At 61.5% G+C, this 57,671-nt stretch carries 51 protein-coding genes and 3 tRNA genes (2 of these 54 cut by a window edge); 21 read left to right on the top strand and 33 right to left on the bottom strand.

Features of this window, described 5'->3' with window-relative positions:
• The 6 genes from BMX27_RS14365 to BMX27_RS14340 all read right to left on the bottom strand — a co-directional run.
• Positions 1-216, bottom strand: partial view of a holin family protein gene (locus tag BMX27_RS14365; protein WP_090160669.1) — the beginning only. 321 nt of this gene lie to the left of the window's left edge; the window shows 216 of its 537 coding nt (coding positions 1-216); it begins with the start codon at positions 214-216; its stop codon lies off the left edge, out of view.
• Positions 207-818: a holin-associated N-acetylmuramidase gene (locus BMX27_RS14360; protein WP_090160666.1), complete on the bottom strand. Its 612-nt coding sequence runs from the start codon at positions 816-818 to the stop codon at positions 207-209. The genes BMX27_RS14365 and BMX27_RS14360 overlap by 10 nt, the downstream gene beginning before the upstream one ends.
• Before the next feature lie 45 nt (positions 819-863).
• Positions 864-1,322 carry a cytochrome c maturation protein CcmE gene (gene ccmE / locus BMX27_RS14355; protein WP_090160664.1) on the bottom strand — a complete coding sequence of 153 codons (459 nt, stop codon included), beginning with the start codon at positions 1,320-1,322 and terminating at the stop codon, positions 864-866.
• Positions 1,319-2,347: an N-acetyl-gamma-glutamyl-phosphate reductase gene (gene argC / locus BMX27_RS14350; protein WP_090160661.1), complete on the bottom strand. Its 1,029-nt coding sequence runs from the start codon at positions 2,345-2,347 to the stop codon at positions 1,319-1,321. The genes ccmE and argC overlap by 4 nt, the downstream gene beginning before the upstream one ends.
• Positions 2,348-2,399: 52 nt before the next feature.
• Entirely contained in the window at positions 2,400-3,212 is an 813-nt protein-coding gene (gene murI / locus BMX27_RS14345; RefSeq protein WP_056035066.1) for a glutamate racemase, read from the bottom strand.
• A 129-nt stretch (positions 3,213-3,341) separates the two neighbouring features.
• The gene (locus BMX27_RS14340; protein WP_090160659.1) at positions 3,342-6,746 is read right to left on the bottom strand and encodes an indolepyruvate ferredoxin oxidoreductase family protein; all 3,405 of its coding nucleotides are present in this window, start codon (positions 6,744-6,746) and stop codon (positions 3,342-3,344) included.
• Between the two features lie 146 nt (positions 6,747-6,892).
• Between BMX27_RS14340 and BMX27_RS14335 the strand changes: the two genes are divergently transcribed.
• The 4 genes from BMX27_RS14335 to grxD all read left to right on the top strand — a co-directional run bounded on the left by BMX27_RS14335 (position 6,893) and on the right by grxD (position 10,980).
• Entirely contained in the window at positions 6,893-7,801 is a 909-nt protein-coding gene (locus BMX27_RS14335) for a LysR family transcriptional regulator (RefSeq protein WP_090160657.1), read from the top strand.
• Between the two features lie 263 nt (positions 7,802-8,064).
• Entirely contained in the window at positions 8,065-10,224 is a 2,160-nt protein-coding gene (gene purL, locus BMX27_RS14330) for a phosphoribosylformylglycinamidine synthase subunit PurL (RefSeq protein WP_090160655.1), read from the top strand.
• A gap of 106 nt (positions 10,225-10,330) precedes the next feature.
• On the top strand, positions 10,331-10,567 hold the full coding sequence (locus BMX27_RS14325; RefSeq protein ID WP_090160653.1) for a BolA family protein: 237 nt from the start codon (positions 10,331-10,333) through the stop codon (positions 10,565-10,567).
• A gap of 53 nt (positions 10,568-10,620) precedes the next feature.
• Positions 10,621-10,980 carry a Grx4 family monothiol glutaredoxin gene (grxD, locus tag BMX27_RS14320; protein ID WP_056035069.1) on the top strand — a complete coding sequence of 120 codons (360 nt, stop codon included), beginning with the start codon at positions 10,621-10,623 and terminating at the stop codon, positions 10,978-10,980.
• Positions 10,981-11,035: 55 nt separating this feature from the next.
• Here grxD and BMX27_RS14315 read toward each other — a convergent pair whose 3' ends face one another.
• Positions 11,036-11,431 carry a cell division protein ZapA gene (locus BMX27_RS14315; RefSeq protein ID WP_090160651.1) on the bottom strand — a complete coding sequence of 132 codons (396 nt, stop codon included), beginning with the start codon at positions 11,429-11,431 and terminating at the stop codon, positions 11,036-11,038.
• A gap of 2 nt (positions 11,432-11,433) precedes the next feature.
• Positions 11,434-11,883, bottom strand: a complete 450-nt coding sequence (locus tag BMX27_RS14310; RefSeq protein ID WP_090160649.1) for a hypothetical protein — start codon at positions 11,881-11,883, stop codon at positions 11,434-11,436.
• Positions 11,884-12,033: 150 nt separating this feature from the next.
• On the opposite strand from BMX27_RS14310, the gene tkt reads away from it, so the two are divergent.
• Positions 12,034-14,049 (top strand): transketolase, encoded by a 2,016-nt coding sequence (gene tkt, locus BMX27_RS14305; protein WP_090160647.1) that lies wholly within the window; start codon positions 12,034-12,036, stop codon positions 14,047-14,049.
• 105 nt (positions 14,050-14,154) lie between these two features.
• Here tkt and BMX27_RS14300 read toward each other — a convergent pair whose 3' ends face one another.
• Genes BMX27_RS14300 through BMX27_RS14290 form a run of 3 tightly spaced genes read right to left on the bottom strand, consistent with a single transcriptional unit; the run spans position 14,155 to position 16,242 of the window.
• Positions 14,155-14,916, bottom strand: a complete 762-nt coding sequence (locus tag BMX27_RS14300; RefSeq protein WP_090160645.1) for a potassium channel family protein — start codon at positions 14,914-14,916, stop codon at positions 14,155-14,157.
• The gene (locus BMX27_RS14295) at positions 14,909-15,298 is read right to left on the bottom strand and encodes a DoxX family protein (RefSeq protein WP_090160642.1); all 390 of its coding nucleotides are present in this window, start codon (positions 15,296-15,298) and stop codon (positions 14,909-14,911) included. The genes BMX27_RS14300 and BMX27_RS14295 overlap by 8 nt, the downstream gene beginning before the upstream one ends.
• Positions 15,295-16,242 carry a DUF808 domain-containing protein gene (locus BMX27_RS14290; RefSeq protein ID WP_090160640.1) on the bottom strand — a complete coding sequence of 316 codons (948 nt, stop codon included), beginning with the start codon at positions 16,240-16,242 and terminating at the stop codon, positions 15,295-15,297. The genes BMX27_RS14295 and BMX27_RS14290 overlap by 4 nt, the downstream gene beginning before the upstream one ends.
• A gap of 203 nt (positions 16,243-16,445) precedes the next feature.
• On the opposite strand from BMX27_RS14290, the gene gap (BMX27_RS14285) reads away from it, so the two are divergent.
• The 4 genes from gap (BMX27_RS14285) to BMX27_RS16895 all read left to right on the top strand — a co-directional run bounded on the left by gap (BMX27_RS14285) (position 16,446) and on the right by BMX27_RS16895 (position 19,309).
• The gene (gap, locus tag BMX27_RS14285; protein WP_090160638.1) at positions 16,446-17,447 is read left to right on the top strand and encodes a type I glyceraldehyde-3-phosphate dehydrogenase; all 1,002 of its coding nucleotides are present in this window, start codon (positions 16,446-16,448) and stop codon (positions 17,445-17,447) included.
• A gap of 41 nt (positions 17,448-17,488) precedes the next feature.
• On the top strand, positions 17,489-17,632 hold the full coding sequence (locus tag BMX27_RS16900; RefSeq protein ID WP_177172736.1) for a hypothetical protein: 144 nt from the start codon (positions 17,489-17,491) through the stop codon (positions 17,630-17,632).
• A gap of 105 nt (positions 17,633-17,737) precedes the next feature.
• Positions 17,738-18,739 carry a type I glyceraldehyde-3-phosphate dehydrogenase gene (gap, locus tag BMX27_RS14280; RefSeq protein ID WP_056034899.1) on the top strand — a complete coding sequence of 334 codons (1,002 nt, stop codon included), beginning with the start codon at positions 17,738-17,740 and terminating at the stop codon, positions 18,737-18,739.
• 411 nt (positions 18,740-19,150) lie between these two features.
• Positions 19,151-19,309, top strand: coding sequence for a hypothetical protein (locus tag BMX27_RS16895; protein WP_177172735.1), 159 nt, complete (start codon positions 19,151-19,153; stop codon positions 19,307-19,309).
• Positions 19,310-19,369: 60 nt separating this feature from the next.
• Here the strand turns inward: BMX27_RS16895 and coaD are convergent, their stop codons facing one another.
• Positions 19,370-19,870, bottom strand: a complete 501-nt coding sequence (coaD, locus tag BMX27_RS14275; protein WP_090160636.1) for a pantetheine-phosphate adenylyltransferase — start codon at positions 19,868-19,870, stop codon at positions 19,370-19,372.
• 26 nt (positions 19,871-19,896) lie between these two features.
• Positions 19,897-20,331: a CBS domain-containing protein gene (locus BMX27_RS14270; RefSeq protein WP_090160634.1), complete on the bottom strand. Its 435-nt coding sequence runs from the start codon at positions 20,329-20,331 to the stop codon at positions 19,897-19,899.
• 117 nt (positions 20,332-20,448) lie between these two features.
• Here BMX27_RS14270 and BMX27_RS14265 point away from each other — a divergent pair, with 117 nt between their 5' ends.
• Entirely contained in the window at positions 20,449-20,754 is a 306-nt protein-coding gene (locus tag BMX27_RS14265) for a hypothetical protein (protein WP_090160632.1), read from the top strand.
• On the opposite strand, the gene BMX27_RS14260 is transcribed toward BMX27_RS14265, so the two are convergent.
• Complete coding sequence (locus tag BMX27_RS14260) at positions 20,729-21,622, bottom strand: LysR family transcriptional regulator (protein WP_090160735.1); 894 nt, start codon at positions 21,620-21,622, stop codon at positions 20,729-20,731. The two genes, BMX27_RS14265 and BMX27_RS14260, sit on opposite strands and share 26 nt — an antisense overlap.
• 96 nt (positions 21,623-21,718) lie before the next feature.
• Here BMX27_RS14260 and BMX27_RS14255 point away from each other — a divergent pair, with 96 nt between their 5' ends.
• Both BMX27_RS14255 and BMX27_RS14250 read left to right on the top strand, forming a co-directional pair.
• Positions 21,719-23,218, top strand: a complete 1,500-nt coding sequence (locus tag BMX27_RS14255) for a CoA-acylating methylmalonate-semialdehyde dehydrogenase (RefSeq protein WP_090160630.1) — start codon at positions 21,719-21,721, stop codon at positions 23,216-23,218.
• Between the two features lie 175 nt (positions 23,219-23,393).
• On the top strand, positions 23,394-23,747 hold the full coding sequence (locus tag BMX27_RS14250) for a cupredoxin domain-containing protein (RefSeq protein WP_090160628.1): 354 nt from the start codon (positions 23,394-23,396) through the stop codon (positions 23,745-23,747).
• A 63-nt stretch (positions 23,748-23,810) separates the two neighbouring features.
• Here BMX27_RS14250 and uvrA read toward each other — a convergent pair whose 3' ends face one another.
• The 4 genes from uvrA to BMX27_RS14230 form a co-directional block, all read right to left on the bottom strand.
• Positions 23,811-26,669 (bottom strand): excinuclease ABC subunit UvrA, encoded by a 2,859-nt coding sequence (gene uvrA, locus BMX27_RS14245; protein ID WP_090160626.1) that lies wholly within the window; start codon positions 26,667-26,669, stop codon positions 23,811-23,813.
• A 156-nt stretch (positions 26,670-26,825) separates the two neighbouring features.
• Complete coding sequence (gene lpdA, locus BMX27_RS14240) at positions 26,826-28,220, bottom strand: dihydrolipoyl dehydrogenase (RefSeq protein WP_090160624.1); 1,395 nt, start codon at positions 28,218-28,220, stop codon at positions 26,826-26,828.
• Between the two features lie 91 nt (positions 28,221-28,311).
• A complete protein-coding gene (locus tag BMX27_RS14235; protein ID WP_090160622.1) occupies positions 28,312-28,887 on the bottom strand; it encodes a DUF924 family protein in 576 nt (191 codons plus the stop codon).
• Between the two features lie 78 nt (positions 28,888-28,965).
• On the bottom strand, positions 28,966-30,273 hold the full coding sequence (locus BMX27_RS14230; RefSeq protein ID WP_090160620.1) for an MFS transporter: 1,308 nt from the start codon (positions 30,271-30,273) through the stop codon (positions 28,966-28,968).
• A 272-nt stretch (positions 30,274-30,545) separates the two neighbouring features.
• Here BMX27_RS14230 and BMX27_RS14225 point away from each other — a divergent pair, with 272 nt between their 5' ends.
• Entirely contained in the window at positions 30,546-31,118 is a 573-nt protein-coding gene (locus BMX27_RS14225; protein WP_090160618.1) for a peptidoglycan-binding domain-containing protein, read from the top strand.
• Here BMX27_RS14225 and queA read toward each other — a convergent pair.
• Together queA and BMX27_RS14215 are read right to left on the bottom strand one after the other, a co-directional pair.
• Positions 31,108-32,169 (bottom strand): tRNA preQ1(34) S-adenosylmethionine ribosyltransferase-isomerase QueA, encoded by a 1,062-nt coding sequence (queA, locus tag BMX27_RS14220; protein ID WP_090160616.1) that lies wholly within the window; start codon positions 32,167-32,169, stop codon positions 31,108-31,110. The genes BMX27_RS14225 and queA overlap by 11 nt on opposite strands.
• Complete coding sequence (locus tag BMX27_RS14215; RefSeq protein ID WP_090160614.1) at positions 32,166-35,429, bottom strand: YhdP family protein; 3,264 nt, start codon at positions 35,427-35,429, stop codon at positions 32,166-32,168. Before BMX27_RS14215 ends, queA begins: the two co-directional genes overlap by 4 nt.
• A 91-nt stretch (positions 35,430-35,520) precedes the next feature.
• On the opposite strand from BMX27_RS14215, the gene bcp reads away from it, so the two are divergent.
• The 5 genes from bcp to BMX27_RS14190 all read left to right on the top strand — a co-directional run bounded on the left by bcp (position 35,521) and on the right by BMX27_RS14190 (position 40,255).
• Entirely contained in the window at positions 35,521-35,988 is a 468-nt protein-coding gene (gene bcp / locus BMX27_RS14210) for a thioredoxin-dependent thiol peroxidase (protein WP_090160612.1), read from the top strand.
• A 17-nt stretch (positions 35,989-36,005) separates the two neighbouring features.
• Positions 36,006-36,797, top strand: coding sequence for a ferritin-like domain-containing protein (locus BMX27_RS14205; RefSeq protein WP_090160610.1), 792 nt, complete (start codon positions 36,006-36,008; stop codon positions 36,795-36,797).
• A 160-nt stretch (positions 36,798-36,957) separates the two neighbouring features.
• Positions 36,958-38,268: a M23 family metallopeptidase gene (locus BMX27_RS14200; protein ID WP_177172734.1), complete on the top strand. Its 1,311-nt coding sequence runs from the start codon at positions 36,958-36,960 to the stop codon at positions 38,266-38,268.
• The gene (locus BMX27_RS14195) at positions 38,258-38,773 is read left to right on the top strand and encodes a bactofilin family protein (RefSeq protein WP_090160606.1); all 516 of its coding nucleotides are present in this window, start codon (positions 38,258-38,260) and stop codon (positions 38,771-38,773) included. The genes BMX27_RS14200 and BMX27_RS14195 overlap by 11 nt, the downstream gene beginning before the upstream one ends.
• Positions 38,774-38,833: 60 nt before the next feature.
• On the top strand, positions 38,834-40,255 hold the full coding sequence (locus tag BMX27_RS14190) for an MFS transporter (protein ID WP_256212574.1): 1,422 nt from the start codon (positions 38,834-38,836) through the stop codon (positions 40,253-40,255).
• On the opposite strand, the gene BMX27_RS14185 is transcribed toward BMX27_RS14190, so the two are convergent.
• From BMX27_RS14185 to BMX27_RS14165, 5 genes are all read right to left on the bottom strand, one after another.
• Positions 40,245-41,627 (bottom strand): amidase, encoded by a 1,383-nt coding sequence (locus BMX27_RS14185; RefSeq protein WP_090160604.1) that lies wholly within the window; start codon positions 41,625-41,627, stop codon positions 40,245-40,247. The genes BMX27_RS14190 and BMX27_RS14185 overlap by 11 nt on opposite strands.
• Positions 41,628-41,665: 38 nt before the next feature.
• Positions 41,666-42,793, bottom strand: a complete 1,128-nt coding sequence (gene prfB, locus BMX27_RS14180) for a peptide chain release factor 2 (protein ID WP_090160602.1) — start codon at positions 42,791-42,793, stop codon at positions 41,666-41,668.
• A gap of 70 nt (positions 42,794-42,863) precedes the next feature.
• Positions 42,864-45,362 carry a penicillin-binding protein 1A gene (locus tag BMX27_RS14175; RefSeq protein WP_090160600.1) on the bottom strand — a complete coding sequence of 833 codons (2,499 nt, stop codon included), beginning with the start codon at positions 45,360-45,362 and terminating at the stop codon, positions 42,864-42,866.
• Positions 45,363-45,490: 128 nt separating this feature from the next.
• A complete protein-coding gene (locus BMX27_RS14170; RefSeq protein WP_090160598.1) occupies positions 45,491-46,687 on the bottom strand; it encodes an N-acetylmuramoyl-L-alanine amidase in 1,197 nt (398 codons plus the stop codon).
• Positions 46,684-47,817, bottom strand: coding sequence for a pyridoxal phosphate-dependent aminotransferase (locus tag BMX27_RS14165; RefSeq protein ID WP_090160595.1), 1,134 nt, complete (start codon positions 47,815-47,817; stop codon positions 46,684-46,686). Before BMX27_RS14165 ends, BMX27_RS14170 begins: the two co-directional genes overlap by 4 nt.
• Before the next feature lie 125 nt (positions 47,818-47,942).
• Here BMX27_RS14165 and BMX27_RS14160 point away from each other — a divergent pair, with 125 nt between their 5' ends.
• Together BMX27_RS14160 and BMX27_RS14155 are read left to right on the top strand one after the other, a co-directional pair.
• A complete protein-coding gene (locus BMX27_RS14160; RefSeq protein ID WP_090160594.1) occupies positions 47,943-48,677 on the top strand; it encodes a DsbA family protein in 735 nt (244 codons plus the stop codon).
• A 77-nt stretch (positions 48,678-48,754) separates the two neighbouring features.
• A complete protein-coding gene (locus tag BMX27_RS14155) occupies positions 48,755-49,543 on the top strand; it encodes an MBL fold metallo-hydrolase (protein ID WP_090160592.1) in 789 nt (262 codons plus the stop codon).
• 519 nt (positions 49,544-50,062) lie between these two features.
• Here BMX27_RS14155 and ispG read toward each other — a convergent pair.
• The 3 genes from ispG to hemA all read right to left on the bottom strand — a co-directional run bounded on the left by ispG (position 50,063) and on the right by hemA (position 53,817).
• On the bottom strand, positions 50,063-51,190 hold the full coding sequence (ispG, locus tag BMX27_RS14150) for a flavodoxin-dependent (E)-4-hydroxy-3-methylbut-2-enyl-diphosphate synthase (protein WP_090160590.1): 1,128 nt from the start codon (positions 51,188-51,190) through the stop codon (positions 50,063-50,065).
• 74 nt (positions 51,191-51,264) lie between these two features.
• Positions 51,265-52,464 (bottom strand): helix-turn-helix domain-containing protein, encoded by a 1,200-nt coding sequence (locus BMX27_RS14145; protein ID WP_090160588.1) that lies wholly within the window; start codon positions 52,462-52,464, stop codon positions 51,265-51,267.
• Positions 52,465-52,593: 129 nt separating this feature from the next.
• Positions 52,594-53,817: a 5-aminolevulinate synthase gene (hemA, locus tag BMX27_RS14140; RefSeq protein ID WP_090160586.1), complete on the bottom strand. Its 1,224-nt coding sequence runs from the start codon at positions 53,815-53,817 to the stop codon at positions 52,594-52,596.
• 143 nt (positions 53,818-53,960) lie between these two features.
• Here hemA and BMX27_RS14135 point away from each other — a divergent pair, with 143 nt between their 5' ends.
• Positions 53,961-55,334 carry a M20/M25/M40 family metallo-hydrolase gene (locus BMX27_RS14135; RefSeq protein ID WP_090160584.1) on the top strand — a complete coding sequence of 458 codons (1,374 nt, stop codon included), beginning with the start codon at positions 53,961-53,963 and terminating at the stop codon, positions 55,332-55,334.
• Between the two features lie 118 nt (positions 55,335-55,452).
• On the opposite strand, the gene BMX27_RS14130 is transcribed toward BMX27_RS14135, so the two are convergent.
• The 5 genes from BMX27_RS14130 to BMX27_RS14110 form a co-directional block, all read right to left on the bottom strand.
• Positions 55,453-55,529, bottom strand: a tRNA-Asp gene (locus BMX27_RS14130).
• A 36-nt stretch (positions 55,530-55,565) separates the two neighbouring features.
• A tRNA-Asp gene (locus tag BMX27_RS14125) sits at positions 55,566-55,642 on the bottom strand.
• Positions 55,643-55,835: 193 nt separating this feature from the next.
• Positions 55,836-57,428: an AMP-binding protein gene (locus tag BMX27_RS14120; protein ID WP_090160731.1), complete on the bottom strand. Its 1,593-nt coding sequence runs from the start codon at positions 57,426-57,428 to the stop codon at positions 55,836-55,838.
• Between the two features lie 61 nt (positions 57,429-57,489).
• A tRNA-Val gene (locus BMX27_RS14115) sits at positions 57,490-57,565 on the bottom strand.
• Positions 57,556-57,671, bottom strand: the final stretch of a protein-coding gene (locus tag BMX27_RS14110) for a histidine phosphatase family protein (protein ID WP_090160582.1). The gene runs 490 nt beyond the window's last position; the window shows 116 of its 606 coding nt (coding positions 491-606); its start codon lies off the right edge, out of view; it ends in the stop codon at positions 57,556-57,558. The genes BMX27_RS14115 and BMX27_RS14110 overlap by 10 nt, the downstream gene beginning before the upstream one ends.

The raw sequence follows: 57,671 nt of genomic DNA, 5'->3' as shown, positions 1-57,671 counted from the left end.
ACGCGGCAACCGGTTCAGCCCGTCGACCATCCTGTCAAATAATCCCTTGCGCGGCTGCGCAAATTCGGCGGCGAATTGGGCCAATGCGGCCGCCTTTTCATCGGTCAGCCGCTGCGCGCGGCCTTCGCTGTTCTCGCGGAATACCTCGACCGTTTCGGCCACGACGTTGCGCCCGTCACCAAAAACCCAAGCCATCACCCTGTCGATCATTCCCATGCCCGTGTCCTCTCGCGGTGCTGCGCGTCGCTCAGATGATAGCGGGGGGCGATGAACATTTCCGCCCGCGTGATCCAGCCGCCAGTGCCGCCATCGCGACGGCGCGCGTATTTTCGACTGGCGGGGCGCTGGTCCGCCAGCGCGTAATAATAATTGCGCCGCGCGATTCCGTAGGCATCGACCAGATGATCCGGCGCGGCCTCCATCGCCCGCACAGCAGCGGTCGCAGTCTGTGCACCGATGACACCATCGACCTGAACATCCAGCCGCATCCGATTGAAAAGACGTTGCAAAATCTTGACCGCATTGTTGCCCGCATTGACATACATATCGAATACGCTGGCGTGCAACGCATCCGGCAAGGTGCCGATGCGGGGGGCCTCAAAATAATGCTGGATATAGATTTGCACGGCACGGTCGCGGCTGATCCGTCGCACGTCGGCTGCATCGACATCGCCGTCACCGTCCAGATCAAGTCCGAGCCGCCGCAGCGTGTGGATCGTCACACCATGCTGCGTAGCCCCGCCGGGATCGTCGGGATCGTCGACGAAACCACCCTCGCGGGCGACGATTTCAGCCGCAATCTGTTCAACGCTCTGCATTCGCGATCCTCCTGCTGGGGTGCAGGCAGGATCAGCGGTCAAAGGTTAATTGGTTGCGACCTCAGCGCCCGGTTCCACGTAGGTGCCCTGTTCCTTGAGCGCGTCAATCACCTCTTGCGGCATGTATTCTTCGTCATGTCGCGCAAGGATTTCAATGGCTTCGAAGGTGCCGTTGATGTAACGCCCCTGCCCGACCATGCCCTGACCTTCTTCAAAGAGATCCGGCAGGATACCGGTGTAGACGACCGGAATCGATGCACCACCATCGGTCACATTGAACGCAACCTGCGTGCCGGTGCCGCGCACCAGCGTTCCGACCTCGACCAGACCGCCGATGCGAAACAACTCTGTTTCGCGCGGCGGGTCGGCGGCGACTTCTGACGGCGCGCGAAAGAACTGGAACGATTCCTCTGGCAACACCGCAAGCAAGCCAAGAACCGCCGCAACGCAGACACCGGACAGCGCCATCACCTGGATGCGCCGTTTTTTCTTGAGCCCCTTCATGGGAACACCGGGGCCATCATCAGACCCTCCGTTTCCGGCAGTCCCAGCATCAGGTTGGCGTTCTGCAACGCCTGCCCAGAAGACCCCTTGGTCAGGTTGTCCAGCGATGCGATCACCTGCGCGCGCCCGGCGATGCGGTCAGCCACGACGCCGATATGGCAGAAATTGCTGGCACGAATGTGTTTGATGGACGGGTGCTGTCCCATGGGCAAAACCTCGATGAATGGCTCTTTGGCGTAGGCGTCAGAGAAGGTTTGGTGGATCGCTGCGGCATCGCCCTTGACCGATACGGTGGCCAGGATACCGCGGTTTGCGGGGATCAGATGCGGTGTAAACTGCACGCGCACCTCGCGCCCTGCGATGGCGGAAAATTCCTGATCGAATTCGCCCAGATGCCGGTGCGTGCCGCCGACGGCATAGGCATGCGCCCCTTCGGACAGTTCCGCGTGCAGCAAATTTTCCTTGAGCGCGCGCCCCGCACCCGACACGGCCGCCAACAGGTTGATGTTGATCTCATCCAGATCGATCACACCCGCCGCGATCAGCGGACGCAGCGCGTATTGGCCTGTCGCCGCATTGCATCCGGTGCCCGCCACCAGACGGGCTGTGCGGATCTGGTCACGGTAGAATTCGGTCAGGCCGTAGACAGCCTCTTTTTGCAGATCGGGCGCGGCATGGGGCTTGCCGTACCATTTTTCATAGGCCGCCGGGTCACGCAGACGGAAATCGGCAGACAGGTCGACGATTTTCAGATGCGACGGCAGCGCCTTGATGACCGCCTGAGAGGTCGCATGGGGCAGCGCGCAAAACACCAGATCCACGCCGGACAGATCAATGTCCTCGATCGTGGTCAGGCGCGGCAGATCAAGATGGCGCAGATGCGGAAACACATCCGCCATTGCCATCCCGGCCTTGGAATTGCCGGACAGGCCCGTGATGGCCAGCGACGGATGCGTGGCGATCAGGCGCACAAGCTCTGCACCAGTGTATCCGGATGCGCCCAGAATGGCGACGTTATGGGTCATGTCATGGTCTCCCTTGTGGGATCAGATAGGGGCGCTGTGCGCCTGCTTCAATTCATGCTTTGGCAAAGGTGATCGGATGTCGCAGGAACTGCATCGCACGGTCCGATACCTTTTTCGGATCACCGGATGTCAGAAATTTCGAGGTCATGCCCTTGCCCACCATTTCAGGGCGTCGGTCGAGGTAATGCGCAAGGCTCTCTGCCACCAGATTTGCCTGGCTGAACACCTTGACCCCGGCACCCAGCGCATCCTGAAACACCTCGGCCATCAGGGGGTAGTGGGTGCAGCCCAGCATCGCAGCATCAGGATCAGGCATCTTGCGTTTCAGCGCGTCCACATGGCTGCGCACTAGCGCCTCGGCCAGAATGAAATCGCCGTCCTCGATGGCGTCGACGACACCGCCACAGGCCTGTGCCTCGACATCGACACCGATGGCGCGGAATGCCAACTCGCGCTGAAACGCACGACTGCGCACCGTGGCGGGCGTGGCAAAGAGTGCCACATGTTTCACCTCGACCTCGCGCGGGGGGGAATTGTCGCCCCATTCGCGTTCGGTCAGCGCCTCGATCAGCGGCACGAACACACCCAGCACGCGCTTGTCCTTGGGCACCCAGCCTTCTTGCATCCGGCGCAGTGCCGCAGCACTGGCCGTGTTGCAAGCGAGGATCACCAGATCGCACCCTTCGTCAAACAGCCGCTGGGTGGCACGGGTGGTCAGATCATAGATATCGTCCGCGTCGCGCACGCCGTATGGCGCATTGGCACTGTCGCCCAGATAGACAAGCGGCAGATCGGGCAACCGCTTGGAAATTGCGTCAAGAACGGTCAACCCGCCCAGTCCGCTGTCGAAAATACCCACTGCCATTGCCGTACCCTCTGTGCCGGGCCCGCGCCAATCATGGCGCGGACGTGTTTGCATCAGCCATACGTCGGTTGACGTCAGAAATCCATGCAGGGTTTTGCACGGTGACAGGAAAACGCGGCGAGCGACGGCCTATTCCGCGGCCACCTGCTGATCGGGGCGCGTGATGGCCGCCAGCAGCATCTCGCGCGTCTTTTCCGCCTTGGCCGCATTGGCGTGTTTGACGGGACCGAAACCGCGAATGTCCAGCGGCAGACGTGCCAGCGCGATGATGGCGTCGCTGACCGGCAGGTCAGCGATGCGGTCCATGTCCGCCTCGTATTGCGCAATCAGCGCTCGTTCCATCCGGCGTTCCGCGGTGCGCCCGAATGGATCGAACGGCGTGCCGCGCAGCACCTTGAGCCGTGCAAGCAGCGGAAAGGCACGCGCCATCGTGGCGCCGAACTCTCTTTTCACTGGTCGCCCGTCAGCACCGGTTTTCGTCAGCATCGGCGGAGCAAGGTGATAGGTCAGCGACACATCCCCGTCAAAGGCCGCGCGCGCCTTGGCCTCGGTATCGCGCAACAAGCGGGCGACTTCGTATTCGTCCTTGTAGGCCAGCAGTTTGTGATAACCCAGCGCCACTGCCTCGCGCATCGCGGCGTCACTGAAACGATCCACCATCCGCAGATAGCGTTTCGCCAACCGCTTGTTCTGGTAGGCGGTCAGGTGATCGACGCGGAATGCGATCCGGTCGTCCAGCGATTTGGGCAATGCGACGACCTGCGGTTCCGACACCCGCGCGGCCCGTTCAGGGTGCAGCACCGCCCAGCGCCCTAGGTCGAACGCCTGTTTGTTACGATCCACGGCCGCACCGTTCAGTTCAATGGCACGCAGAATGGCGTCCAGCGACACGGGAATCGCGCCCATCTGCCAGGCCGCGCCAAAGATCATCATGTTCGAATAGATGCTGTCGCCCATCGTCGCCTTGGCCAGTTCGGTCGCGTCGAACAGCGCCACCTTGTCCTGCAACCGCCGCGTCAGGCTAAGCTTCAATTCGTCCACGGGCAGTTGAAATTCCGTGTTGCGGGTGAAATCGCCGGTGATGATCTCATGCGCGTTCACGACACCGCGCGTGCGCCCGGTTTTCATCAGGCCCAGCGTCTTGGCCCCTGCACTGACCACCAGATCGCCACCGATCAAGGCATCGCATTCGCCCGTGGCCACGCGGATCGCGCTGATATCCTCGGGCCGTTCCGCCAGGCGGCAATGGATGTGCACGGCCCCACCCTTTTGTGCGAGGCCGGCCATTTCCATCATGCCAGCACCCTTGCCGTCCAGATGCGCCGCCATCGCCAGCACGGCACCAATCGTGACGACACCTGTGCCGCCCACACCGGTGATCACGACGTTATGGGTGCCACTGATCGCAGGCAGGTCCGCCAACGGCAGGTCGCCCACATCCACGGTTGTCGTCGCGGCCTTTTTCAACTGCGCGCCTGCAACGGTCACAAAGGACGGGCAGAAGCCCTTGACGCAGGAAAAATCCTTGTTGCAGGACGATTGGTCGATGGCGCGTTTGCGCCCCAGTTCGGTTTCAACGGGGACGATCGACACGCAGTTCGATTGCACACCGCAGTCGCCGCAGCCTTCGCAGACGTCCGTGTTGATGAACACGCGTTTGTCGGGTTCGGGAAACTGGCCACGCTTGCGGCGTCTGCGTTTTTCGGCGGCACAGGTCTGGATGTAGACCAAGGCGCTGACGCCCGACACCTTTGCCAGTTCCGCCTGCACGCGCGGCAGTTCTGACCGTTCCGCCAGCGGCACACCGCTGGGAAAGTGGGATGCATCCACGTCCTCTTTTTCGTCATAGACGACGCGCACGTCGCGCACGCCCATCGCCAGCAGTTCGCGCACGATCTGCTCGGCCGTCAGACCGCCGTCGTTACCCTGCCCGCCCGTCATGGCGACAGCGTCATTATACAGGATTTTATAGGTGATGGTCGTCCCCGCCATCAGGGCAAAGCGGATCGCCTGCACGCCGGAATGGTTATAGGTCCCGTCACCGAGGTTCTGGAACACATGGCCCGTCTTGCTGAACGGGGCCTCACCGACCCAGTTCGCGCCCTCGCCGCCCATCTGGGTGAAACCAACGGTGTCGCGGTCCATCCATTGCACCATGTAGTGACACCCGATCCCCGCATAGGCGCGCGATCCCTCCGGCACCTTGGTGCTGGAATTATGCGGACAGCCCGAACAGAAATACGGCAAACGTGCCGCGATTTCCGGCACATTGTCGGCGCGGCGCGCCTCTGCCAGCGCATCCAACCCCTGCATCACACCGTCCGAGGCGCAGCCTTCTTCGACCAGGATGCCGCCCAGTTTTTCCGCGATCCAGATCGGGTCCAGCGCATAGCGCGTCGGAAAAATCTCTTCGCGGCGACCGGCGGAATGTTCATCGCCCTTGTGCCAGCCGTACACCCGGGTGTTGGTGTCGTCGAACAGCGCCTCCTTGACCTGCACCTCGATCAGCTTGCGTTTTTCCTCGACCACGACCACCAGATCGAGACCTGCCGCGAAATCGTGAAATCCCGCCATGTCCAACGGCCAGACCTGACCGACCTTGTAGGTGGTGATACCCAGACGCTCGGCCTCTTGCGCGTCGATGCCCAGCAGTGACAGGGCGTGCTGCAAATCCAGCCAGTTCTTGCCCGCGGCGACAAAACCGATCCTGGCACCGTGCTTGCCCCACTTGCGCTGATCCATCTTGTTGGCCCGGCTGAACGCCTCTGCCGCAAACCGTTTATGGTCGATCATCCGTGCCTCTTGGGCGACGGGCGTATCGACAAGGCGAATGTTTAGCCCCTCAGGCGGGAGGGCCAGGTCGGGTGTCACGAATGACAGCCGGTGCGGGTCGCCGTCCACGACAGAGGTGACCTCGATCGTGTCCTTCATCGTCTTGAGACCGACCCAGACGCCTGCATAGCGCGACAGCGCCCAGGCATAGAGGCCATAATCCAGCACCTCCTGGACACCGGCAGGGCTGACGATCGGCATGTAGGCGTCGATCATCGCGAAATCGGACTGATGCAGCGTGGTGCTGGATTCACCCGTGTGGTCGTCACCCATCGCCATGATGACACCACCGTCCGGCGATGTGCCCGCCATGTTGGCATGCCGCATCACATCGCCGGACCGGTCCACACCCGGCCCCTTGCCGTACCACAGGCCGAACACGCCGTCGTATTTCCCCTCGCCGCGCAGCTCGGCTTGCTGACTACCCCAGAGTGCGGTTGCCGCCAGATCCTCGTTCAGGCCAGGCTGAAACGTTACCTGGGCGTCAGTCAGCGATTTGGCCGCACGCGCCATCTGCATGTCCACAGCGCCCAGCGGCGAGCCACGATATCCAGTCACATAACCGGCGGTATTCAGCCCGGCGCGTGCATCACGTGCCCGCTGCATGAGCATCAACCGCACCAGTGCCTGTGTTCCGTTCAGCAACACATGCCGCTTGGACAGATCAAACCGATCGTTTAGCGAAATATCTTGACGTGTCATGCAAACCTCCCTGCAATACAGGCATCTTAGGTCACATTTGCTGACCTACAAAGAATAATTCCGAGGGCGGCTTTGATTGTATATTTAACAGAGTCAGCGTAACCAAGTTTCAAACTACAAATAATTTAAGGCACTACGGGCGGGTCATGGACTGGGATAAGCTTCGAATATTTCACGCGGTTGCGGATGCGGGGTCACTGACCCATGCAGGCGATGTCCTGCACCTGTCGCAATCGGCGGTCAGCCGCCAGATCCGCGCCCTCGAAGAGACGCTGAACACCACGCTTTTCCACCGTCATGCGCGTGGACTGATTCTCACCGAACAGGGTGAACTGCTGTTCGATGCCACGAAATCCATGAACCGCCGCCTTGACGCGGCCGCAGCCCGCATTCGTGACAGCGAAGAAGAGGTGTTCGGGGAATTGCGCGTCACCACGACCACCGGTTTCGGCACTCTCTGGCTCGCCCCGCGCCTGCCCAAACTCTACGAGATGTATCCCGACATCAAGATCGACCTGATGCTCGAGGAACGTGTGCTGGATCTGCCCATGCGCGAGGCAGATGTCGCCATCCGCATGAAGGAACCGTCACAGGCAGACTTGATCCGCAAACGCCTGATGAGCGTGCGCATGCGTCTGTACGCAACACAAGCCTACCTCGACCAGCGCCGCCCGCTGGACAACATCACCGACATTTCGAACCATCGCCTGATCTGCCAACAGCTGTCGTCGACCCAGGTCAGCGCCGGTGCCACGCTGATCCATCACCTGCTGTCACATGAGGTGACGTCGATCTTTACGGTGAACAACTATTACGGCGTCCTGCAGGGCGTCATCAACAACCTCGGCGTCGGCGTCCTGCCTGACTATGTGGTGCAGGATTTCCCCCACCTCGTACGCTGCTTGCCATCCCTCGAAAGCGGAGAGGTTCCCGTCTTCCTCGCCTACCCCGAGGAATTGCGGCAGTCGAAACGGATCATGGCGTTTCGGGATTTCGTTCAGGACGAAATCTTCGCCCATCGCAGATCATTGGCAGAGCTCGGGCGCGAAGACTAAACCTCAGCGAGTGTTGCGCCATGCACGCATCACATAGCGGGTCTGCACGCGCGCGTATGGTTTTTTCTTGATCGCTTAATCCTTGCGCCCTATCTGCTGAAACAGAGGCAAAAACATCATTTGGTGTGCCTCTACCTCCCTGTTGGACTGCGCCGGGCCTTTGTGCCCGGCATTTTTTTTGCCTGAAGCGCGGCCAAAGGATCACCTTCCCCTTCGTCCCAGCCTCCCCTAAAAGGCACAGAACAGCTCGTGGGGAATCTTTTATGTCCGATCCGATCATCACCGCCGACGTCATCGCAGCACACGGGTTTTCGCCCGACGAATGGCAAGAGGTGCTGAAAATCCTCGGACGGCACCCGACATTTACGGAAATGGGCATCTTTTCCGCGATGTGGAACGAACACTGTTCCTACAAGTCATCCAAACGCTGGCTGCGCACGCTGCCCACAACCGGCCCACAGGTCATCTGCGGCCCCGGCGAAAACGCGGGCGTCGTGGATATCGGTGACGGTCAGGCCGTGGTGTTCAAGATGGAAAGCCACAATCACCCCAGCTATATCGAGCCATATCAGGGTGCGGCCACCGGCGTTGGCGGCATTCTGCGCGATGTTTTCACCATGGGCGCCCGCCCCATCGCGGCGATGAATTCGCTGTCCTTTGGCGAACCCACCCACCCCAAGACGAAATCACTGGTCAGCGGTGTCGTGGCTGGTGTCGGTGGCTATGGCAATTGTTTCGGCGTGCCCACTGTCGGCGGCGAAGTCCGCTTTGACAAATCCTACAACGGCAACTGCCTTGTGAACGCATTCGCTGCCGGGCTCGCTGACGCGGACAAGATTTTCTATTCCGCTGCATCGGGCGTCGGGATGCCCGTCGTCTATCTGGGGGCCAAAACCGGCCGCGACGGCGTGGGCGGTGCCACCATGGCCAGCGCCGAATTCGACGACACGATCGAGGACAAGCGCCCCACGGTGCAGGTTGGCGATCCGTTCACCGAAAAACGCCTGATGGAGGCGACGCTGGAACTGATGGCCACGGGGGCCGTGATTTCCATTCAGGATATGGGGGCCGCCGGCCTGACCTGTTCTGCGGTCGAGATGGGCGACAAGGGCGGTTTGGGTGTCAAGCTCAACCTCGAGGACGTGCCACAGCGCGAAACCGGCATGACCGCCTACGAGATGATGCTGTCGGAATCCCAGGAACGGATGCTGATGGTGCTCAAGCCAGAGCTGGAGGCAGAGGCCCGTGCGGTCTTCGTGAAATGGGACCTCGATTTCGCCATCGTGGGCGAAACCATTGCAGAGGACCGGTTCCTGATCCTCCACAACGGCGAGGTAAAGGCCGATCTGCCGCTGTCCAAGCTATCGTCCACCGCCCCCGAATACGACCGCCCGTGGGAAGAAACGCCAGCCGCCGCACCCGTGGGTGACGTACCACACGTCGACCCGATCGACGGTCTGCGCAGCCTGATCGGCAGCCCGAACTACGCCAGCAAGGCGTGGGTCTATGAGCAATACGACAGCCAGGTGATGGCCGATACGCTGCGCACCCCCGGCGCAGGATCAGGCATCATCCGCGTGCACGGCACGCAAAAGGCACTGGCCTTCACGTCTGACGTGACGCCGCGCTATGTTTTTGCAAATCCCTATCAGGGTGGCGCACAAGCCGTGGCAGAGGCCTACCGCAACCTCACTGCCGTCGGTGCCACACCACTGGCGACCACCGACAACATGAACTTTGGCAATCCCGAAAAGCCCCGCATCATGGGTCAGTTCGTCGGCGCGATCAAAGGGATCGGTGACGCCGTCAAGGCGCTGGACATGCCGATCGTGTCCGGCAACGTGTCGCTGTATAACGAAACAGACGGCAAGGGCATTCTGCCCACGCCGACCATCGGTGCCGTCGGACTGATTGCCGATTACACACAGGCCATCACAGGTCAGTTGGAAACCGGTCACATGCTACTGCTGCTGGGCGAAACGGCGGGTCACATGGGCCAGACAGCGCTGCTGGCCGAACACCTGGGCCGCGTCGAAGGCGATGCACCTACGGTCGACCTGGTGGCGGAGCGTACACATGGCGATTTCATCCGTGCCAACCGCAGCGCCATCACGGCCTGCACCGACCTGTCGGACGGCGGGCTTGCGCTTGCGGCATTCGAAATGGCGGTGGCAGCCGATATCGGCATCACCGTCGAAACCGATGACACCGCCCAGCTGTTTGCAGAGGATCAGGCGCGCTATCTGATCGCCGCATCCTTTGACGGTGCCGAGGCCCTGTTTGCGGCCGCAGCCGCCGCTGGCGTGCCGCTTGCGCGCTTGGGTCAGGCCGGTGGCAGCGACATCACATTCGGCGCGTCCAGCGCACCGCTGGCCGATCTTGCCGCGGTCTATCACGGGGCCTTTGCCAGACATCTGGCCTGATCCCGCGCTGCCGCGGCGCGGACAAACGCGCCGCGGCACCCACACTGGCCCTTGCCCCCGCTGCGGCGCGTTCATAGGTTATTGAAAAGCCTGCAAGGAGCCGACAATGCCCATCACAGCCCACGAAATCGAAGCCCTGATCCGCGCGGAATTTCCCGACGCCAAGATTACGGTGCAGGGCGACGATGGCGCACATTTCGCAGCCGAAGTCGTCGATGCCAGCTTTGCGGGCAAGAATCGCGTGCAGCAGCAACGTGCCGTCTATGCCGCCCTCAAGGGCAAGATGGATGGCAGCAATGGCGAGCTGCATGCCCTCGCCCTGACCACACGCGCACCCGATTGAACCGCGCGCAAATTTTCGCAGAAAATTTGATCCCCCTCAAAAAGGACCAGACCATGACCGCCGAAGACCAGATCAAGCAAACCGTCACCAGCAACGACGTCGTCCTGTTCATGAAAGGCACGAAAACGATGCCGCAGTGCGGTTTTTCCAGCCGCGTGGCAGGCGTGCTGAACTTTATGGGCATTGAATACACGGACGTGAACGTGCTGGCCGACGACGGCGTGCGCCAGGGCATCAAGGATTACTCCGACTGGCCGACGATTCCGCAGCTTTACGTCAAGGGCGAATTCGTGGGTGGGTGCGATATCATCACCGAAATGACGCTTTCGGGTGAACTGGATACATTGCTCACAGAAAATGACATCGCGTTTGACAAGGCCGCAGCCGACAAGATCCGCGAAGCCAACGCCTGACCCACAGACCACGCGCCCGTCACTGGGCGCTTATTCACGCAGTGTTGGGCCGACCCTAGGACGGGTCGGCCTTTTGCGTGTTGTCCAGCGAATCTGCCAATGCCTCCGCGCGGGCCGCGATCTCGGCAAAGGCATCGGTCACTTCGGCTGGAATGACCGGCACCTCGATCCGCTCGGCCGGGCGTGATTGGGCTTCGGCGATCTGGGCCTGCAGACTTTCCAGTTCCAGCTCGACCTCGCGCAGACGCTCTGCAATACCGGCAGTCCGGTCGGCCAGCATCAGGCCAGACATCAGCAACATCCGCGATTCAGGCATGCGCCCGATCTGGCTGGACAGATGCTGCGCCTCTTCATCCAGCATGGCCGAGGCTGTGCGCAGGAAATGTTCCTCGCCGTCCTGACAGGCCACCTCGAACACGCGGCCACCGATTGTGATCTCGACTTGCGGCATGATCAGCCCTCCTGTTGCAGTGCAGGTTTCAATTCGCCCAGCAAAGCGGCCACCTCTGCGGCCTCGGCTGCACGGTCAGCCTGCAGGGCCTCGACCTCCGCGATCAGCGCGCGATTGATATCCGCCGCATCGGGCACACCTTCCATTGCCGCCTGCCGCAGCGCATCCGCCTCTTCGCGCAGATCGGCATTCGCAGCGCGCAGGCGTTGCAACGCGCCGTCCAGCTCTGTCATGCGGTCGGCATGTGCGGCGACCTCGGCCTCCAGCTTGGCGATCTTGTCATCCTGACGCGCCTTGAGTGCGGCGACCCGATCCTCGAGGTCTGCATTCGCAGCCTGCTGCGTGGCCAGTTGCGCCCGCAGGTCAGATTGGCCCGCCTGTTCGCCGACATGGGATCTGATCCGGTCCAATGCCGTGTTGATCCGGTATTCCAGGCTCTTGAGATCGTTCATCTCTTCAACGGTCCTTTATCACACGATTCGGCGTTGTTCCGCGCCAAACCCTAAGTCATCGGTCGCATCCACACAAATGGCGCGCTTGAATTGACCGGTTCGCCTGATATGACACGACCAACTTTGTTTTGCACCCGTCAGGAACACCACATGGATATCGAAACCCTCAAGTCCGCACATCCCGCCCATTGGAAAAAGGCCGCCGCGATCCGCGCGCTGACACTCGATGCCGTGGCCGGCGCGAACTCGGGCCATTCCGGCATGCCGATGGGCATGGCGGACGTGGCGACCGTGTTGTTCGAAAAGCATCTGAATTTCGACCCCAAGACACCGCACTGGCCCGACCGCGACCGTTTCATCCTGTCCGCCGGTCACGGCTCGATGCTGCTGTATTCGCTGCTGCACCTGACGGGCTACGCGGATTTCCCGCTGGAGCAGATCAAGAACTTTCGCCAGTGGGGGGCCTATACCGCAGGCCATCCCGAATACGGCCACGGCGCTGGCGTCGAGGTCACGACCGGACCATTGGGTCAGGGCATTTCCAACGCGGTCGGCTTTGCCATCGCAGAGGCCCATCAGCGCGCCGTCTGGGGCGACAAGATCGTCAATCACTACACCTACGTCATGGCCGGTGACGGCTGCCTGATGGAAGGCATCAGCCAAGAGGCCATCGGCCTTGCCGGGATGCAGGAACTGGGCCACCTCATCGTGTTCTTTGACAACAACGACATCACAATCGACGGTCATGTGGGCATCGCCGACATCACTGACCAGGCCGCGCGTTTTACGGCGTCCGGTTGGCATGTGTTGTCCATCGACGGTCATGACCCCGACGCGATCGACGCGGCCATCATCGCGGCCAAGGCCGATCCGCGCCCGTCCATGATCGCCTGCAAGACCCATATCGCACTGGGTCATGCCGCACAGGACACGTCCAAAGGTCACGGTGCCCTGACCGATCCCGCCCAGCTGACCGACGCCAAGCAGGTCTACGACTGGCACTACGGCCCCTATGAGGTGCCCGCCGAGGTCAAGCAGCAGTGGGAAGACATGGGCACCCGCGGCCAGAACGCGCATGCCGCATGGCACGACCGTTTCGCCAAACTGTCGGACGCCAAGCAAAAGGAATTCAACCGCGCCTATGACCTGGAGGCCCCCAAGAAGCTTGCCTCCACCATCCGCGCGTTCAAGAAACAGGCGACTGAAACACTGCCCAAGGTCGCGACCCGCAAGGCATCGGAAAACGTGCTCGAGGTGATCAACCCGATCATGCCCGAAACCATCGGCGGCTCTGCCGATCTGACCGGGTCCAACAACACGAAATCCTCCGACATGGGCGTATTCAGCCCTGCCAACCGCAAGGGGCGCTACATCCACTACGGCATCCGCGAACACGGCATGGCGGCGGCCATGAATGGCATGGTGCTTCATGGTGGCGTGCGTCCCTACGGCGGCACCTTCATGTGCTTTACCGATTACGCACGAGGTGCCATGCGCCTGTCGGCACTGATGGCGGTTCCTGCGGTCTATGTCATGACCCACGACAGCATCGGTCTGGGCGAGGACGGCCCGACCCACCAGCCGGTCGAACATCTGTCGATGCTGCGCGCCACACCGAACACCAACGTGTTCCGCCCTGCCGACACGGTCGAAACCGCCGAGGCCTGGGAACTGGCGCTGACGGACACCAAAACACCCTCTGTTCTGGCGCTGTCTCGGCAAAACCTGCCCGCCGTCCGGACAGAGCTCAAGACCAAGAACCTCACCGCATTCGGCGGCTACGTGCTGGCCGAGGCCGAGGGCAAGCGCAGCGTGATCCTGATCGCCACCGGGTCCGAGGTGCATCTTGCCATGCAGGCACGCGACGCACTTCAGGCCGAAGGTATCGGTACCCGCGTGGTGTCCATGCCCTGCATGGAATTGTTCATGCTACAGGACGAGGCCTATCGCCGCCGCGTGCTGCCCGCAGGGCCAGTCCGCGTCGCCGTCGAGGCTGGCGTGCGCCAGTCCTGGGACATGATCCTGATGGGTGAACGCGGTGCTGCGAAAAAATCCGCATTCGTCGGCATGGACAGCTTTGGTGCCTCTGCCCCGGCAGAAGAGTTGTTCGAAAAGTTCGGCATCACAGCAGAGGCCGTCGCCACCGCCGCGCGCGACCTGCTTTAAACCGGCCGCAGGGGGCCGCATCGCGCTGCCCCCTGTCTTCTTCTGGTCAGAAATATCTGCCCCGCCGGCGAGGCGTCCCGCACTCACCGGCGGCAGGAGGCCCGATCAGACAGCGCCATCCGTTTCAATATGCATGATCGTTCCGCAATGCTTGCAATGACTTGCGTCCCGGTCGTGTTTCGTCAGCCCGCATTCGTCGCATTCGATCCGCACCTTGTTGGGGCGGAACAGCACCCGCGCAAGTTGCAGGAACAATGTCACGCCAAAAATCATCACCACGACCGACAGCAACCGCCCCCACCAGCCCTGTGCCACGATGTCACCAAACCCTGTCGTGGTCAGTGTCGAGACCGTGAAATAAAACGCATCCGCATAATTGTTGATGGCATCGTTGACCTGCACCTGTGACGCATAGATCAGGCCCGTCATGACAAAAACGAAAACGCCCAGATGGACGGTCGCCAGAAACACCTCTTCGTGCCGCCGGAAATAGTCGAAGTCACGCCTGAGCCTGCGCAACGTTTCATAGCTCTTGAGCAGCCTCAGGGTGCGCAGCACGCGCAGGAACCCCAGCCCTTGGGCGAACAACGGCCCCAGAAAGCTGATGACCGCGATGATGTCCGCCCAGGTTGCCATCCGCGTCAGCGCCCGCCCCCAGCTGGGTGTGAGCCATGCACGGATACAGAAATCCGCCAGAATGATCGTCCCGAAAAACAGGTCTGCCGCGAAAATGACGGGCGATGACGGAAAGAAAGACGTGACGATCACATAAGCCAAAGTCACCAGATCGAAGCCAAGCAGACCATAACGAAACGCGACCGCGCGTGGGCTCTCACCTTTGTAGAGGTCGCGCAGCCACTCACGCATGCGGGTGATCCGGTTTCCAGGCCCAGGCGCCTGACCCCGCCACCGCAAGCGCGAGACAGCCCCCCGCAATGGCCCAGTTCTTGACGAATATGGTCAACTGCCAGGGATCGTCCTGCCCGATGAAAACTTGAAGATGGAAAAAACTGGTCACAGCGCAATAGATCGCGGCCGTGACGGCGACCGGCCGCACCGCGATGCCCAACCACAGGGCACCGCCGGCCAGCAGATTATAGGCAAGCGCAGGCCAGACCAGCCAGAACGGCAGGCCCGCCGCGACCAGCAGTTCGCCTGCCCCATCGGGTCCCAGCCCCTTGTTCACGGCCCCGCCGATCATCAGAAACCCGATCAGGAACCGGGCGATGAACAGGGCAGCGTTTGTCATTTGGGCATGACCGCAGCCATTGCCGGTTTGATGACGGATGCCACGATCGGTATCAGGATCAATCCCCAGATGAACCCCAGCACGCCGTCGCATCCTGCCGTCACGGCCCATTCAACGATCCCCTGCCATGCCGCACCCACACCGCTGGCGGCCGCCACGGCCCAACCGTGGATCAGGTCCTCGGGTGCGTGCCAGCCGAGCTGGCCGATACTGTGCACGATGATCTGACCACCGACCCACAGCATCGCAGCCGTGCCGACCCAGGTCAGCACGAACAGGAATTTCGGCATGCCTGCCACGATCCCCCGCCCCAACAGGCGTGTAATGGACAACCGGCCCTTCTTGGCCATCAACAGGCCGACGTCGTCGGCCTTTACGATCAATGCAACGGCACCGTAAACGGCAGCGGTGATCCCTATGGCAACCACGAACAGCACGGCCGCGCGGGTCCACAGGTTGTCCGTCTCGATGGCGGCCAGCGCGATGGTCATGATCTCGGCCGAGAGGATGAAATCGGTCTTGATCGCGCCCTTTACCTTTTCCTCTTCGAGATGGGCCGGATCGCCTGTCGCCTTGGAATGGGGGTCCTTGTGGCCAAAGGCATGGACGATCTTTTCCGCCCCTTCATAGCACAGATAACTGCCGCCCAGAATCAGCAGTGGCGCGATCAGCCAAGGGGCAAAGACCGACAGCAACATCGCGGCCGGAAGCAGAATCAGCACCTTGTTGCGGATGGATCCCCAGGCAATCTTGCCGACGATCGGCAATTCACGTGCAGGCGCAAAGCCCTGAACATATTTGGGACTGACAGCGGCGTCGTCGATCACGGCCCCTGCGGCCTTGGCACCCGCCTTGGTCGCCTGACCAATCACGTCGTCCACGCTTGCCGCCGCGACCTTTGCGATGGCTGCGACATCATCCAGCAACGCCAACAATCCGCTCATGGTCTCTCCTTTTTGCGCGCCAATCACGCTTTTGCGAATCCTAGCGCGTCGGCGCGTGATCGCAACCCCGACCGTTGGCGCAAACGGTTAGCGATAACCCCTGCCTGTTATCGTTATCATTTTGTTTTTGATGGATTTTCCCTTTTTCGTTGACCTAGCTTCCCCTAAGGCTGGCGCAATTGGGAATACCATAGGATACCGTCATGACCATCACGCTGGGGATCAATGGCTTTGGCCGCATCGGGCGCTGCACGCTGGGCCATATCGCAGAGAGCCTGCGCGACGATGTCCGCGTGACGCGGATCAATGCAACGGGCCCGATTGAAACAACAGCCCACCTGATGAAATACGACAGTGTTCATGGACGGTTTGCCCGCCCCGTGACCGTTGATGGGCAAACGCTGGACGTGGGCACGGGCCCGATCCAGATCATGTCCACCTATGATCCCGCCGCACTGGACTGGTCAGGCGTGGACGTCGTTCTGGAATGCACCGGAAAATTCAACGATGGCCACAAGGCGTCGGTGCACCTGACCCAAGGCGCGAAAAAGGTTTTGATTTCCGCACCTGCGAAAAACGTCGACCGTACGGTGGTTTACGGCGTGAACCACCGTGACCTGTCAGGTGGGGAACGGATGATTTCCAACGGGTCCTGCACGACAAATTGCCTGGCCCCGCTGGTCAAGACGCTGAACGACACCATCGGGATCGACCGTGGCATCATGACGACGATCCACAGCTACACCGGTGACCAGCCCACGCTGGACCGCCGCCACGACGACCTGTACCGCGCGCGCGCGGCAGCCCTTGCGATGATCCCGACCTCGACCGGTGCGGCCAAGGCGCTGGGCGAGGTGCTGCCGGAAATGGCCGGCAAACTGGACGGCACAGCGATCCGCGTGCCCACACCCAATGTGTCCGCCGTTGACCTGACATTCGAGGCAGGCCGGTCCACATCGGTGGCCGAGGTCAACATGATCCTGGCCGAGGCCGCACAGGGCGCGCTGCTGGGCGTCATGGCCTATGACGCCGAGGCCAAGGTCAGCATCGATTTCAACCATACCACCGAAAGCTGCACCGTAGCCCCCGACCAGACCAAGGTCATCGGCGGCCGCACCGTCCGCGTGTTGGCGTGGTATGACAACGAATGGGGATTTTCCGCACGTATGGCAGACGTGGCCGCAACCATGGGTCGCCTGAACTAAGCGCGCTTTACCTGCATCCCGTCGGACGCTACGACATCCGCATGACCAATGCCGTCGCCATCGGAATCCTGATTGCCATCGCCGCATTCTTTGCGTTGGACCACTATGTCCTGCATTGGGAAGCCCCGCTGTTTCTGGCACGCAAGTTCGTGGAATTGCTGCAATGGCTGGCATTCTGGCGCTGATTACCGCCTGATTCTGCCCACTTGCGCTTGACCTTTCGGCGAAAAAGACAATGTTTGCGCTAACTGCGCACCCCCTGGTGCGCTCTTACGCAAATGGAGTCTCTCATGGCCGTCAAAGTCGCAATCAACGGGTTCGGACGTATCGGGCGCAACGTGCTGCGCGCCATCGTCGAATCCGGTCGCACGGATATCGAGGTCATCGCGATCAACGATCTGGGCCCGGTGGAAACAAACGCGCATCTGCTGCGCTTTGACAGCGTGCACGGCAAATTCCCCGCAACCGTGACGACGACCGAGGATTCGATCGACGTGGGCCGTGGCCCGATCCGCGTCACCGCGATCCGCAATCCTGCCGACCTGCCCTGGTCCGACGTGGATATCGTCATGGAATGCACCGGTATCTTCACCTCCAAGGAAAAATGCCAGGCGCATCTGGACAACGGGTCCAAGCGCGTGCTGATTTCCGCCCCCGGTTCGGACGCTGACAAAACCATCGTCTACGGTGTCAACCACGACACGCTGACCGCCGACGACATCATCGTCAGCAACGCGTCCTGCACCACCAACTGCCTGTCACCGGTGGCCAAGGTGCTGAACGACGCTGTCGGCATCACCAAGGGTTTCATGACGACGATCCACAGCTACACCGGCGACCAGCCGACGCTGGATACCATGCACAAGGACCTGTACCGCGCCCGCGCGGCGGCCCTGTCCATGATCCCGACGTCCACCGGTGCGGCCAAGGCCGTGGGTCTGGTTTTGCCCGAACTGAACGGCAAACTGGACGGTGTCGCGATCCGCGTCCCTACCCCCAACGTGTCGGTCGTCGACCTGACGTTCGAGGCCAGCCGCGACACCACCGTGCAGGAAATCAATGACGCGATCCGCGCTGCAGCAGACGGCCCGATGAAGGGTATTCTGGCCTATACCGACCTGCCGATGGTCAGCATCGATTTCAACCATGACCCGGCATCCAGCACGTTCCACATGGACCAGACCAAGGTTCTGGACGGCAACATGGTGCGCATTCTGACCTGGTACGACAACGAATGGGGCTTTTCCAACCGGATGAGCGATACCGCCGTCGCCATGGGCAAGTTCCTGTAACACCAACACGACCACGCACATCAGGCCGCCCCTACACCGGGGCGGCCTTTTTTATGGCGGAACCAAAATTGCTGCACCTGCGTTATGACAACACCCCGCAAATGAGGGCACAGGTGAATGTTTTGATTGGCCCTGCCGCAGCTTCGAACATTCAGGTAGATATACAGCCGTTTCACGCAGGACTTCTTGTGTTTTGTGGGCTTACAGGCCTCATCTGACAGCGCTTTTGACCGTCATCTGCACCGCGGACAGGTCGCCCGAAAACCGATCATAACGCCCCCAAAATCAGCGAAACGCACCATGCAGCCCTGCATTTTATGCAAGGCGGTTATCACGCTATGGCAGTTGCGCTGCAGCGCAGCATCCCTATCTTTGGATCATCGAAACAAATTAGCCCGAAAGGAGCCTACCATGACCCTTGTCGAGACCATCCGGACCACGCTCCAAAAGCGCGCTGTCTATGAGAAAACCCGCAAGGAATTGCGTCGTCTGCCGCTGGATGTGGCGCTTGATCTGGATATCGATCGCGCCGATGCGGACAAGATCGCATACAACGCCGTCTATCGCTGAATGCGGCACATCGTGACCCAAGGCGGCCCCCGGGATGACCCGGGTGGCCGCCTTTTCGTTTCAGCGGCCTGGCTTCAGCTTGTCATGCAGGGCGTCCACCACAGCCGGGGTCACGAACTTTGACACATCGCCATCCAGACGGGCGATTTCCTTGACCAGCTTGCTGGCGATCGCCTGATTTTTCGCATCCGCCATCAGGAACACGGTTTCGATGCTGTTATCCAGACTGCGGTTCATGCCAACCATCTGAAATTCATATTCGAAATCAGCGACGGCGCGCAGACCGCGGATGATGACCCCGGCACCTACGTCGCGGGCGCAGTGGATCAGCAGATTTTCAAACGGATGCACCACAATTTCGGTGCCCAGCGGTTTGCCCAGTGGCACGACCTCTGACCGGATCATCTCGACCCGCTCGTGCAAATCGAAAAGCGGCCCCTTGTCCCGGTTGATGGCGACACCGATCACAAGCCTGTCCACCAGCGAACAGGCACGGCGCACGATATCAATATGACCATGGGTCACCGGATCAAAGGTGCCGGGGTATAATCCTGTGCGCATCGGCACCTCGCAATTCGGTCGGGCGATCAGTAGCCCTTGATCATGCCTTCGAGCGCGTCTTTTTCCATCGACAGCTCTGACAGCCGAGCTTTGACAACGTCACCGATGGAAATCAACCCGATCATCGCGTCACCGTCCATGACCGGCAGGTGGCGGAACCGTCCTTCGGTCATCATCGACAGCACGCTGTCAGCATTGTCGCGGGTGGTGCAGGTAGTGATTTTCGATGTCATCATCGTCTCGACGGTATCGGATAGACACTCCGGGCCGCGCTTGCCGATTTCACGGACGATATCGCGTTCGGACAGGATGCCCGTCAGTGCCGCACCATCGCTGGACACCACCACCGTACCGATCCGGTTGTCAGACATCACTTTGGCTGCGTCAGCGACGCTGCTGCTGGGTTTGACCCAGAACATCTCTTGCGAGGTTTTCGACCCAAGTATTTGTTGCACAAGCATGATGACCCTCCCGTCTGCCTGAACCAAAGGTTCCAGACACGCTGCCACAGGTCAAGGATCATTGCCGTCCCGAAGGCCGCAACCTAAATTTTCCGTCGGGAATCACAGGGGGGTCCGATGTCACCGGAACTGACGATTTTAGTTATCAACGCGGTCTTTGTGGGGTTTGCCTACGGGTTCGCCTACCCCATGCTGCGGGTGCGGACGATGAACAGGCTCGCGCTGTTCGACCTGATCATCGGCAGTGCCGCGCTGATACTGGCGGGATTGCTGTACTACGGATCAGGGATCCGATTTTCGATGATCCTGTTTGACACGAACTGGTTGTTCTTTTCCCTCGTGACGATGGCGCTGATCGAGATAATTCCTGCAACACTCTACATGCGGCGCCACGGCATCAGCATGATGGACGATCCGGAATAGCCTCCAGTCGCGCGACCTCGGTCTTGATCCCGGCCAGCAACAGATCCGCAAACCGGGTCAGACGTTCTGACCTGCGGTCCGCGTCGTGGCGCACCAGATAGAACGACCGCGTCAATGACACCTGATCCATCAGAACCCGGTGCAGGTCAGGTGCCGACGGCAGCGCGAAATCATGCACGATGCCGATGCCCGCACCCGCGCGCAGCATCTGCAACTGCACGGACACGGAATTGCTGGCCAGCTGCACCCCGGCACGCGCAAGCGGACCCAGATAATCCAACGCCGCGTCAAAGATCATGTCGGGGATATACCCCACCAGCGCCCTGCCCTGTAGCGCCTCCAGCGTTTGCGGCACCGCCAGCCTGCGGTTCTGCGCCAGATGCAGACGGTAATCGGTGATTTTCTGCACGGTCAGCCGCCCGGCCTGCGGCGGACTGACGGTGATCGCCATATCCGCCTCGCGCCGCGACAGGTTCACCACACGCGGCAGCGACAGGATCTGGACCTCAAGCTCTGGATTGTCGGCCTGTATCGCGGCACAGACCTGCGGCAGCAGGTAATTTGCACAGCCGTCCGGTGCGCCGATGCGGATCTGCCCCGACAACCCCGCGCTGGGCGTCTGGCCGATATCCCAGGCCCGGCTCAGCGCGACCTCCGCCTGCTCGGCGGCCTCTTGCATCCGCGCACCCAGATCCGTGACGGCATAGCCCTGGGGTGATTTCACGAACAGCGCAGCACCCATGGCCTGTTCCAGCCGGTTGATCCGTCGCCCCAGCGTGGCAGGGTCCATCCGCAAGCCCGGTGCTGCCGCAGACAACCTCTCGGCGCGGGCAACCGCAAGGAACACGCGCATATCATCCCAATTCATCGCATACCCGCAAATTTGCAAAACCGATTTGTCAAATTGACGCTTTCGCACCCAAAAACGCAAGACTAAGGTCCTGCCTAACTAGAGGAGGCGATGATGCAAGAACTGACCCATTACATCGACGGCGCACATGTCAAAGGCACGTCCGGCCGTTTCGCGGACGTTTTCAATCCTGCCACGGGCGAGGTGCAGGCCAAGGTGCCGCTGGCGAATGCCGAAGAAATGGACCGCGCCGTCCAGATCGCGCTCAAGGCACAGCCCGCATGGGCCGCGACCAACCCACAGCGCCGCGCGCGCGTGATGATGAAATTCGTCGATCTGCTGCACCGCGACATGGACAAACTGGCCGAAGCGCTGAGCCGTGAACACGGCAAGACGCTGCCCGACGCCGCAGGCGACGTGCAGCGCGGGCTCGAGGTGGTCGAATACTGCATCGGCGCACCGCAACTGCTGAAAGGTGAATTCACCGATGGTGCAGGCCCGGGCATCGACATGTATTCCATGCGCCAGCCGCTGGGTGTGTCCGCAGGTATCACGCCGTTCAACTTTCCCGCCATGATCCCGATGTGGATGTTCGCCCCTGCCATCGTCTGCGGCAACGCATTCATCCTCAAGCCATCGGAACGTGATCCATCCGTCCCTCTGATGCTGGCCGAACTGATCGAGGAAGCGGGCCTACCCAAGGGCATCCTGCAGGTGGTCAACGGCGACAAGGAAGCGGTGGATGCCATTCTCGATCACGACGTGATCCAGTCCGTCGGTTTCGTCGGATCGACCCCGATTGCGGAATACATCTATGGTCGCGGCTGTTCCAACGGCAAGCGCGTCCAGTGCTTTGGCGGCGCGAAAAACCACATGATCATCATGCCCGACGCCGACATGGATCAGGCCGCTGACGCGCTGATCGGCGCAGGCTATGGCGCTGCCGGCGAACGCTGCATGGCAATTTCCGTCGCGGTTCCCGTCGGGGAAAAAACCGCCGATGCGCTGATCGAAAAGCTGATCCCGCGCATCGACGCGCTCAAGGTTGGCCCCTACACGGGTGGCAAGGACGTGGACTACGGCCCCGTTGTCACCGCTGCCGCCAAGGCGAACATCCTGCGGCTGGTCGAAACCGGTGTGGAACAGGGTGCCAAACTGGTCGTCGACGGTCGCGATTTCAGCCTGCAAGGCTACGAAGACGGCTTTTTCGTAGGGCCGCACCTGTTTGACCGCGTGACCAAGGATATGGACATCTACAAGCACGAAATCTTTGGCCCCGTGCTGTCGGTCGTGCGTGCGAACGACTACGAAGAGGCTCTTGGCCTCGCCATGGACCACGAGATGGGCAATGGCACCGCGATCTTTACCCGTGACGGCGATGCTGCACGAGACTTTGCCAACCGTGTCAACGTTGGCATGATCGGCGTCAACGTCCCGATCCCGGTACCGCTGGCCTATCACACCTTTGGCGGCTGGAAAAAATCCGTCTTTGGCGACCTGAACCAGCACGGCCCCGATGCGTTCAAATTCTACACCCGGACCAAAACCGTGACCGCGCGCTGGCCGTCGGGCATCAAGCAGGGTGGTGAATTCAACTTCAAACCGATGGACTGATCACGCATCAGATCATCATGTACAGGGTGGCGCGCAGCAATGCGCGTCACCCTTTTTTTGCCTCGGCGGCACAAACAGCCGGCAAAAAAGCAAAAGCACGCGCAAAAAAATTTCACTGACTGAAACCATTTCCCCGCAATCATCGTGGTTCAAATCATTGAGGAGGAAATATCACATGTCCAATACGATGACCCGCCGCCGCGCCCTGCGCATAATGGCATCATCTGCCGCCGTTCCACTGATGGCGACGACCGCCTATGCCGCGGCCCATGCGCAGCCGACGACCCATACCGTGACAATCCAGAACATGGCGTTCAATCCGGCGAACCTCACCATCAAGGCCGGCGACACCGTGATTTTCAGAAACGAAGACCGCGCGCCTCATGACGCAACGGCCAACAACGGTGCGTTCAAGACGCCGCGCCTGAACGCAGGCCAATCGTCGCAGCTGACCTTTCCGGGGGCCGCAACATATTCATATATCTGCTCGGTACACCCGCGCATGACCGGTTCGATCACGGTCACCTGAGCCCCAAAGCAGGTGATCTGATCGTCAGGGTCCGCATTCCGGAGGCTCGGAATGCGGACCTACTTATTCTGCGGCAACCCGCTTGGCATCCAGCATCGGCTTGAGATAGCGCCCCGTATGACTCTCGGCCACGACCGAGACCTCCTCCGGTGTCCCCTCTGCGACGATCCGACCGCCCCCGTCGCCGCCTTCTGGTCCGATATCAATCAGGTGATCCGCCGTCTTGATCACATCCAGATTGTGTTCGATGACCACGACCGAATTGCCCTGATCGACCAGTTCATGCAGCACTTCCAACAGCTTGCGCACATCTTCGAAATGCAGACCCGTTGTCGGTTCGTCGAGTATGTACAGCGTGCGACCCGTTGATGCGCGCGCCAGTTCCTTTGACAGTTTAACGCGCTGCGCCTCACCGCCAGAAAGCGTCGTCGCCTGCTGGCCGACCTTGATATACCCCAGGCCCACGCGCATCAGCGCATCCATCTTGGTCCGGATCGAAGGCACCGCCTTGAAAAATTCCTGCGCGTCCTCGACGGTCATGTCCAGCACATCCGCGATGCTCTTGCCCTTGAACCGGATTTCCAGCGTCTCGCGGTTATAGCGCGCGCCCTTGCAGGTTTCGCAGGTGACATAGACGTCAGGCAGAAAGTGCATCTCGATCTTGATGACGCCATCACCCTGACAGGCCTCGCAGCGCCCGCCCTTGACGTTGAAACTGAACCGTCCGGGTTTGTAGCCCCGCGCCTTGGCCTCTGGCAGACCAGAGAACCAATCGCGGATCGGCGTGAACGCCCCCGTATAGGTCGCAGGGTTCGAACGCGGCGTCCGGCCGATGGGCCGCTGGTCGATGTCGATCACCTTGTCCAGATGCTCGAACCCCTTGATCGTCTCGCAAGGGGCCGGGGCTTGGCGGGCACCATTCAGCTTCATCGCGGCGTTCTTGAACAGGGTTTCAATTGTGAGCGTCGATTTCCCGCCGCCCGACACGCCCGTCACGCAGACGAATTTACCCAATGGAAAATCAGCCGTCACGTTTTGCAGGTTGTTGCCCGTCGCCTTGACCACCGTCAGTTTCTTGCCGCTGCCCTTGCGCCGTTCCGTGGGCACCGCGATTTCACGCGTGCCGGTCAGATACTGGCCGGTTACGGAATCCGCATTTGCCATGATCTCGGCCGGGGTGCCCTTGGCCACGACCTGTCCACCATGCACGCCGGCCCCTGGCCCGATATCGAACACGTAATCCGCCTCGCGGATGGCTTCTTCGTCGTGTTCGACCACGATGACGGTGTTTCCCTGATCGCGCAGGTTCTTCAGCGTCGTCAGCAAACGATCGTTGTCACGCTGGTGCAGACCGATGCTCGGCTCGTCCAGCACATAAAGAACCCCCGTCAACCCGGACCCGATCTGGCTGGCCAGCCTGATCCGCTGGCTTTCGCCACCCGACAGCGTGCCCGCATTACGCGCCATGTTGAGATAGTTCAGACCGACGTTGTTCAGGAACCCCAGCCGTTCGCGAATTTCCTTGAGGATCGCGCGCGCGATCTCGTTTTTCTGCTTGGAAAGCTGATCGGGCACCGCCAGACACCAGTCATAGGCGTCCGCGATGGACATCTGCACGATCTCACCGATATGCAATTTGCCGATCTTGATCGCCAGCGCCTCTTCGCGCAGCCGGTATCCGCCACAGGCACCGCAAGGCCGGTTGTTCTGGAACTGCTCGAACTCTTCGCGGATCCAATTGCTGTCTGTCTCGCGGTAGCGGCGTTCCATGTTGGGAATGACGCCCTCAAAGGGACGGCTGACTGTATAGACGCGCCCGCCCTCATCGTAGCGGAACTTGATCTCTTCCTTGCCCGATCCCCGCAGGAACACCTGCTGAACAGCAGGGTCCAGATCCTTCCAACGCGCGGTTTTCTTGAACCCGTAGTGTTTGGCGATCGCCTCGATGGTTTGCAGGAAATAGGGCGATTTCCCCTTGCGCCACGGGGCGAGCGCACCATCCTCGATTTTCAATGTGACGTCAGGCACCACAAGCTGTTCGTCGAAAAACAGCTCGACACCCAGACCGTCACACTTGGGACAGGCCCCCACGGGCGCGTTGAATGAAAACAGCCGCGGCTCGATCTCGGGAATGGTGAACCCGCTGACAGGGCAGGCGAAATTCTCGGAAAACGTGATGCGCTCCGGCTCACCCTCACTGGGTGCGGTTTCCAGGATCGTGATCCCGTCAGCCAGATCAAGTGCCGTGCGGAACGAATCCGCCAGCCGCGTCTCAAGCCCCTCGCGCACCACGATCCGGTCGACCACCACGTCGATATCGTGACGGAACTTCTTGTCCAGCGTGGGCGGTTCGTCCAATTCGTAGAACTGCCCGTCCACCTTGACCCGCTGGAATCCCTGCTTGCGCAGTTCCAGAAACTCCTTGCGGTATTCCCCCTTGCGGTCGCGGATGATCGGGGCCAGCAGATAACCGCGCGTGCCCTCCTCCATCGCCATGACACGGTCAACCATGTCCTGCACCTGCTGCGCCTCGATGGGCATTCCGGTCGCGGGTGAATAGGGCGTGCCTGCACGCGCAAACAGCAGGCGCATGTAGTCATAAATCTCGGTGATCGTGCCCACTGTCGAACGCGGGTTTTTCGACGTGGTTTTCTGTTCGATCGAAATGGCGGGCGACAGGCCGGAGATGTGATCCACATCCGGCTTTTCCATCATGTCCAGAAACTGGCGCGCATAGGCACTCAGGCTTTCGACATAGCGCCGCTGGCCTTCGGCATAAATCGTGTCAAACGCCAGTGAAGACTTGCCGGACCCGGACAGGCCGGTAATCACGACCAGCTGATCGCGCGGTATATCCACGTCGATATTCTTGAGGTTGTGTTCGCGCGCGCCGCGCACTTCGATGTTCTTCAGCTCGGCCATATCGCCCCCAAGGCAGTGTTCCCTCTCAGATAGCAAGCAAACAGCCGTTTGCCAGCCCCGAAAATGAACAAACAATGAACACCGCAAGATTCAGCGGCGTCCATCCTTCTTCTGGTCAAAAATATCCCGGGGGTTTGGGGGCAGCGCCCCCAATCCTTACATGTGAATAACGCGACCGTAGGCGTCCAGCACGCTTTCGTGCATCATTTCCGACAGGGTGGGATGCGGAAACACGGTGTTCATCAGGTCTTCTTCGGTGGTCTCCAGCTGGCGGCCAACGACATAGCCCTGGATCAGCTCGGTCACTTCCGCGCCGACCATGTGGGCACCCAGCAGTTCGCCGGTTTTTGCATCAAAGATCGTCTTGACCATGCCTTCGGGTTCACCCAGCGCGATGGCCTTGCCATTGCCGATAAACGGGAACCGGCCAACCTTGATGTCATGGCCAAGCTCCTTGGCCTTCGCCTCTGTATAGCCGACGGATGCCACCTGCGGATGGCAGTAGGTACAGCCCGCGATGCTCTCGGGTTTCACGGGGTGCGGATGTTTGCCTGCGATCAGTTCCGCCACCATGACGCCCTCGTGGGACGCCTTGTGCGCAAGCCAGGGCGCGCCCGCGATATCGCCGATGGCGAACAGACCGTCGACGCCCGTGCGGCAATATTCATCGGTGACCACATGGGTGCGGTCGATCTTGACGCCCAACGCCTCCAGCCCGAGGTTTTCAACGTTGCCCACGATCCCCACGGCGGAAATCACCGTGTCGAATTCCATCTTTTCGACCTTGCCCTTGCTTTCGATATGGGCGGTCACCTTGTCCTTGGCGCGGTCCAACTGCTTGACCACGGATTTCTCCATGATCTTCATGCCCTGCTTTTCGAACTGCTTCTTGGCGAACTTGCTGATCTCGGCGTCCTCGACGGGCAGCACGCGGTCCATCACCTCGACCACCGTGGTATCGGCACCCATGGTGTTGAAGAAGCTGGCGAATTCGATCCCGATGGCACCCGACCCGATGACCAGCAGTTTTTCGGGCATGCGGGGTGCCTGCAAGGCGTGCTTGTAATTCCAGACGCGGTCGCCGTCGGCCTCGAGGCCGGGCAGATTGCGTGCACGCGCACCGGTGGCCAGAACGATGTTCTTTGCCTCCAGTTGTTCTTCGCCCTTGTCGGTCTTGACGCTGACCTTGCCCTTGGCGGTGATCCGGGCCTCGCCCATGATCGTGGTGATCTTGTTCTTTTTCATCAGGTGGCCGATGCCGGACGACAGTTGCCCTGCGACATTGCGCGACCGCTTGACCACGGCCGCCAGGTCAAAGCTTGGTTTTTCAACCGACAGGCCGAATTCCTTGGCCCGGTGCATCAGGTGGAACACCTCTGATGATCGCAGCAACGCCTTGGTCGGGATGCAGCCCCAGTTCAGGCAGATGCCGCCCATGTGTTCGCGCTCGACGATCACGACCTTCTGACCCAGTTGGGCCGCACGGATCGCGGCCACGTAGCCGCCGGGACCAGCCCCGATCACGATCACGTCGAAATTTTGTGCGGCCATGTCGCGGCTCCCTGAGCAAGAATAGTTTAACGTTGAACTAAATGTCCTGACCCAACTATATGACCCTTGTGGCCAAGGGCAACCCGAAGTTTCAGGCTTCGTCCGCCTGCAGCTTACGCAAGGTCAGACCATAGCCGCCGTTTGCCAGATAATCGACCTCGGCCTTGGTGCTGGTGCGATCGAGCGCTGCATTGCGATACGGGAACCTACCGAATTCACGGATCACCTCGCGGTGCGCTTGCGCGTACACACCATTGTCACCCTCCGGCATCCGCGCATGCAGCAGCCGAACGGCACGATCCTGGTCCGTCAGATTTTCGGAATGCATCAGCGGCAAATAAAAGAACTGTCTTGCCGGCGGGTCGATCCGCAGATCCCAATCGCGGTCGATCGCCATTTTTGCCGCCGACCGCGCCAGATGGTCGGTTGCAAAGGACCGCCCGTCACCGCGAAACATGTTGCGCGGGAACTGATCCGTCAAAATGATATAGGCAAGCGCCTCTGACGGGCATGTCAGCCACAGGCCCAACCCGCCGTCCTCTGCCTCTTGCCAGCGATCCATGAACGTCTCGCGGATCTTGGCATCCAGCGCATCGTCCTGTCGGTACCAATCCGCCGGGTCACATTCCTCGAGCCAGAACCGCAACACATCCTGTGGTGTAATCATCAAAACGCCCTCCGCGTAGGCCCTGTTCAGGGCCAAAGTGTTACAGACCCAAGCAAATCCGCGCGCACCGCGCAAGCCTCAGCTGACCGGGGGTGTCGCGGCTGTGTCGTCTTCGTCTCTTTCGGTGAGGGCGTGCTCGGCAGCGGTTTCCTCGTTGTCGATGTAAACCTCTTGCGCCATCTCGGTGACGATCGGCGTCGTCGACGGGCTCAGCGCGGAATAGCTGACCTGATCGAATTCGTCGGCGTTGCGTTCACGCTGAACCATCCGCACCAGACCATAGGCACCCATCACGATCATCAGGAACGCAAGGAAAAACCAGTATCCGGCGGGTCCGATCATATCGAGCATATAGCCCAGGGTGATAGGTCCCAGGATCGCGCCCACGCCGTTCACGAACAGCAAACCACCCGATGCAGCCGCCATATCCTCGCGTTCGAGGTAGTCGTTGCAATAGGCGATCAGCAGCGCATACAGCGGGTTGGACGTACCACCCACCAACGCCCCCGACAGCAACGCGAGGGTGTAGGATGCCGGAAAGAATCCTGCGATCAATGACCCCAGACCGCCGACGAAGGCGACACCGATGATCAGGATACGCCGGTCCAGACGGTCGGACAGCCAGCCGATCGGATACTGCGCGATCAGCGCCGCCGTGTAGATCCCCGACACGAACAACGAAATCTGCGCGACGCTGAACCCTGCCCGCGCGCCATAGACCGCCGACATGCCGAACTGTGCGGAAAACACCCCACCCAGCAGGAACATTCCAACGCAGGCCAGCGGCGAGGTCTTGATCAGCTGCGTGACCTTCATCGGTTTGGTGCGACCGAATGCCGGCATCGGCTTGATCGACAAGAGGATCGGAGCAAAGGCCATCGACACCAGCGCACTCGACACGATGAACAGCGTATAGCCCGACACGTCACCCCGCGTGATGACGAATTGCGCCGTGACGATGCCCGCCATCTGCACGATCATGTACAGCGACAACGCCTGCCCGCGCGTCTCGTTCGACGAGGCATCGTTCAGCCAGCTTTCGGCGGTGACATAGACACCGCAGAAACAGAACCCGATCACCACACGGCCAACGGTCCAGGAAATCGGATCGGCCAGCACGGGATACAGGATCAGCACAGCCGAGATGGTCGATCCCAGCGCCGCAAAGACCCGCACATGACCGACCCTGCGGATCAGTTCCGGCACCGTTTTCGAGGCAAACAGAAACCCCATGAAATAGCCCGACATCACGATCGAGATCTGCAGCGTGCTGAAACCTTCGATTTCGCCGCGCAGACCCAGCAGCGTGCCTTGCAGACCGTTGCCGATCATCAGCATGAACATGCCAAGGAACAGCGCCCAGGACGAGGTAAATACGTTGATCATGGCGCGGCCCTTTCAATCAGTGACGCAGTCAGTCAGGTGCCCCCGTCGCCGTCATGGCGAAGGTTGTCAACACTTTGCAACAGATTGTGGCAAAGGCTTCGTGACAGTTCGCGTGTTTCTGCCGGCTCATGTCGCAAGTCGCATTTGAGGGGTCGTATTGTGCCACGGGTTGCAGGCGGTTGATCGCTTAGCCGCGAGCGGTGCCTGTTCCGCCACCCGACAATCCGTTAGGGCACAGCCGAACGCATCACACCGAACGACGGAGCCACCAGATGTTACTGCGCAGCCTTGCCCTGATCACCGCCCTTGCCCCGCTGACCGCCATGGCGGCCGACAGCGAAAACAGGTTTGCCGTTGACGGGATCGGCGTCGGGCGGTGTTCGGTCCTGGTTGCCGCGAATGATGCGGGCGACACCGCACTGGTTGCCGGTTTTGGCAGCTGGGCATCGGGCTATCTGACTGCGACCAACGCGTTGGCACCGGGAACATTCGACATGACCCCGTGGCAATCAGAGAGCCTGATCCTCGCGCAGGTCGGCACATACTGCCGTCAGAACCCCGATGTGCCCTTCTTCGAGGCGCTGCGCCGCCTGATCCGACAGCTGGACGCGGTCAAACTGACCGAGGCGAGTGAGCCGCTTACCCTGACCGCGGACGAGGAAAGCATCCAAGTCTACACCGCTGTGGCACAGGGCGTGCGCGATGCATTGACGGCGCTGGATTATGACGTGGCCGACGGCGATGCGGGCCTGACCGATGCGATCGCCGCGTTCCAGACCGACAACGCACTCGAACCGACGGGACTGCCGGATCAGCGAACGCTGCTGCGCCTGTTCAACCGCTAGGATCGCCACCCGGCAACAACAACGACGAATCCCCGTAAGAGAAAAAGCGGTAACGCTGTGAAATCGCATGCGCGTAGATGTCGCGCACGCGGTCGACGCCCATGACTGCCGATACCAGCATCATCAGCGTGGATTTCGGCAGATGGAAATTGGTCATCAGCGCATCAGCCGCACGCAACCGGAACCCCGGCGTGATGAAAATGTCGGTATCACCCGTCCACGGCTGAACCCCGTCATCGGTTGCTGCCGTTTCGATCAGGCGCAGCGCGGTCGTGCCCACGGGAATGATCCGACCCCCGGCAGCACGGGTCGCGTTGATCTGGCCTGCCGCCTCGGCCGTGACCTCGCCCCATTCGGCATGCATCTTGTGCTGCGCAATGTCGTCGACCTTGACCGGCAGGAACGTGCCCGCACCGACGTGCAGGGTGACATATGTAAACTGCACTCCCTTGTCGCGTAGCGCCTGCAACAAGGCTTCGTCGAAATGAAGCGATGCGGTCGGTGCCGCCACAGCACCGGACGTGCGCGCCCAGGCCGTCTGGTAATCCGTGCGGTCCGCCTCATCGGCGGGGCGCAGGGCGGCAATGTAGGGTGGCAACGGCATCTGTCCTGCCTGATCGAGCGCCTTGTCGAAATCACTGCCTGTCAGGTCGAATTCAAGATGCGCCTGACCGTCCGCACGTCCCAGCACGCGGGCCCGAAGCGTGTCGGAAAACACGATCACCTCGCCATCGCGCACCTTTTTCAGCGGCTTGACCAGCGCTGTCCAACCGATGGCCTGCGGGGCAAGCAGCGTGACCTCGATCCGCGCCGTCGTCTCGCCTGCCTCGCCGGTGCGGCTGCGCGTGCCGGTCAGCCGCGCCGGGATCACCTTGGTATCATTCAGCACCAGACGGTCGCCGGGTTGCAGCAGATCGACCAGATCACTGACCCGGCGGTCGTCCAGTCTGTCAGGTGTCGCCACCAGCAGCCGCGCGGCCGTCCGCGGACGCGCAGGACGGGTTGCAATCAGGTCCTCGGGCAGGTCGAAATCGAAATCGGACAGTTTCATCGGCTAACCTGTGGTGGCGGGCGGCGAAAAATCTCGCGGAACATACCCGGCGTGAACAGTGACAGCGGGTTGACCGTGACCTGTGGGGCCGCTGCCGTTCCCGCAAGGTTGAAATTGAAACCGATCAGCCCTTCGCCCCTGCGGGTCAGGAAACTGCCGATCCCGTTGAGGATATAGAACGGCGAGACGACGCCTTGAAACGCCACCTGCTTTGACGCCAGCGTGTAAATTCCATCCAACGAAATGCCAAGTCCCGGTCCAACCGCGCTGGATTGGGTCACGGTGATCGCATCGGGGGTCAACCGAAACGCTGCATCCACCGTATCGAACGACAGCCCCTGACCGTCCAGTTGCTGCAACAGGCCGACAACGCTGATGGCATCCAGCAGCGCGGCGACACCCGGCGCGTCCCGTACCCGCAAATTGCGGATCGCAAGTGTGCCGTCATAGGCGCGGCGTTCGGGCGCCGGGACCAGTGTCAGGTCCAGATTGCCACCCAGCGCCCCTTGCATGAAACCGCCCGCGCGCAGCACCGCCCCGGCATCCGTTGCCGCGATGCGGACCGCTGTGCGTCCGCCGGTCGGCGTCACCTCTCCGGTCACCGGGGCCTGCCCGTTGAACTGTCCGTCGAAACGACCCGTCAGCCCGCCGGTCGTGTCGAAACGGCCACGAAACCCCGTCAGCGCAAGACCGCCCGCAATGTCGAGCCGGTTCAGCGTCACGTCGATCGGACCGCCCTGCCCACCACCGGACCCGCCCCCCAGCTGAGCGCGCGACAGGTCCAGCACCCCGCCCGAGATGGTCACACCAACGGCCCGCCCGGCCCCGCGTCCAGTCAGGGTGACAGGCCCGTCGAACCAGTTGCCGACCCGCACCCGGTCAAACCGCGCCGTCTGCAACTGGCCTTGCGCCAATGAAACGGCACCCGTGGCGCGCAGGCCGGGTGCCTCGAGGTTGATTTCCTCGACCTGCGGCGTGGCACCCAGCGTCGCGGTCAACGCCAGACTGGCCGATGTCGCCTCGGGCTTGATCCAGTTGATCGCAGGCACGGACAGGCCGACCCCGGCGAGGTCCGATGTCAGACGCAGACGTGGCGGGCTGTTTCTGGGCAAGGTCAGGTCAATGCGTGCCAAGCCACGACCGCGGATCGCCCCAGGCGGCAAACCGATGCCAAAGGTTTGCAAGGCACCAGGCGTGATCGTGACATCCGCCGTGATCTGCGGTCGCGCGCCAGAGTGGCCGAACCCCTGCCGGTAGACCCCGCGCAGCGCCACACCGTCCAGACTGGCTGGGCCAGTCACGGTCAGACCATCGGGACCGATTTCGGCCTCCAGACGGCTACTTGTGAGCCTGCGGTTTGGCACCAGCACGTCGCTGCTGATGCGCGTCAGGACCGCCGTCGCGTCATAGGACACATCCGGCCCACGCACCCCGTCCTGGATAGGCAGGCCAATGGCGGCGCGCACTGCCGCGCGGCCGTCTGCCAATGTCACAGGCAGGTTTGCCCGGTCCATCAACCGCAGTGGTGGCTGCGACAACAGCGACAGTGCCGCCGTCACCGTGCCGTCGGTGCGCAGATCAATGTCAAGGCGTGCGGGTTTCTCGGCCAGATCGGGAATGACCAGCGTGGAACCTGCCACGCTGACAGCACCTCCTTGCGGGGCGACCACCCGACCACTGCCAAGCGACAGCGCAAACCGATCCTGCGCAAGACTGGCAAAACCCGCCGCATCCTCGATCCACGGATTATCGCGAAGATAGCGCACCCGCGCGCCCTCGAACCCGAAACTGGCCGCAAGAACGGGTGCCGCTTCGGGCAGCAACCGCAACCCGAGGTTCACATCCTGCAGCGTGCCACCGTCGATATTGTTGGCAATCCAGCGACGTGTCCCCGGTCGGACCTGTTCCGGCCAGACCCGCATCAGCGCCTCGGGTGTCAGGCGATCCGCCGCGATATCCAGACGCGAGGTCCAGCCTTGCGCCGTGGCCGCGACCGTCATGGCGGCCTGCGCGGTGATGGCCGGGTCGGTCACCGTGACCTGCCCGATATCCAGACGAAAGGGCGCAAGCCGCAGACGCATGTCGATATCCGCCCGCGCAAGCGGCAGGGGTTCGTCGTAAAACCCGCGCGGGTTCAGCGCGATTTCGGTTGCAACCATCTGCATCACGAAACTGCGCGGCAGACCGGCGCGGAAATCCTGCAACAAGACGTGTCCTTGTGCGGCAAACCTCGTCGAAGGAGATGCAAGCGACAGCGCATCGACCGCAACCCGTTGGGCCACGGGATCATAACGGCCCGTGATCGTGGCAGAATCCACCGGTAGCGGAACCGGCCCGCCTGTAATTTCACCAGCGCCAACGGACAAGGTAACGGCGAGCGGGGCCAAAACCCCATCTGCATCCAGCGCTGTCGTCAGTTGCGCGGACACCGGTGCATCCAGCGCGTCCAGCACAGCCAGCGCCGCCGACTGGCTGGCCAGATCACGCGCAGGCAGGTCGCGCACGGATACGCTGATATCGGCAGCCCTACTGTCACGCGGACTGTCCAGCGCCAAGTCGACCTGCGCTGTCCCTGCGTCCCCCGCGAGCGCGACCGCAAGCTCGGCCGTCGTGCGGGCTGCCGTCAGACGCAGATCGAAACGCCCGTCGTCCACGGTCCAGACCCGATCGGCACGCGCGTCGCTATAGGTCATCGCCACCCCGTCCAGCGTCACCTGTTCGAGGGCGGCAAAGGCCGGACGTTCGCGCAACCCGTCGAGCTGCGCCACCAAGCCGCCCAGACCGTCGGCCAACAACGCGCCGTTGCCACCGGGGCGGTCAAATCCGAATTGAAACGCACCATCCGCGTCACGCCGGACAGACACCTGCGTCCCCGTCAGCGCGATCCGCTGCACCAGTGCCGCACGTTCGAACAGCACGCCTCTTGGCGACAGGCCAGCTGCGATCCGGTCGACCTCTGCCAGCACCATGCCCGTGCCATCGCGCAGCACCGTATCCGTCAGCCATATCTGCGGATGCAGATCACGCCCCACGCGCAAATGGATATCGCCAAAATGCAGCGTCCCGCCGCCCAGCACCTCGGCGGCACGCGATTCGACCCGGTCGCGTACCCAGGCAGGGGCCGTGATGTCGCGGTCCAGCACCGCAATTCCGGCCACAAACAGCAACAGAACCGGCAGCCCGAACAGCCACAACAGCGCCCTGATGCCGCGGGACGGCATCCGCCTGCGCGGGATTGTCGCTGTTTCGGGGTCTGTCATGGTTTGCCTGTCCGCCTCACCGCGTTAGTTTCGCCGCAGATGGCGCAAAGCGAAACCCCGCGCCCGGGCCCACTGCTGAAGGATCACAGATATGTCACAACCTGCCCCCGGTGATAACGCACCTGAAATCAGCCTGCCACGCGACGGCGGTGAAACGGTGACACTCGCACAATACGCAGGACAAAAGGTCGTCGTCTATTTCTACCCGCGCGACGACACCCCCGGCTGCACCAAGGAGGCTGTGGGATTTACCGAACGTGCTTCCGATTTCGCAGCCGCCAATACAGTCGTTCTGGGCATATCCAAGGACACCGTCGCAAAACACGACAAATTCCGCGACAAGCATAATCTGAGCGTGGTGCTGCTGTCCGATGCCGACGGAGATGTCTGTGAACGCTACGGCGTCTGGGGCGAAAAACAGATGTACGGCAAGACCTTCATGGGAATCGAAAGGGCGACATTCCTGATCGATACCGAAGGCCGGATTGCGCAGGTCTGGCCCAAGGTCAAGGTACCTGGTCACGTCGATGCCGTTCTCGAAGCGGCGCAGGCCCTGTGACCCTTACATTGGCCCAGATGGCGGTCGAGGTCCTGACCACGGCCGACGGTCGCGCCAAGACGGCAATCAGTCATGCACATGCCGCGACCTGGCGCGCGGCGCGGGCGGCTGGCACGCCCATCGCGGTCGGGCAGGCAGCGCCGCCCGACCAGCCAGCCCGTCCCGCCCGGCCAGAGCTGCTTGACCCGCGCGATGTGCCTCAGCGCAAACCCGGCTCTCCGGAAGGGCGGCTGGCCTTGCTGCACGCGGTTGCGCATATCGAACTGAACGCCGTGGATCTGCACTGGGACATCATCGCGCGGTTTGCCGATTCGCCCATGCCCGTCGGTTTCTACGACGACTGGGTCAAGGCCGCTGACGAAGAATCCAAGCATTTCAATTTGATGTGCGACAGGCTCGAGGCACAGGGTTCGCATTACGGGGCCTTGCCCGCCCATGCGGGAATGTGGCGTGCGGCCGAGGACACAGCCGATGACCTGCTGGGCCGTCTTGCGGTCGTTCCGATGGTGCTCGAGGCGCGCGGTCTGGATGTGACGCCGAACATGATCGAGGTCTTCAAACGCGCTGGCGACAAGGACACAGTCGCAGCCCTGAACGTGATCTACGCCGAAGAGGTCCACCATGTGTCCTACGGGTCAAAGTGGTTCAACTTTCTCTGCGGGCGCGACAACAGCGATCCGACGCCCGTATTTCACGCCTTGGTCAGACGCTATTTCCACGGTGCGCTGAAACCACCGTTCAACGAAGAAAAGCGTGCAGAATCAGGGATTCCGCCGGATTTCTATTGGCCATTGGCTACTGGGAATTGATGCAGATTCGGCCGGCTTCGGCGTAATATTGCCCAAGAAATCCAATCGTCACTTAATTTTACCAAAAGCGTTGCTCCGATGCGTCAGTCTTTGTAAACGGTCTTGACGCGGCAAAAAACAATACAGGCAGCTGCGCCGTGGGACAGGTAGGGAGAGACGCGTGAGATCACGTTTGGCGATGGCCGTGCATACACGGCTTGAAAAGAGATTTCCGGAAAAGCGGCTTTTTATTCGCTCGGACACCGAAACCCGTTTCATTCGTCTGCGTCCTTCTCATCAGCTCGTCGGGTGGAGCGTTGCATCGCTTCTGGTTGGCTGGTCCATCATCTCGACCGCCGTGATCCTGATGGACAGTATCGGGGCTGGCAATTTCCGCGCACAGGCACAGCGTGATCAGATCATCTACGAACAGCGCCTGAACGCCCTCTCGACCGAACGTGACGCCCGTGCCGCCGAGGCTGTCGCGGCACAACAGCGGTTCAGTTCGGCACTTGAGCAGATTTCGATCATGCAAAGTGCGTTGCTGGAAACCGAGGATCAACGCCGCGAGTTAGAAACCGGTCTGGACGTAGTGCAGGCAACGCTGCGCGACACCATGCAGGACGTAAAGACAAGCCGTCTTGCACTGGAACAGCTGGCCGCCGAGCCGGGATCTGCCGCCGCCGGGGCCGTGATGTCCGCACAGGCCGACAGCACCGTCGATCTGCTGGCATCCGCGCTGGCCGAAACTGCGGCAGAACGCGACAAGATCGCCGCTGACGCGCAGTTCGCACTGGACAGCGCCGCGGAAACGCAACTGGAACTGCGGCTCTTGCAGGACCGCAACGACGATATCTTCCGTCAGCTTGAAGACGCGATGACGGTATCTGTCGAACCGCTGGACAAGATGTTCCGCGCGGCCGGCATGAACCCCGACAACATGATCAGCCAGGTGCGCCGGGGCTACTCTGGGTCCGGCGGTCCTCTGACACCGCTGTCGTTCTCGACCCGTGGCGGTGCGCCCGATCCGAACGCGGAACGCGCCAACGGCATCCTGAACCGCCTGGACGAAATCAACCTGTATCGCATCGCCGCCGAAAAGGCGCCGTTCGATACCCCGGTCAAGGCGGCCTACCGCTTTACCTCGGGCTTTGGCCAGCGTTGGGGACGCCTGCATGCGGGCACCGATTTCGCAGCCCCCGTGGGCACACCAATCTATGCGACGGCCGATGGCGTGGTCACTAACGCAGGCTGGTCGTCCGGCTATGGTCGCCTGATCAAGATCCAGCACGAGTTCGGGATCGAGACCCGCTATGCTCACCTCTCCGCGATGCGCGTGAAGGTCGGTCAAAGGGTCTCGCGCGGTGAGCGGATCGGTGATATGGGCAATTCAGGACGGTCTACTGGTTCCCATCTGCATTACGAAGTGCGCGTGGGTGGTACACCCGTCAATCCGATGACCTACATAAGAGCGGGACAAGATGTTTTCTAAATCCAAGATCAATGAACCTGGCCCCAAGGCCGACACCGCCGCGCCTGCACCTGCAAGCCCCGCACCGTCGTCGTCCAGCAGCGATTACAAATCGCCCACTCCCGCCAAGGCCAAGCCGCCGGCATCCATCCTGTCGTCGGACCTTCTGGTCACCGGCAACATGAAAACCAGCGGCGACGTGCAGATCGAAGGTCAGGTCGAGGGTGACGTGCACGCCCACCTGCTGACCGTTGGCGAAGGTGCCACCGTCAAAGGCGAAGTGATCGGCGACGATATCGTCATTCATGGCCGCATCATCGGTCGCGTGCGCGGTCTCAAGGTGCGCCTGACATCGACGGCCCGCGTCGAGGGTGACATCATCCACAAGACAATCGCCATCGAATCCGGTGCCCATTTCGAAGGATCGGTTCAGCGTCAGGATGATCCCCTCTCTGCTGGTGGCAAGTCCACCAAAATGCCGACCGCTGCGCCCAAGGGTGCATCCGGGGACGCCGACAAAAGCTGATCCTTGACGCAGGATAATGATCCCTTACGGGCCACGTCTTATCGGACGCGGCCCGTTTTCGTGCCGGACTTTGCGCGCGATGGCAGACGCGGCTGGATTCTGGCTGCGGGTGTTCTGGCTTCGTCGATGGGGTTTATCGACGGCACGGTCGTCAGTATTGCCATCCCCGCGATTCGCGCTTCGCTTGGCGCGACGCTCGACCAGGCAACCTGGATCAACAACGCCTACATGCTGACATTGTCGGCCCTGATCCTGACCGGCGGGGCCTTTGGCGACAGGTTCGGTCTGGCACGGGTCTTCTCGCTTGGCGTGGGGCTGTTCCTGATGACCTCGCTCCTCTGCGCCGTGGCACCGACCCCGGATCTGCTGATCATCGCCAGGCTGGCCCAGGGCGTGGGTGCAGCCCTCATGGTGCCAGGATCACTGGCCATGATTTCGCGGGCCTACCCGCGCGAAGAGCGCGGACGTGCGATCGGGATCTGGGCCGCCGCATCGGGCCTCACGACGGCAGCGGGACCGATTGTCGGCGGGCTCCTGCTCTCGTCGGGTGCGCCAGAGGCCTGGCGCGGTATCTTTGCGATCAACCTGCCGCTTGGGATTGCAACGCTGTTTCTGGTCTGGCGCGCAGTCAATGCCGACCCCCGCCGCCAGGGCGAACCGGTCGATATCGCCGGCGCGTTGCTGGCGATCACAGGTCTGGGTCTGCTGGCCTGGACGCTGACCCACCTGGAGGGCAGCAATGACACCCGCCTGACGGTGGTAACAGGCGTTGCGGGTTGTCTGGTCCTCGCGGTTTTTCTGTTCCAGCAACGTCGCGCAGCAGCCCCGATGATGCCGCTATGGATGTTTCGGAACCGCACGTTTTCAGCGGCGAATGCGTCGACCTTTCTTTTGTACTTCGGCATGTCGGCGATCCTGTTCTTTTTGCCGATGCTGACTGTGGCAGGTTGGGGCCTGACAGCCTTTCAGACGATCTTTGCCTTTGGGCCGATCACAGTGTTCATCGCGGCATTTTCCACCCGGTTCGGCAAGATGGCGGACCAGCACGGTGCCGGCCCCTTGATCACCGGGGGATCGGCGTTGGTCGCAATCGGCTATGCGGGCCTGGCACTGGTGATACCGTCCCAGAATTTCTGGCTGGGGGTTCTGCCGACCATGGCGGTCGTCGGGTTGGGCATGAGCATGGTCGTCGCCCCGCTGTCTGCCAGCATCATGGGCGCGGCAGGTCCGGGCCGCGACGGGATTGCATCCGGGATCAACAACGCCGTCAGTCGAATCGCGGGGCTGATCGCGGTGGCGGCGATGTCGTCGGTCGTGGCCATCGGCTATGCGATCAACGGCGGGCCAGCCAGCTTTGGCGAGGTGTCCACCCTGCCCGGCCATCTGGACGCGATGAACAGCGGGTTTGCAGTGATCGCCTGGGGGTCGTCCGGACTGGCGGCGCTATCGGCCATCATCGCGGCACTGCTGGTCAGGCGTTGATCCGGTGCCAGCCCTGTGCCAGTTCCAGCAACCGGCGATCATCACGGGCGCGACCGATGAATTGCAGGCCCATCGGTTCCCCAGCCGCGGTCTGTGGCAGCGGCACCGCGACGGCTGGCAGGCCGATCAGCGACGCGGGCACGACGACCTCCATCCAGCGGTGATAGGTATCCATCGCAACGCCCGCGATATTCTGGGGCCAGGTCCAGTCCAGCGGAAATGGCCAGCATTGCGCCGTGGGCAGCACCATTGCATCTACCTTATCGAACAGACGTACCGCCGCACGAAACCAGTCAGAGCGTATGTTGCTGGCACGCTGGATTTCGACAGCCGTCAAGGCGCGGCCCCGTTCGATTTCCCAGATCGCCTCGGGTTTGAGGGCGTCACGCGTGGCGGCATTATCATAAAGTGACCCGAGGCTGCCCGCGATGGCAAAGCTGCGCAGCGTGGTCCAACTGTCCCATAGTGCCGACGCATCAAACGGTGGGGCAATCTGAATCACCGAACAGCCCAGATCCGACATGCGCTGGATTTGGCCTGCACAATGGTCCAGCACACCGTCCTCCATCGGATAGGCCCCGCCCCAGTCATCCAGCCAGCCGATGCGGCGCCCCGTCAGATCGGCGTCCAGGCTGCCATGCACATAGGCTGGCAAACCATGCGGCTGACGCGGATCAGGGCCTGATTGCGTGGCCAACAAGGCAGAGAGATCGGCAGGGCTGCGCGCCATGGGGCCATTGGTGGACAACTGATGCAGGAAACTGTCGCCAGCGGGTTCCGATGGGACCAGCCCCCATGTCGGGCGCATGCCGTAAACCCCGTTCCAGCCCGCAGGGTTGCGCAGACTGCCCATCATGTCGGACCCGTCCGCCACCGCGATCATGCGGGACGACAGCGCAACGGCGGCACCGCCTGACGATCCCCCGGCACTACACCCGGGCAGCAAGCCGTTCTGCGTCGCACCGAACACCGGGTTGAAGGTGTGACTGCCCAGACCGAATTCCGGGGTGTTCGTCTTGCCGATCACGATGGCGCCTGCGTCCTGCATCCGCTGCACCATGATGTCGGATGTTTTTGCTACGCGCCCGGCCAATGCAGGCGAGCCCATGGATGTGGGCAGGCCTGCGACGTTGGACAGATCCTTGACCGCGATGGGGATACCATGCAGCCAACCCTTGCGCGGGGCGTTGTCCGCCGCACGCGCCTCTGCCAGCAAATCGTCAGCATCGCGCAGGGCTACGATGGCATTCAAATCCGGGTTGCGCATTGCAATCCGGTCGAGCGTCGCCTGCATTACCTGTTCGGCAGTCAGTTGGCCATTGGCCAAGGCTGCGGACAGCGCCAGTGCATCCTGATCAAGTATCTGGTCCATCCCACATCCTGCCCCTGCCGGATTAGGATTGGCAAGGTTCAGTCCTCTGCCGTCGCCTCGGCGCGGGATTTACCACTGACATCCATTGCCAGTGTCGCGGCCATCAGACCATCCAGATCGCCGTCCAGCACGCCCGAAGTATCCGACGTCTCGTAGCGGGTGCGCAGGTCTTTCACCATCTGGTAAGGCTGAAGAACGTAGGACCGGATCTGGTTGCCCCAGCCCGCGTCGCCCTTGTTTTCATGCGCCTCGTTGATCGCCGCGTTCCGGCGGTCCAGTTCGATCTGATACAGGCGGGATTTCAGCGCCTTCATCGCGATATCGCGGTTCTGGTGCTGGGATTTTTCCGAGCTGGTCACGACGATGCCGGTCGGTTCGTGGGTGATCCGCACAGCCGAATCCGTCGTGTTCACGTGCTGACCGCCCGCCCCCGACGACCGATAGGTGTCGATGCGGATATCGGATGGGTTCACCTCGATTTCGATGTTGTCGTCGACGACCGGATAGACCCAGACCGATGAAAACGACGTATGCCGCTTGGCCGCGGAATCGTAGGGGCTGATCCGCACCAGACGGTGCACACCGGATTCCGATTTCAGCCAGCCATAGGCGTTCGGGCCGCTGATTTTCAGCGCGGTCGATTTGATGCCGACCTCTTCGCCCTGGCTTTCGGACTGCAATTCGACCTTGTAGCCCTTTTTCTCGGCCCAGCGGATGTACATGCGTTTGAGCATGTTGGCCCAGTCACAGGATTCGGTGCCGCCAGCACCTGCGTTGATTTCAAGGAAGGTATCGTTGCCGTCCGCCTCGCCGTTCAAGAGCGCCTCCAGCTCTTTTTCGGCGGCCTTGGCCCGCAGCGCGGTCAGCGCCTCTTCGGCTTCGGCGACCACACCGGCGTCATCTTCCATCTCGCCCAGTTCGATCAGTTCGACGTTGTCCGACAGTTCCTGTTTGATGCCGTGGTAGCTGTCCATCGCATCGACCAGCATCTGCCGTTCACGCATCAGTTTCTGCGCGTTTGCGGGATCATCCCACAGGGTCGGATCCTCGACGCGCGCGTTGAATTCCTCCAGCCGGTTGGCCGCCGTGTCATAGTCCAGACGCTGCGCCAACAGTGCCAGCGATTTCTGAATGGCGGCGATGGTGGTTTCAGTCTCGGCGCGCATGGCAGCCCCTCATCAAAATAGGATCGGGCCGGGAATACCCCGGCCCGCAGACGTCGGCAAGCGACGCAGATTAATATAGGCCACCCGACGACAATGCGCCGGCGGTGGCACGCGGCCCGACCGTCGCCGTGGACCCGGTCGAGGTCGTGACCTGACGTGCCGCTTGCGGCACCTCGTCGAACAACGGCAAATCCGCCGCCATGGCAAAGCCACCGTCAAAGGTGATGCCAAAGATCGGCTCTTCGCCAGCGCGGAAACATTCCGCGATGATGTTGTCACCCGATGCACCGTCGGGCATCCGCGCGCCGGTAAAGCGGTCGATGTTGATGAACTGGCAGCTTTCGGGGGCGCGGAACGCCGTGCCGCCATAGGTCTTGATCGCCTCGCGCATGAAGGCATTGAACACGGGCGCGCAAATTCCGCCGCCCGAGGCGCTCTTGCCCATGGGTCGGGGGTTGTCGAAACCGATGTAGCAACCCGCCGCGATGTTGGACGAAAATCCGACGAACCAGGCGTCCTTTTCATCATTGGTCGTGCCGGTCTTGCCTGCGATGGCCACAGGCAGATTGATCGCATTCTTGGCTGTGCCGCGATCAACCACGCCCTGCATCATCGAGGTCAACTGGTAGGCCGTCACTTCATTCATCACGCGCTGGCGGTTTGACGTGATGGTCGGGGCCTCGCCGGACGGCAGGCTGGTGAGGGCGCAATCCTCGCAGATCCGCTGGTCGTGGCGATAGACGGTGTTGCCGAAACGGTCCTGAACCCGGTCGACAAGCGTGGGTTCAACCCGTTCACCGCCATTGGCGAACATCGCGTAGGCAGCGACCATCTTGAACAGCGTCGTTTCGTCGGACCCGAGCGAGGCCGCCAGCACGCGATTCATCCGGTCATAGACGCCGAATTTCTCGGCGTAGTTGCCGACGGTATCGATCCCGACCTCTTGGGCCAGACGGACTGTCATCAGGTTGCGTGACTGTTCGATGCCCGTGCGCAGTGGTGTTGGTCCGTAGAATCGATTGGAATAGTTCTGCGGCCGCCACACGCCCTGCGGGGTGTTGATTTCGATCGGTGCGTCAACGACCACCGTTGCAGGCGAATAGCCGGAATCGAGTGCTGCCGCATAGACGAACGGCTTGAAGCTGGACCCGGGCTGGCGGTTTGCCTGCGTCGCTCGGTTGAACACCGACGACTGGTAGGAAAATCCGCCCTGCATCGCCAACACGCGGCCAGTGTTCACGTCCATCGCCATGAATGCGCCCTGCACCTCTGGGGTTTGCCGCAGGGTCCAGCGGATCAGTGATCCATCGGCATCATCGGTCATCTCGCGCACGTGGACAACGTCGCCCACCTCGAAGTTGGCAAAGAAATCGCCGGATATCCACGCAATATCCTCGCGCGGGATGGTCTTGACCTCTGCCTGGCCTTCGACGCCGACGGTCAGTTCCTGATCGGCGATGTCCAGCACCACGGCGGGATACCAGCGGTTTTCCAGCGTGATGTCGCGGGCCACCTGAACGTCGCCCAACGCGTCGCGCCAGTTGTCCAGCTGATCGGCAGGAATGGTTTCACCCGTGCCACGCCACCGCCCCTGCCCGCGGTCATAGGTTTCAAGTGCGCGTTGCAGCGCATGCGCCGCCTCGACCTGCAAGGACGGGTCGACCGTGGCGCGGATCGCCAGACCACCGGAAAAAAATTCGTCTTCGCCAAAGTTCTGGCTGAGCTGGCGACGGATTTCATCGGTGAAATAGTCGCGCGGCGGAAGTTCGGACCGAAAGCTCTCGAAATCGCCGTTCTGCACGGTGCGCAGCGGGGCCACGCGCGCGGTCTGATAGGTTTCTTCGTCTATATAGCCGTTTTCCCACATCTCGCGCAGCACGAATGCGCGCCGGGCCACAGACCGGTCGTATTGGCGCACGGGGTCGTAATCCGACGGGGCCTTGGGCAGAACGGCCAGATAGGCCGCTTCTTCGACGGTCAGATCGGTCAGCGGCTTGTTGAAATAGGTCAGGGCTGCTGCGGTCACGCCGTAGCTGTTCTTGCCCAGGAAAATCTCGTTCAGGTACAATTCCAGGATCTTCTCCTTGGGCATCGCGCCCTCGATCCGGCTGGCCAAGATGATTTCCTTGATCTTGCGTTCGGCGGAACGGGACCCGTCCAAAAGGAAGTTTTTCATCACCTGCTGGGTGATTGTGGATGCGCCGCGCACGTCCTCGCCACGGGATTTCACCGCATCGACAAAGGCCGAGGCCATACCAACGGGGTCATAACCTTCGTGGATGTAGAAATTCTTGTCCTCGGCGGAAATGAACGCCTGCTTGACGATATCGGGGATTTCCTCGGCAGGCGTGAACAGGCGGCGTTCGACGGCGAATTCGTCAATGATATTGCCCTCGCCGGAATAGATCCGGCTGATCGTTTTGGGCGTATATTGCGCCAGCGTATCGTAGGATGGCAGGTCGCGGCCATACAGGTAGAACACCGCACCGATGCTGACGGCCAGCATGGCAAGGCCCAGTGTCGCCATCGAAAAGATGGCGCCGAAAAAGGACATGATGAAACGCAGCACGTAACCCTACCTTGGTGTGTGAAACTTGCCCGCTTATAGGGCGGACACGTGGTCACGTCAAAAGCGGAAGCACCCGGTGACGGCCGGTTTCCGCGCCCGTTCGGATCACGACTGCATGAGGTTGCGCCCTACTGACGCAAGAGTGGCGCACGGGCGGCCTGCGCATCGACCCAGGCCAGGATTGCAGTGGTCAACCCCGCCACGATCGGCGCGCGCCCCTGTGGCGTGGACAGGGTCTCGCGATCGCGTGCGTCGGACAAAAATCCTGCCTCAATCAGGACCGATGCGAAATCGGCGGCGTTCAGCACCGCCAATCGCCCTTCGCGTCGCGCGCGGGTGTTCACGCGTGCGCCCGACTGGCGCAGGCCTGCCACGATCGCCTGGGCCAATTGATCCGATGCAGGCCGTGTCTGCGCCCGTGCTAGGTCCATCAGAACGGTTGCAACACGGTCGTCCTGCCCCGTCAGATCCAGCCCTGCCAGCAGATCGCCCCGTTCGTGCCGTTCGGCCATGCGCTGCGATGCGCGGTCCACACCTTCGGCACTCAGGGTATAGACCGACGCACCCTGCGCGCCGCCCTCGTCTAGCGCATCGGCATGCAGCGAAATCAGCGCATCCGCCCGCGCCGCCCGCGCGATGGTCATGCGCGCCTCCAGCGGGACAAAGTCATCGGCCTGCCGGGTCAGCACCGCACGCAACCGGCCCGTGCGGTTCAGGGAGTCGGCCAGCTCAATCCCCAGTGCCAGCATCAGGTCGGCCTCCTTGACCCCGCCACGCAGGGCACCGGGATCGACACCGCCGTGACCGGGATCGATCACGATGACGGGGGGACCCGCGTCGGAATCGGGGGCAGTCAGCGCGGGCGCAGGCAGGCTGCGATCCAACGATCCGCCGGTGGCCGCCGCAAAGCTGGTGGCATCTGTCGGGGTCAGTCTGATGGTCAGGGCAGCATGTCCTGTCAGATCATCCACACGCAGTCCGGCTGTGGTCAATGCCAGCGGTGCCGCAATGGCCACCGTCAAGGACGACCACCCCGGCCGTGGCACGCCGAACCCCAGATCGGTCGCCAGAGTGCCCTGCAACAGATCCGCAGGCTGCAACCCGGTCCAGTCCACCTCGCGGAATTCGACGACAAGCCGCCTTGGAGCGTCAAGTGTGAACACCCGGTAGGGAACCGGTTGCGACAGGGCCAGGTCCACCACCAGATCGCCGCCCGCATCGGCAATCCGGCTTTGTGTTGGATCGACCCGCGCCAATGCACCGAAATCCTGCGCCGCAAGCGGGCCAGCCATCATCAGCAGCAGCAACGCCAGCGCGCGGATCATCGCTCGGCCATGAATGCGGTCAGGCGGCGCAATCCCTCGGCGATGTCTGCTGTCGATCCGGCATAGGAAAACCGCAACCATCGGTGACCGTCCTGCGGGTCAAAATCCAGCCCCGGTGTGACCGCGACACCCGTGCGGTCCAGAATTTCGGCCGCAAAGGCCAGCGCATCGTCGGTATGGTCGCTGACGTCGGCATAGACATAGAACGCCCCGTCGGGTGGTGCGAATGTGCCGAAACCGGCCTTGGGCAGCCCCTCCAGCAACAAGGCGCGGTTGGCGGCATAAACCTCCAGATTGGCATCCAGTTCGGGGCGTGCATCCATCGCATGCAATGCCAGTCGCTGCGATGCGTGGGACGGACAGATGAACATGTTCTGCGCCAGCCTCTCGACCTGGCGGACGTGATCGGCGGGCACGACCATCCAGCCCACGCGCCAGCCTGTCATCGAGAAATACTTGGAAAACGAATTGATGACATAGACATCATCCGTGACCTCCAGCGCGCTGACGGCGCGGGTGCCATAGTCGATCCCGTGATAAATCTCGTCAGAGATCAGCGCGGTGTTCGTGTCCTCGCAGGCATAGGCCAAGGCGGCCAGTTCGGTTTTCGACAGCATCGTACCGGTGGGATTGGCAGGTGAGGCGACGATCAGACCGTCCAGCCCGTCCACATCGCCCGGTTGCGGCTGAAACCGTCCCTGTGGCGTCGTTGTGATCTCGACCGGGGTCAGCCCCATCGCGCGCAGGATCTGACGGTAGCTCGGATAGCACGGCAGCCCCAGACCCACCCGGTCGCCGTTGTCGAACAGCGCCGAAAACGCCAGCACAAAGGCACCCGATGCACCCGCCGTCACGACAACGCGGGCGGGATCCAGATCGATGCCGTAGATGTCGTCGTAGTGCCGCGCGATCCGCGTCCGCAATGCCGGCAGACCAAGGCCCACGGTATAGCCCAGCGTATCCGACAGGTCCGATTTCAGCGCCGTCAGCGCCGCGGCGGGCGCACCGGTACCGGGCTGGCCCACTTCCATGTGAATGATCGACCGGCCTGCGGCCTCGGCCTTGCGGGCGGATTCCATGACGTCCATCACGATAAAGGGATCGACGTCACCACGGGTGGATTGTCTCATGCCTGACCTTCTATGCTCTTTGCCATGCTTGTGCCCGCGCAGGCTGGTCTGCGTCAACCACGGCGCTTGGCAGTTGGCCGGTTCTATGGTCATCTGCCGCCCGAAACCCAACCGAAAGACATGCCATGCGCCTCGCCTTTGCTGCCCTCGCCGCCCTGACCATCGCCCTGCCCGCGCAGGCCCAGACACAGATGTCAGAAGCTGAACGCGATGCATTCCGGGCAGAAGTGCGCGCCTACCTGATGGAAAACCCCGAAGTCATCATGGAAGCCATCGACGTGCTGCAAGCCCGCGAAGAAGCGATGCAGGCACAGGCCGACGCCGCCATGGTGCAGGCCCAGATGGAGGCGCTGACCAACGACGGATTTTCCTTCGTTGACGGCAATCCCGACGGCGACATCACCATTGTCGAATTCATGGATTACCGTTGCGGCTACTGCAAACGTGCCTTTCCCGAGGTCGAGAGCCTGCTGTCCGCTGACGGCAACATCCGCCTGATCGTCAAGGAATTCCCGATTCTGGGTGAGGAGTCGGTGCTGGCCTCTCGGTTTGCCATCGCGACCAAGATGGTCGCAGGGGACGATGCCTACAAGGCGGTCCACGACACGCTGATGGAATTGAACGGCAGCCCCAATATCGACACGCTGGTGCGGCTGGGGAACACGCTGGGACTGGATACCGACGCGATCACGGCCATGATGAACGACGATGCGGTCACGCAGGTGATCGCGAACAATCGTGCGCTGGGTCAGGCGCTGCGGATCAGTGGCACGCCGACCTTCGTCGTGGCCGACCAGATGGTGCGCGGATATGTGCCGGCCGACCAGCTGCAACAGTTGGTGGACGATCTGCGCGGCTGACCGTTCACGCCTGCGTCAGTTGCCGCGGCACCGGGCCGCGCTAGGTCAGCCTCAATCGTAAACATCGGAGACTGACAATGAAAACGACACGTCGCACATTCCTCATTTCCGGCGCGGCCGCAGGGTCCATGACCGTGCTGCCATTTGCAGCACAGGCCGCTGCCCATACATCCAACGTGTTCAACACGCCCGCGGGCGATATCACGGTACATCCGGTCGAACATGCCTCCATCGTGCTGGAAACGCCTGTCGGCACGATCTACGTCGATCCGGTCGGTGATCCGTCCCTCTATGCGGATTTCCCGCGCCCCGATCTGGTGATGATCACGCACGAGCACGGCGACCACTACAACGTGGACACCCTGAACGGCGTCATCACCGACGCGACCGTCATGTTCGCCAACCCCGCCGTGTTCGACATGATGCCCGAAAACCTTCAGGCCGTTACGATGTCCATCGCCAATGGCGAAACAGGCACGTTCGACACCCTCGGGATCGAGGCGATCCCGGCCTACAACATCACCGAAGAACGCCTGAACTTTCACCCCGAAGGCCGCGACAACGGCTATATCCTCGGCTTTGACGGGTTCCGCATCTACGTGTCCGGCGACACCGAGGACACACCCGAGATGCGCGCGCTGACAGAGATTGATCTGGCCTTCGTGTCGAACAACTTGCCGTTCACCATGGATATGGAGGCGGCCGCATCCGCCGTGAACGAATTCGCGCCGACCTATGTCTATCCCTACCACTACCGTGGCCGCGATGGCGGCACACAGGACCCCAATGCATTTGCCGAACTGGTCGATGACGCAATCGAAGTGCGGATCGGTGACTGGTATGGCGGCGATGTGATGCCGTCCTGACCCAACAGACACAGCGACAGCACAAAGGCGTCAGAGCGATCTGACGCCTTTTTTCGTGGGCATGACCACAGTCGGGACCGCCACCCGCGCCGGGGTTGCAGGGGTCCTGATCCCGATTTCCGCTTGATAGCCTGCAAGTCTTGGTTTGCCCTGAAGCACCACGCTCGTCTGGCACGCCGCTGTGAACCTCATCTTGCAGCACCGGTTTTGACCCCATTGCGAGATGCCAGATGACGCATGAGACTGACTGGCAAAACGGACGGTCATCACGGCGCAAGACACCGGTCGGCTGGCAGTGGTTGTGGCCTTGGGCTGGTCTGCGGCTAGCTATGCAGGTCTACTTCCAAGAGGGTCATTCTACCTGACAAACCAGTTTCGGGAGGCCACTGGAGAATGCCTGGGGGGGCAACCGCATCGGCGGATACATCGGCGGAGCCGCATTCATGTCACCCTGTCGCAAGGTCAGCGGCCAGATGTAGCGCGCCATCCTTGTAGCCGATTGAGGCCTAGTGACATTGTTTACTCTGCCGCCTCCTGTGCGGCGGCGGCTTCCAGTTCAGCTGCTTTCTTTTCAACCTGTTCGACGATGTGCTCGATCATGTTGGCGTTGTCCTGCTTGTGGCTTTGCTTACCAGCCAGATAGACCATGCCATGCCCCGCGCCGCCGCCGGTGAAACCCACGTCGGTCATCAGTGCCTCTCCGGGGCCGTTGACCACGCAACCGATGATCGACAGCGACATCGGCGTCTTGATGTGTTCCAGACGTTTTTCCAGCGCCTCGACGGTCTTGATCACGTCAAATCCCTGCCGCGCGCAGCTGGGGCAGGAAATGATGTTGACGCCGCGATACCGCAGGCCGAGGGATTTGAGGATCTCGAACCCCATCTTGACCTCTTCGACCGGGTCAGCGGACAGGCTGACGCGGATCGTGTCACCGATCCCCGCCCACAAGAGGTTGCCCATGCCGATGGCGGATTTGACGGTGCCGGAAATCAGGCCCCCGGCTTCGGTGATGCCCAGATGGATGGGCGCGTCGGTGGCATCGGCCAACTGCTGATAGGCAGCCGCCGCCATGAACACGTCGGACGCCTTGCAGCTGATCTTGAATTCGTGGAAATCATTGTCTTGCAGGATCTTGATATGATCCAGCCCGCTTTCGACCATCGCATCGGGACAGGGTTCGCCGTATTTTTCCAACAGGTGCCTTTCGAGGCTACCGGCGTTCACGCCGATCCGGATGCTACAGTTGTGGTCGCGCGCGGCCTTGATGACCTCCTTGACGCGCTTTTCGTCACCGATGTTGCCCGGGTTGATCCGCAGACAGGCCGCACCCGCTTCTGCCGCCTCGATCCCGCGTTTGTAGTGGAAATGGATGTCCGCCACGATGGGTACGCTGACCTCTGGCACGATCAGCTTCAGCGCCTTGCTCGATGCCTCGTCGGGGACAGACACACGCACGATGTCGGCACCGGCATCTGCGGCCGCCTGGATCTGCGCAATCGTCGCCTTGACGTCGGTGGTCAGGGTATTCGTCATCGTCTGGACGCTGATCGGCGCATCCCCCCCGACCGGCACATTGCCGACCATGATCTGACGGGATTTACGGCGATCGATCTCGCGCCAGGGACGGATTGAATTCAGCGACATCACGCAGCTTTCGGATCAGGAATGTTGATCAGAACCTAATCCCTGCACAGTGCAGCGGCAACCACCGGCACGGTTTATTCAGTCACCACTTCGGCGACATTCACCACGGCTGCCAAATCGCCATCGGCCTCGAGATCAGCCAGCGCATAAGTGGCAGTCAGACTCTCTGCGGACAGCGCAACGTTCGAGGTGACTGTGCCTGCGGCACCGGCCGGCCCGTAGTGCTGACCATTCACGGCGAAATACACAGCGCCGCTTTCTCCGACCCGCAGGGTTGCCGGCTCTTCGGTATTGGGCAGGGCAAAGGTGTCGCCCGCGTTCATGATGCCTTCGAAAATGACGGAGTCGTCAGCCGCGCGCACGCGCACCCATGCGGGTCGCACAGCAACCAGTTGCACGCCGGGTGCCGGGTCTTCGCTGACTTGAATGGCTGGTCCGATCGGCGTTTCGAGTGTCGGCGTCGCATCGGCCACCGCCTGCGCAAGCCCTGCATCGACGCTATTGGGGATCAATGTGCCGATCGTGCCGGGGTTCAACGTAGAGATTGGCGCATCTCGCGCCACAAGCACCGGCACCTCGAGAGCCTGGGGGCGATACAGACGGTCCAGCGCCTCGGTGCTGGTTCCGGCAAGTTCCGGCGTTGCATCGGTGTCAGTGTCGGGCAATGCGGTGGCACCAGCCAGCGGATCCAGGTCGGTCAGCACGACCGGCGTTTGTTCCACGGGTGCCAGGCGTACCTTTTGTACTTCTTGCAGAATGGCGAAACCGCCCCAGCCCAGACTGCCGATCAATGCAACCAACACCATGAGGGAACCAACAGCCGCGGGTTCGACACCCGTGAACATCCGGTCGCCCCGCGGAATGAATGGCGTGGCGGAACTGGCAAAGATATCACGACCCGCACTCGGGGTTGCGGTGCCGACAGCCGGTTTGGCAGATGATGCCGCCTTGGACATACCGTGAGCTGTGGCAAACCCGCTTTCGCGGCAGAATGTATCAAACGCCCAGTCCGGATCCATCTTGAGATAGCGCGCATAGGACCGCACATAACCGGCAATGAAACCCGGTGTGTCGAACGCGGCAGGATCGGCATTTTCAATCGCGGCAATGTAAGACGCCTTGATTTTAAGCTCGCTTTGAACGTCCAAGAGGCTCTTGCCCAATGTGGCACGCTCACCACGCATCAGGTCGCCAAGGCGCAAGTCGAATGCGTCGAATCCCTTGGATTCGATCTCATCGGGCGTTTTGTTTCGCCGAAAAGTCTTTACGATCATGTGCTTAACCGCCGTCTGCCCTGCCTTGTGCCATTATCTCACATAAATGCGACCTAAAGTCGATTTATTTGTAGAAATTTGACACACAACATCTAGCAGAGCGTCACAGCCTTTGCACTCGCAGAAAGGTCAGCCCGCTAAATCGGCGCGATTCAGCGCACAATGGGACCACAGACCGTCCAACGCACGAACCAACGTGTCCATCTCGCGCGGACCATGCACCGGTGATGGTGTGAAACGCAGACGTTCTGTTCCGCGCGGCACGGTCGGATAGTTGATCGGCTGCACATAGATCCCGAAATCCTGCAACAGCATGTCGGACAGTTTCTTGGTGTGTTTCGGATCACCCACGATCAGCGGCACGATATGGCTGCCATGGTCGATGATGGGCAGACCCATCCCCTTGAGCCGGGTTTTCAGAATGGCGGCTTGCGTCTGCTGCGCGTCGCGTAATCCCTGGTCGGTCTTGAGGTGGCGCACACTGGCCGCTGCCCCTGCGGCGACGGCTGGAGGGATCGAGGTGGTAAAGATGAAACCGGGTGCATAGGACCGTACCGCATCGCACATTCGGGCCGAGGCCGCGATATAGCCCCCCATGACGCCATACGCCTTGGCCAGCGTCCCGTTGATGATGTCGATCCGCCCCATCAATCCGTCACGTTCGGCCACGCCCGCACCGCGCGGGCCATACATGCCGACTGCATGGACCTCGTCGATATACGTCAGGGCATCGAATTCCTGTGCCAGGTCGCAGATTTCGGCGATGGGACCAAAATCACCATCCATCGAATAGATCGATTCAAATGCAATCAGCTTGGGGGCGGCGGGATCATCCGCTGCCAGCAATTCGCGCAAATGCGTCACATCGTTGTGGCGAAAGATCCGCTTGGCCCCGCCGTTGCGACGCACACCTTCGATCATGGACGCATGGTTCAGTGCGTCTGAATAAATGATCAGACCGGGAAACAGTTTCGGCAGGGTCGACAGCGTCGCGTCATTGGCGATGTAGGCGCTGGTGAACAGCAGTGCTGCTTCCTTGCGGTGCAGATCGGCCAGCTCGGCCTCCAGCCGCTTGTGATAGACGGTGGTGCCGGAAATGTTGCGGGTGCCGCCCGATCCCGCGCCGGTCGCATCCAGTGCCTCGTGCATGGCGGACAGCACGACGGGATGCTGACCCATGCCCAGATAATCGTTTCCGCACCAGACGGTGACCTGCTGGGTGCTGCCATCGGGTTTGTTCCAGACAGCATGTGGATACTGACCCCGGGTGCGTTCGATGTCGATAAAGGTGCGATACCGGTCTTCGGCATGCAGACGGTCGATAGCGGTCGCGAGGGCAGCGTCGTAATTCACCGGGCAGGTCCTGTTATCGTTTCTTCGGTTCCGGACATATAGGGCGCATCACCGGACGACAATACGCGACCCACTGTCACGCTACTGGCACATGCGGTGAAACCGGCTAAGTTTCATTTCAAACAGCAGAGAAAGATGCCGCAATGTCCCTTGACCCAGTACTCGACCACATCGACGCAAACCTTGATCCTGCGACCGAACGGCTGCTGGACCTGCTCCGCATTCCGTCCATTTCCACCGATCCCGCATACAAGGGTGATTGCGACCGTGCGGCCGACTGGCTGGTTGCGGACCTGCAATCCATCGGATTCGAGGCCACCAAGCACCCGACAACAGGACACCCGATGGTGGTCGCGCAGTCCGGCGGCGACGGCCCGCACATCCTGTTTTACGGGCATTACGACGTGCAACCCGTGGACCCGCTGCACCTGTGGGACCGCGACCCGTTCGACCCCGCAGTCGAGCAGACGGACAAAGGGCCAGTCATTCGCGGGCGTGGCGCATCGGACGACAAGGGCCAGCTGATGACATTCATCGAGGCCTGTCGCGCCTGGAAAGCGGTGCATGGCACCCTGCCCGGAAACATCACCATCTTTTTCGAAGGTGAGGAGGAATCAGGGTCGCCGTCGCTGATCCCGTTTCTGAAAGACAACGCAGACCTGTTGCGCGCGGATATCGCGCTGATTTGCGACACCGGCATGTATGGCGACGCGACACCTGCGATCATCACGCAGTTGCGCGGACTGCTGGGCGAAGAAGTCACGATCACCGGCCCGTCCAAGGATTTGCATTCGGGCATGTATGGCGGGATCGCGATGAACCCTGCCCGCGTCCTGGCCAAGGTGATTGCAGCACTGCACGATGAAACGGGACGTATCACTGTGCCTGGTTTCTATGACGGCGTACCCGAACTGTCGAACGAACTGGCCGCCGCCTGGGACGACCTAAATTTTGACGCCGAAGCGTTCCTGGGCGAAGTCGGTCTGAAATATCCTGCTGGCGAACAAGGCCGCCGCCCGCTGGAAATGATCTGGTCGCGCCCCACCTGCGAGGTCAACGGCATGACCGCAGGCTATACCGGTGACGGGTTCAAGACAGTCTTGCCTGCGCAGGCCAGCGCGAAAATCAGTTTCCGCCTTGTGGGCCAGCAGGATCCCGAGGCGATCCGCGTCGCGTTCCGCAAGCAGGTCAGCGGCATGATTCCTGCCGATTGCGGTGTGACGTTTCACGCGCACGGGGCCTCGGCAGCGGGCCAGATGACGACAACACATCCGGCGTTCGATCAGGCCCGCCGCGCCCTGTCGGACGAATGGCCCAATGCAGCAGCATATGTCGGCTGTGGCGGTTCGATTCCCATCGCCGCCTATTTCAAGTCCTACCTCGACATGGACGCCATGCTGATCGGTTTCGGAAAGGACGACGATCAAATTCATTCCCCGAACGAGAAATACGACCTGTCATCCTTTCACAAGGGCACGCGCAGTTGGGCGCGAATCCTGCATGCGATGACCCGCTGACGGGGCCGCGATTTTTCGCGAAAAATCAAGAATACGTCCGGCCTGTCGCAGGGTCGGACGTGCAACCGATTTTTCGCGAAAAATCGGCACCGGAAAACAGGTTCAGGAAGGGGTGAAATGGCGCGGTTGACGGGGCTCGAACCCGCGACCCCCGGCGTGACAGGCCGGTACTCTAACCAACTGAGCTACAACCGCGCATTTCATCACGTTTGCGTACGTTTCGGGGGTCAATGGCGCGGTTGACGGGGCTCGAACCCGCGACCCCCGGCGTGACAGGCCGGTACTCTAACCAACTGAGCTACAACCGCGCATCTTGACCACCTTGCGTGTCGCAAAGCGTGCCGCGCTTCTATGCAAGCCCCCCACCCCCGTCAAGCGCGAGAATGCGCAAAATGCGGCACAACGCAAAAATGATTGCGATGCGCCCGCTTGCTAGGTTGGAGGGGGCCAGCCCCCGGTCTTGCAGACCTCCCCCGGGATATTTGAAAAACAGCGACCCCCTCAGCCCTGCGCCAGTTGCGCCCGCAGATCGGCGCGGATGATTTTGCCTGTGGTGGTCAGTGGCAGGCAGCCTGCAAAGATGATGCGCCGCGGTGCCTCATGGGCAGCCAGCCGATTGCGAACATGCGCGATCAGCGTGTCGGCAAGTGCATCTTCCCCCACCGCACTTGACACCAGTTGCACGAATGCCACGATCACCTCGCCCCGGATTGGATCGGGGGCACCGACGACGCCGGCCATCTGCACGGCAGGATGCGTCAGCAGACAATCTTCGATTTCCGCAGGACCGATCCGGTAACCGCCCGATGATATGATGTCATCGTCCCGTCCCTTGAACCGGATGCGCCCATCCGGGCACCATGTGCCACGATCACCGGTTAGCAGCCAGTTGCCGCGCATCTTCGCCTCTGTCGCAGCCGGATTGTTCCAGTAGCGCAGGAACATGACCGGGTCGGGACTGCGGCAGGCGATATCGCCCTCTGCCCCGACTGGGCAGGGCTGGCCGTCGGGATCGATGACCTGCACATCATGACCGGGCACAGCAAACCCCATTACGCCGGGGACAGCCGGTGCCAGTGCCGCACACGAACTGACGATCATGTTGCATTCGGTCTGGCCGTAAAATTCGTTGATCGTACACCCCAGCACCCGCTGGCCCCAGTCGATCAGCTCTGTGCCCAGCGTTTCGCCGCCACTGGCGACAGAGCGCAGGTTCAACTGCGGCGGATCCGGCATCAGCCGCATGATCTTGAGCGCGGTCGGCGGCAGAAACGCGTTGCGCACACCATGATCCCGCATCAAGGCAAAGGCTGCCTCTGCCGTGAACTTGGCAAAGCGGCAGGCCACGACGGGAATGCCGTGATGCAATGCGGGCAGGAGCACATCCAGCAATCCGCCAATCCATGCCCAATCGGCCGGCGTCCAGATCCGGTCACCGGGTTGCGGCAGGAAATCGTGGCTCATCTCGACGCCCGGCAGATGGCCCAGCAGAACGCGGTGGGCGTGCAGCGCCCCCTTGGGTGCGCCAGTGGTGCCAGAGGTGTAGATCAGCAGCGCAGGGTCGTCCGCTGCTGTCCGGGCAGGGGTGAAATCATCGGGCAATCCTGCCAGGGTGGCATCCAGATCCGGGCCGATCACGATGACGCAGACCAGATCGGGCAGATCAGCGCGGATCGCGTCGATCTTGGCTGCCCCCGCAGCGTCGGTCACCAGCACGCAGGCACCCGAATCGCGCAATCGGTGGCGCAGGGCGTCAGGCCCGAACAGGGTGAACAACGGGATGGAAATGGCCCCCAGCTTGAACGCTGCAAGGTGTGTCATCGCTGTTTCGACCGATTGCGGCAGCAGCACGCCGATCCGGCTGCCCGCGCTTGCGTGGCGTGACAGCAGCCTTGCCATCTGATTGCTGAGGCTGCGCAACCGGGCAAATGTCACGGTGCGCGGATTGTCACCGGAGGCGTCGATGATCGCGGCCGCATCCGGACTCAAGTCCGCGACGCGGTCGCAACAATCAACGCCGATGTTGTAGTGGCGCGGAATATCCCAGCGAAACGCATCACGGGTCCGGGCATAGTCGGATTTCTGGCTCAACATCTGCCGATCTGGCCCCGCACCGATGCGCACGTCAAGCTTCGTGTGATGGCGTCAGGGGCGATGGTGGGTGGTGAGGGGCTCGAACCCCCGACATTTTCGGTGTAAACGAAACGCTCTACCAACTGAGCTAACCACCCGCTGAAGACGGATTACCCAATGCCGAGGGCGAGCGCAACTCTTCCTGGCGACCCTGGCTGAGGTAAAATACGTTGCCCTGCCCCCCCGGCAGATCAGCCAGCGCCT

Source organism: Loktanella sp. DSM 29012 (assembly GCF_900110705.1).
GTDB classification, from domain to species: Bacteria; Pseudomonadota; Alphaproteobacteria; order Rhodobacterales; family Rhodobacteraceae; genus Loktanella; species Loktanella gaetbuli.
The sequence above is the reverse complement of the archived record's forward strand: the minus strand, read 5'-3'. Positions and strand labels throughout refer to the sequence as shown.

Excerpts from the sequence above, each read along its gene's own strand:
- BMX27_RS14360 (WP_090160666.1), bottom strand. The coding sequence starts at position 818 with ATGCAGAGCGTTGAACAGATTGCGGCTGAAATCGTCGCCCGCGAGGGT.
- ccmE (WP_090160664.1), bottom strand. The coding sequence starts at position 1,322 with ATGAAGGGGCTCAAGAAAAAACGGCGCATCCAGGTGATGGCGCTGTCC.
- argC (WP_090160661.1), bottom strand. The coding sequence starts at position 2,347 with ATGACCCATAACGTCGCCATTCTGGGCGCATCCGGATACACTGGTGCA.
- murI (WP_056035066.1), bottom strand. The coding sequence starts at position 3,212 with ATGGCAGTGGGTATTTTCGACAGCGGACTGGGCGGGTTGACCGTTCTT.
- BMX27_RS14340 (WP_090160659.1), bottom strand. The coding sequence starts at position 6,746 with ATGACACGTCAAGATATTTCGCTAAACGATCGGTTTGATCTGTCCAAG.
- BMX27_RS14335 (WP_090160657.1), top strand. The coding sequence starts at position 6,893 with ATGGACTGGGATAAGCTTCGAATATTTCACGCGGTTGCGGATGCGGGG.
- purL (WP_090160655.1), top strand. The coding sequence starts at position 8,065 with ATGTCCGATCCGATCATCACCGCCGACGTCATCGCAGCACACGGGTTT.
- BMX27_RS14325 (WP_090160653.1), top strand. The coding sequence starts at position 10,331 with ATGCCCATCACAGCCCACGAAATCGAAGCCCTGATCCGCGCGGAATTT.
- grxD (WP_056035069.1), top strand. The coding sequence starts at position 10,621 with ATGACCGCCGAAGACCAGATCAAGCAAACCGTCACCAGCAACGACGTC.
- BMX27_RS14315 (WP_090160651.1), bottom strand. The coding sequence starts at position 11,431 with ATGCCGCAAGTCGAGATCACAATCGGTGGCCGCGTGTTCGAGGTGGCC.
- BMX27_RS14310 (WP_090160649.1), bottom strand. The coding sequence starts at position 11,883 with ATGAACGATCTCAAGAGCCTGGAATACCGGATCAACACGGCATTGGAC.
- tkt (WP_090160647.1), top strand. The coding sequence starts at position 12,034 with ATGGATATCGAAACCCTCAAGTCCGCACATCCCGCCCATTGGAAAAAG.
- BMX27_RS14300 (WP_090160645.1), bottom strand. The coding sequence starts at position 14,916 with ATGCGTGAGTGGCTGCGCGACCTCTACAAAGGTGAGAGCCCACGCGCG.
- BMX27_RS14295 (WP_090160642.1), bottom strand. The coding sequence starts at position 15,298 with ATGACAAACGCTGCCCTGTTCATCGCCCGGTTCCTGATCGGGTTTCTG.
- BMX27_RS14290 (WP_090160640.1), bottom strand. The coding sequence starts at position 16,242 with ATGAGCGGATTGTTGGCGTTGCTGGATGATGTCGCAGCCATCGCAAAG.
- gap (WP_090160638.1), top strand. The coding sequence starts at position 16,446 with ATGACCATCACGCTGGGGATCAATGGCTTTGGCCGCATCGGGCGCTGC.
- BMX27_RS16900 (WP_177172736.1), top strand. The coding sequence starts at position 17,489 with ATGACCAATGCCGTCGCCATCGGAATCCTGATTGCCATCGCCGCATTC.
- gap (WP_056034899.1), top strand. The coding sequence starts at position 17,738 with ATGGCCGTCAAAGTCGCAATCAACGGGTTCGGACGTATCGGGCGCAAC.
- BMX27_RS16895 (WP_177172735.1), top strand. The coding sequence starts at position 19,151 with ATGACCCTTGTCGAGACCATCCGGACCACGCTCCAAAAGCGCGCTGTC.
- coaD (WP_090160636.1), bottom strand. The coding sequence starts at position 19,870 with ATGCGCACAGGATTATACCCCGGCACCTTTGATCCGGTGACCCATGGT.
- BMX27_RS14270 (WP_090160634.1), bottom strand. The coding sequence starts at position 20,331 with ATGCTTGTGCAACAAATACTTGGGTCGAAAACCTCGCAAGAGATGTTC.
- BMX27_RS14265 (WP_090160632.1), top strand. The coding sequence starts at position 20,449 with ATGTCACCGGAACTGACGATTTTAGTTATCAACGCGGTCTTTGTGGGG.
- BMX27_RS14260 (WP_090160735.1), bottom strand. The coding sequence starts at position 21,622 with ATGAATTGGGATGATATGCGCGTGTTCCTTGCGGTTGCCCGCGCCGAG.
- BMX27_RS14255 (WP_090160630.1), top strand. The coding sequence starts at position 21,719 with ATGCAAGAACTGACCCATTACATCGACGGCGCACATGTCAAAGGCACG.
- BMX27_RS14250 (WP_090160628.1), top strand. The coding sequence starts at position 23,394 with ATGTCCAATACGATGACCCGCCGCCGCGCCCTGCGCATAATGGCATCA.
- uvrA (WP_090160626.1), bottom strand. The coding sequence starts at position 26,669 with ATGGCCGAGCTGAAGAACATCGAAGTGCGCGGCGCGCGCGAACACAAC.
- lpdA (WP_090160624.1), bottom strand. The coding sequence starts at position 28,220 with ATGGCCGCACAAAATTTCGACGTGATCGTGATCGGGGCTGGTCCCGGC.
- BMX27_RS14235 (WP_090160622.1), bottom strand. The coding sequence starts at position 28,887 with ATGATTACACCACAGGATGTGTTGCGGTTCTGGCTCGAGGAATGTGAC.
- BMX27_RS14230 (WP_090160620.1), bottom strand. The coding sequence starts at position 30,273 with ATGATCAACGTATTTACCTCGTCCTGGGCGCTGTTCCTTGGCATGTTC.
- BMX27_RS14225 (WP_090160618.1), top strand. The coding sequence starts at position 30,546 with ATGTTACTGCGCAGCCTTGCCCTGATCACCGCCCTTGCCCCGCTGACC.
- queA (WP_090160616.1), bottom strand. The coding sequence starts at position 32,169 with ATGAAACTGTCCGATTTCGATTTCGACCTGCCCGAGGACCTGATTGCA.
- BMX27_RS14215 (WP_090160614.1), bottom strand. The coding sequence starts at position 35,429 with ATGACAGACCCCGAAACAGCGACAATCCCGCGCAGGCGGATGCCGTCC.
- bcp (WP_090160612.1), top strand. The coding sequence starts at position 35,521 with ATGTCACAACCTGCCCCCGGTGATAACGCACCTGAAATCAGCCTGCCA.
- BMX27_RS14205 (WP_090160610.1), top strand. The coding sequence starts at position 36,006 with ATGGCGGTCGAGGTCCTGACCACGGCCGACGGTCGCGCCAAGACGGCA.
- BMX27_RS14195 (WP_090160606.1), top strand. The coding sequence starts at position 38,258 with ATGTTTTCTAAATCCAAGATCAATGAACCTGGCCCCAAGGCCGACACC.
- BMX27_RS14185 (WP_090160604.1), bottom strand. The coding sequence starts at position 41,627 with ATGGACCAGATACTTGATCAGGATGCACTGGCGCTGTCCGCAGCCTTG.
- prfB (WP_090160602.1), bottom strand. The coding sequence starts at position 42,793 with ATGCGCGCCGAGACTGAAACCACCATCGCCGCCATTCAGAAATCGCTG.
- BMX27_RS14170 (WP_090160598.1), bottom strand. The coding sequence starts at position 46,687 with ATGATCCGCGCGCTGGCGTTGCTGCTGCTGATGATGGCTGGCCCGCTT.
- BMX27_RS14165 (WP_090160595.1), bottom strand. The coding sequence starts at position 47,817 with ATGAGACAATCCACCCGTGGTGACGTCGATCCCTTTATCGTGATGGAC.
- BMX27_RS14160 (WP_090160594.1), top strand. The coding sequence starts at position 47,943 with ATGCGCCTCGCCTTTGCTGCCCTCGCCGCCCTGACCATCGCCCTGCCC.
- BMX27_RS14155 (WP_090160592.1), top strand. The coding sequence starts at position 48,755 with ATGAAAACGACACGTCGCACATTCCTCATTTCCGGCGCGGCCGCAGGG.
- ispG (WP_090160590.1), bottom strand. The coding sequence starts at position 51,190 with ATGTCGCTGAATTCAATCCGTCCCTGGCGCGAGATCGATCGCCGTAAA.
- BMX27_RS14145 (WP_090160588.1), bottom strand. The coding sequence starts at position 52,464 with ATGATCGTAAAGACTTTTCGGCGAAACAAAACGCCCGATGAGATCGAA.
- BMX27_RS14135 (WP_090160584.1), top strand. The coding sequence starts at position 53,961 with ATGTCCCTTGACCCAGTACTCGACCACATCGACGCAAACCTTGATCCT.
- BMX27_RS14120 (WP_090160731.1), bottom strand. The coding sequence starts at position 57,428 with ATGTTGAGCCAGAAATCCGACTATGCCCGGACCCGTGATGCGTTTCGC.